Genomic DNA, 53,164 nt, shown 5'->3' with positions numbered 1-53,164 from the left:
CGTTCGCGACTGCGGGGCTCGCAAGCTCACTCCTCGCGCTCACCGAGCCAACCTTCCGTTCGCGACTGCGGGGCTCGCAAGCTCACTCCTCGCGCTCACCGAGCCAACCTTCCGTTCGCGACTGCGGGGCTCGCAAGCTCACTCCTCGCGCTCACCGCTTCACGCCGCCTTCCCAGGTGTAGAAGCCCTGGCCCGACTTCTTGCCCAGCCGGCCGGCGGCGACCATCTCCTCGAGCAGCGGCGGCGGCGCGAACCGGTCCCCGTACGCGGCCTGGAGGGTACGGGCGATGTCCAGCCGGACGTCGAGCCCGACGAGGTCGGTCAGCTCCAGCGGCCCGATCGGGTGCCGGTAGCCGAGCACCATGGCCTTGTCGATGTCGGCGGGGCTGGCCACCTCGTCGGCGACCATCCGGATCGCCTCGAGGCCGAGCGTGACGCCGAGCCGCGAGGTGGCGAAGCCCGGCATGTCGCGTACGACGACGGGATCCTTGCCCAGCCGCCCCGCGAGCGCGACCGCCGCCGCGGTGGTCTCCTCGGCGGTCGCCGGGCCGACCACGACCTCGAGCAGCGCCATGGCCCAGACGGGGTTGAAGAAGTGCAGCCCGAGGAAGCTCTCCGGCCGGGCCAGGTCGGCCGCGAGCTCACCGATGGAGATGCTCGACGTGTTGCTGCCCAGCAGCACCGGCCGCAGCGCCTCGGCGTCGCGCAGCACCGCCCGCTTGAGATCGAGCCGCTCCGGCACCGCCTCCACCACCACGTCCGGCCCCTCGGCGACCTCGGCGAGGGCGGTACGCAGGCTCACCCGCGCCCGGTTGGCCAACGCCTGCTCGGCGGTGAGCTTGCCCCGCGCCACCGCCCGCTCCCACAGCTCGCCGAGCCGGGCGACGGCCCCCTCACCCCGACCGGGGTCGACCTCCACCAGCTCGACGGTGTGCCCGGCACCTGCCGCCACGTACGCGATTCCGAGCCCCATCGTGCCGGCTCCGATCACGACGAACCGATCGCTCACCACGCCTCCCCGCTGCGCCCGACGGCGGCACGGGTTTCACCCGCGGCCGACGGTCCGCTCCACTGCCTCATGGTGCGACCCTAAGAGCCCCGACGGCGACGCCCCGCGTGGGGGCGCGACGGATCGGGTACGAGACAGCCGTCAACGTCACGGAAGGACCAGTCGATGAGTGAGGCAACCGAGAACGTCGCGGGCGGGGAGGCCACCGCAGCTGTGGAGACCCGGGGGGACGAGCGGGTCGACCTGCTGCGCGCGGACACCAACAACGACGGACGGACCGACGTGTGGGTGGCGGACACCGACGGCGACGGGAAGCCCGACCTGTTCCAGTTCGACACCGACCACGACGGCGCGGTGGACGTCACCATGGTGGACCTCGATGAGGACGGCACCCCGGACGAGGTGGTCGACGGCGACGGCGGCCTCCCGCCCGCGCCGCTGCCACCGACCGTCCAGGTCTGAGCCGGGCGGCGGGCCCCCGGCGGCCCCCTCGTCCACATCGGGCGGCCGCCCGGGCGCTCCGTCGCAGGTCAGCGACCATTCGATCGGTACGCGACACGGCTCCGCGCGGTTCGCGCTATCCGGTCGGTCAGTCAGTCGTGGGGCCTTATCCTGGCGGCGTGGAGACCCTGGACCGCCTGTCGGCGGAGAAGTACATCCTGCTCACGACGTTCCGCAGGGACGGTCGGGCGGTGCCGACTCCGGTCTGGTCGGTCCGCGACGGTGACGGGCTGGCGGTCTGGACCGCCGCCGACTCCGGCAAGGTGAAGCGGATCCGTAACAACGGCACGGTGACGGTGGCGCCCTGTGACGTCCGCGGCCGACCACAGGGCGCGTCCGTGCCGGCTCACGCGAGCCTCTACGACCCGGCGGGCAGTCTTCGGATCCGCGGCCTGCTGAAACACAAGTACCGGCTGCTGGGCCGGCTCACGCTGCTGGGCAGCCGGTTGCGCCGAGGCGAGGGCGGAACGGTCGGCATCCGGATCACCTTGAACGAGGGCCGAACATGAACCAGGGCGGTGGCCCGAAGTCCACCGCCCTGGCTCATAGAACGTGCTGCCGACTCAGTCCCCCTGGCGCTGCTGGGGGATCTGCCCCTGCAGCAGGGCTCTGACCTCCGACTCGCGGTACCGGCGATGCCCGCCGAGGGTGCGGATGGCGGAGAGCTTCCCCGCCTTGGCCCACCGGGTCACCGTCTTCGGGTCGACACGGAACATCGACGCCACCTCGGCCGGTGTGAGTAGCGGCTCTGGTTCGTGCGTTCGCGATGCCATCGGTCACTCCTCCACATGTATAGACATCGGCCGGGGTCCCGCCGGCCGACGCGTCTCCCATGGTCCGGCTAGTCCCCGATGTCCGACATGGGCCGAACGGCCGAACGTCCCTAGACGGACGGATGAACCATGCCCGATTTATGGTACTTTTATGCGGCAGAAAGTACCTTATTCGGACTCATGATCACGGTTCGTGAAGCATCAACTACGAGCACTACTCGCCTTGGGAGCGCTCCGTAAGCGGAATGTCCTAGTTGCATCGCTCCAACAACTGCACCGCCCGCCAGCGCGCCACCAGCTTGTCGTACGCGACCGAAGCCTCCTCGGCCTCGCCCCGGGAAAGCCCCGCCAGACCCGCCGCGACCAGCTCGGGTGAGTCGTCGGCGGAGAGCGTCTCGTCCGGCAGCAGATCGACCAGGCCGCCGTAGTCGAGTTCCACCGTCGACCGCGGATGGAACTCCTCCAGCCAGCGGGCGGCCTCCTCGACGGCCTCGGTGATCGGCGCCTCGCCGACGGACTTGCGCAGCACCGCCAGCGCCCGCGACGATCGCCGCCGAGCACTGGAGATCTCCGTCCGGTAGCGCAACACCCGCCGGCCCGGGTCGGTGACCAGCTCCCGCTCCTCGGGGTCGAACAGGACGAACCACCGCAGCGGCACCCCCCAGGTGGCGATCTGCTCGTGCAGCCGGGGTACGCCGTGCTCCAGCACCCGGGCGCCACTACGCCAGTCGTCCACCACCGCCTTGGCCTGCCCGGCCAGGACCGGGGGCACGAAGGCGTCGGCGAGTACCGGAGGAACGCCGTCCCGGGCGCTGAGAGCCGCCTCGGCCACCCGGATGCGCAGGTTCCACGGGCAGACCAGCAGGGTGTCGTCCGTCTCCAGGACGTACGCCTCCTCGGGCAGGTCCGGCAGGCGCGTCCAGCCGGCGCCGAGCGCTTCGATCACCGCCGTCCGCTGCCGGCCCGGCCCCTCGACCGGGGCCACCGCCCGCCCCTCGGACACGTATCGCCGCCAGTACGACTGGCGGTCCCGGTCGAAGGCGGTGAGCGGCTCGTACACGCGCAGATAGGAAGCAAAGAGCGACGGCACGGCGCGATCCTCCCACGAACACGGCCTCCAGCGCCGCCAGCGCCCGTGAGCACGCCGTGGACGACGGGCCGCCGACGGCCGATATTAGGCTCAGACGCACCGGCAATATCCCCGCCGGCGTCCAACAGGTCCGTGTCCCACAAGGACGCACCGACACCAGGAGCCAGTCATGGGCGTATTCACCAGCACCGACGACCCGGGATCGACCGGCCACGAACAGGTCGTCTTCTGCCAGGACAAGCAGACCGGCCTCAAGGCGATCATCGGGATCTACTCCACCGCGCTGGGGCCCGCGCTCGGCGGCACCCGCTTCTACCCGTACGACAGCGAGGAGGCCGCCCTCGCCGACGTGCTGGATCTGTCCAGGGGAATGGCCTACAAGAACGCGCTGGCCGGACTGGACCTCGGCGGCGGCAAGGCGGTCATCTGGGGTGACCCGGAGCAGATCAAGTCCGAGGCGCTGCTGCGGGCGTACGGCCGGTTCGTCGAGTCGCTGGCCGGCCGCTACTACACCGCCTGCGACGTCGGCACCTACGTACCGGACATGGACGTCATCGCCCGGGAGACCCGCTACGTGACGGGTCGCAGCGTCGAGCACGGCGGTGCCGGCGACTCGTCCGTCCTCACGGCCTGGGGCGTCTTCCAGGGCATGCGGGCGGCCGCCGAGCACGTCTGGGGTGAGCCGACGCTGCGCGGCCGGCGGGTTGGTGTGACCGGCCTGGGCAAGGTCGGCAAGTACCTGGTCGGGCACCTGCTCGACGACGGCGCGGAGGTGGTGGCCAGCGACGTCAACCCGCGCGCGCTCGAATGGGCTCGGACGAACCACCCGCAGGTCACCCTGGTGGACGACGCGGCTCTGCTGGTCGCCTCGGACATCGACGTGTACGCCCCGTGCGCTCTCGGCGGTGCGCTGAATGACGAGACCGTGCCGGTGCTGCGGGCGAAGGTGGTCGCCGGTGCGGCGAACAACCAGCTCGCCCACTCCGGCATCGAGAAGCTGCTGGCCGACCGCGGCGTCCTCTACGCGCCCGACTACGTGGTCAACGCCGGCGGTGTGATCCAGGTCGCCGACGAGATCGAGGGCTTCAACTTCGAGCGGGCCAAGCTGCGCGCCACCCGGATCTACGACACGACCCGGGAGATCCTCACGCTCGCCGACGCCGAGGGCGTGCCGCCGGCGGTGGCCGCGGACCGGCTGGCCGAGCGGCGGATGGCCGAGGTCGGCCGCCTGCGCACGATCCACCTGCCCTGATCCCCGTCCCGGGGGCGGAACGCGAGCGATCCGTCCCCGGGTTCACCCGCGGCGCACAGCGGGCGGTTAAGCTGAACCTGGAGTCAGTTCGTACCGTTTTGCCCGGTGTCACGGGTGCTCACGTTTCCGCTCCTTACCGGGTACACTGGGTGACGGCCGGACCACCGCGACGCGCAGGGCCGGTAGACGGTAACCCGAGGTGCCGAACGGTGGCATCCCCATGTACCGTAAGAGCCACGAGAGATGCCTGACGTCATCGGGGCCCGCCTTCGGGCTGCCCCGCATTCTGTGCGAGGGGGTCGAGCCATGGGGCGCGGCCGTGCTAAGGCCAAGCAGACAAAGGTGGCCCGGGAGTTGAAGTACCACTCCCCGAACACCGACCTCGCCGCCTTGCAGCGAGAACTCGGCGGCAGCGGAAAGTCGAACCACGACTTCGACGACGACTACAAAGAGTATGTCGACGACGATGACGAGGACCACGCGGACGACGACCCCGACACCTGGGTCCGTCCGACCCGCTGACCCCCGGTCGCATCTGAGCACGCGGTGAGCTCCGCGTGCTCACGTATGTGCCCGCTGGAGGCGGCGGTGTGGCGCCCGACGGTCAGGGGCCTGCCGAGCAGTGCGCGCCGGACAGGCCCCTGACCCCGGTACCGCACCGTCAGCGTGGCCGGTTGTTCCAGTTGTAGAAGGTCGGGATGTTCTCGAAGTGGTTCCAGGCGCAGACCGCGCCTCCATCACTCGCGCCCGCCACCTCCGACCGGAGAAGCCGCGCGGCCTCGGCCTCGCGGAGCAGAGCGATGAGCCCCGGGGCGGCATCATGCACCCGCTCGGCCACTCCCGCTGGGACGACAACCGCCGCGCGCTCAGGCTGCCGGTGACTGGTGGTCTCGGGCATGCTCCAACACTCCCTCCAGTAGGCGGATCTTGCTGTTGCGGCAGTGCTCGGTCTCCGTACCGTCGAACCGCCCCAGCTCGAAGTAGCGGTTAGCGGCGTGGCCACCACCACAGAAGCCGAAATATGGGCAGCTCGAACGGCACGCCTCGACCCCGTCGAGGAACTCACCCACCCAGGGCGTCCGCTCCACGCCGGCCAGGATCTCGGCCAGCGGGGTCTCCAGCACATTGCCGCTGCTGAAGTCGCCGTACCTCGGATCGGTGAAGCCCGCCAGCTCCGGCGAGAGCACGGTGACCGAGCCGTCGTACCCGATCGTGGGGATCGGATCCAACTGACGGGGCAACACGTCGTCCGCCACGCCGTCCAGGACCGCCGCCGCGTACCGCAGGGACCACTCGATCTCCCGCAGGTGGATGCGCGGCTCACGCCGCCACGCGGCCACCAACTCCGCCCAGAAGGCGGTCACATCGGCCACGTCGTGGGCGTTGTCGCGGGTGTTGACCCCCTCGGTCTCCTCGATGTTGACACCGAGCACGTCACAGCCGAGGTCGAGGAAGTAGTCGTACAGCTCCGCGGCGAGCCCGGGCACCGGCCGGGAGACGACCGCGAGCGCCGAAAACGGCAGCCCGCGCCGGCGCAGCGCCGCGATCCCACGCACAATCCGGTCGTACGCCGGGCGGCCGCCCCGGGTGACCCGGTCCCCGTTGCGATCCCGAGGGCCGTCGACGCTGACGCTCACCCGCATCTCGTGCTCCACGAAGAAGTCGCACCAGGCGTCGTCGATGAGCGTCGCGTTGGTCTGTACGTGGTGCTCGATCTCGGGCCCGAACGGGGCCATCAGCGCCGCCAGGTGCTCCCGCCCGGCCGCGAGGGGCTCACCACCGTGCCACACCACCGAGAACCGGCCGGTCGTCGACCACGAGTTGACCGAGGCGGCCACCGCCTCCGCCACCGGCACCGCCATCCGCCGGTCGGCGGCCCGCAACGGCAGGTAGCAATACGCGCAGTCAAGATTGCAGAGAGTGGTCGGCTGCATCACGACATACGACGGGACGGCGGCCACGCCGCGCATCCCGATGAAGGACTGTCCCCGAGCAGCCATCGCCCTCCCTTGCCTGGCGTGAGGGTGCCCTCAAGGCTAGGCGGCGATGGCTACTCGGGTGAACCCCTGATCAGGTACTCGTATGATCAGCGGAGCGTGATCAGCCGCGAGTGTGCTGGCCGATCATCTGAACGTTCCCGGAGCCCTCGATGATCTCGCCGGCCTGCCACGCCTCGACGCCACGGCCGGTGAGCGTGGCCAGGGCGCGGTCGGCGTCCTCGGCGGAGACGATCGCGAACATGCCGACGCCCATGTTGAACGTCGCCTCCATCTCCGAGTCCTCGATCCGGCCCTTCGACTGGACCAGGTCGAAGACCGGCTGCGGGCGCCACGTGGAGCGGTTCACCACCGCGTCGACGTTCTCCGGCAGGATCCGGACCAGGTTGCCCGGGATACCGCCACCGGTGACGTGGGCGAACGCCCGCACCTCGGCCTCGGCGATCAGCTTGAGGCAGTCCTGTGCGTAGATCTTGGTGGGGGTCAGCAGCTCCTCACCGAGGGTGCGCTGGCGGCCGAAGTCGTCGATCACGACGTCGAGTCGCATCCGCCCCGCGCCGAGCAGCACGTGCCGGACCAGCGAGTAGCCGTTGGAGTGCAGGCCCGAGGAACGCATGGCGATCACGACGTCGCCCACCTCGACCCGCTCCGGGCTGAGGATCTCGCTCTCCTCGACCACACCCACACCGGTGGCGGAGATGTCGTACTCGTCGGGACGCAGTACGCCCGGGTGCTCGGCCGTCTCGCCGCCGAGCAGCGCGCAGCCCGCGTACCGGCAGCCGTCCGCGATGCCGGCGCCGATCTCGGCGACCTTGTCCGGCACCACCTCGCCGGTGGCGATGTAGTCGAGCAGGAACAGCGGCTCCGCGCCGCAGGCGACCAGGTCGTCGACGACCATCGCGACCAGGTCGATGCCGACCGTGTCGTGGATGTCCATCTGCTGGGCGATCACCAGCTTGGTGCCGACGCCGTCCGTCGACGAGGCGAGGATCGGGTTCTTGTACTTCGTCGTGTCCAGCCGGAACAGGCCGGCGAAGCCGCCCAGGTCACCCAGTACCTCGGGTCGACGGGTCTGCCGCACCTTGGACTTGAGCAGTTCGACGGCGCGGTCGCCCGCCTCGATCGACACGCCCGCGTCGGCGTACGAGGCCGAGCGTTTGCGCGCCTGCCGGCCGGCACCCGCCGTCCAGGGCTGGCGGTCGCCGCCGGCTCCGGTCGGGCTGGTACCTGCGCCGCTGCGCTCGGACACGTGCGTCACGGTTCTCCCCTTTGTGTTTCTGGCGCCGCCGTTGCGGTAGCGGGCGCCCCGTGGTGCTACGGGCGGTGGACGGAAGCGCCGCCCGGAGTGGCGACGAGCGGAGAGGTGGTGTGCTCCGGGGCGTCCGGGGTGCTCGTGGCTACCCGCCGACCCACTCCCTCGAGCACGTGCTTGCCGATCAGGTTGCCGGCCGGCAGATCGATCGGGTACTCCCCATCGAAGCACGCCCGGCAGAGCCGGGTCTTCGGCTGCTCGGTCGCCGCGATCAGACCGGACAGTGAGACGTACCCGAGCGTGTCGGCGCCGATCGAGCGCCGGATGCCATCGTTGTCCAGCCCGTTGGCCAGCAGCTCGGCCCGGGTGGCGAAGTCGATGCCGTAGAAGCACGGCCACCGGACCGGCGGCGACGAGATGCGGACGTGCACCTCGAGCGCGCCCGCCTCGCGCAGCATCCGCACGATGGCCCGCTGCGTGTTGCCACGGACGATCGAGTCGTCGACGACCACGATCCGCTTGCCCCGCACGTTCTCGCGCAACGGATTCAGCTTGAGCCGGATGCCGAGCTGGCGGAGGGTCTGCGACGGCTGGATGAACGTCCGACCCACGTACGGGTTCTTCATCAGACCCTGGCCGTAGGTGATCCCGGACTCCTCCGCGTAACCGATCGCGGCCGGGGTGCCGGACTCCGGGACGGGGATGACCAGATCGGCGTCGACCGGGTGCTCCCTGGCCAGCTGGCGGCCGATCTGCACGCGGGCGGAGTGCACGTTACGGCCGGCGATGGTCGCGTCCGGACGGGCGATGTAGACGTACTCGAAGAGGCAGCCCTTCGGTTCGGGCGCGGCGAACCGGGTGGAGCGCAGCCCGTCCTCGTCGATGGCGATCAGCTCGCCCGGCTCGACCTCGCGGACCACGCTCGCGCCGACGATGTCGAGCGCCGCGGTCTCGCTGGCCACCACCCAGCCACGCTCGAGCCGGCCGAGGACCAGCGGGCGTACGCCGTGCGGGTCGCGGGCCGCGTAGAGCGTCGACTCGTCCATGAAGACGAAGCTGAACGCGCCGCGCAGCTGCGGCAGCACCTCCAGCGCGGCCGCCTCGACGGAGAGATCCGGTCGGCTGGCCAGCAGCATGGTCACCAGGGAGGTGTCGTTGGTCGAACCGTCGTTGGTGAGCCCCCGGTCGGTGACCTCCCGCTGAAGCTCCGCGGTGTTGACCAGGTTGCCGTTGTGGGCCAGCGCGATCGTGGTGCCCGCGCTGGTCGAGCGGAGGGTCGGCTGGGCGTTCTCCCAGGTCGAGCCGCCGGTGGTCGAGTAGCGGGCGTGCCCGATGGCCACGTGCCCGCGCAGGCTGGCCAGGGTCGGCTCGTCGAACACCTGCGCTACCAGGCCGAGGTCCTTGTAGACGACCACGCCCGAACCGTCGCTGACCGCGATGCCGGCGGCCTCCTGGCCCCGGTGCTGGAGCGCGTAGAGACCGAAATAGGTCAGATTGGCAACTTCTTCCCCCGGGGCCCAGACGCCGAAGACGCCGCAGGCGTCCTGGGGACCGGGTCGCTGGGGATCAAGGTCGTGGCTCAGCCGGCCGTCGCCTCGGGGCACCTGCCGCTCCCTCTTGCTGGGGTCTGTCGGGCCTGGCGGGATCACGGGGTGGGATCCGCACTCCTCGGCCGGGACCACTGGTTTCGCCTGACAGTGTACGCGAATCGCCGTCAATACAGAAAGTCACGATCACCATGCCGAGCGTCACCGCGTTCGACCATCCGGGCAGCTAGAGCGGCAGATGAGGTGCCAGATCGGCTCGAATACCACTCACCCGTACGCGACCCTCCGTGACCGCCTCCGCCCAGTCGAGTCGACCGGTGGCGACCGCGAGCCAGGTCTCCGGGTCCATCTCCACCACGTTCGGCGGGGTGCCGCGGGTGTGTCGGGGACCGGGCACGCACTGAATCGCACCGTATGGTGGGACGCGCACCTCCACCGATCGGCCGGGGGCGCGCTCCGCAAGGGCGGCCAGCAGGGTCCGGACCGCCTCCCGGAGGACCAGCCGTTCGGCGGCACGCCCCTCGTCGAGCGCCGACAACGCCGCCGCTACCGCGGCGGACTTAATGTGCGGAGAGGACACGACGGGACGATACGACCTCGGCCGGCGGACGCTGACGCTGGCCCTGGGTCGCGCCGGGACAGTTGGACAAGGCATAGTTGCCGACGGCGTATTCGAACCGTGATGATCCCCCGGCCCCGGCACCCGCCGGTGCGGGAAGTCAGTCCGGAAGGCGGTGGACGTGTCAACACACCGACGTGCCTGGAAGCAGCGGGCCGGTGTGGTCGTAGCGCTGGTTGCCGGCGCCCTACTCGCCCTCCCCGCCACACCAGCACTAGCCGCCCCTGGCGTCACCAACGTCTCGGCCTCCCCCGGCACGGTCCAGGCGGGCGGCGAGGTCACCGTGAGCTACAACCTCGACGCCGACGACCAGAAGGTCGACGTCACGGTCAGCTCCAGCAACTCCAAGGTGCAGTGCATCGAGGGGTGCGACCAGGGGAACGTCACGGAGAGCCGGACCTACACGGCCAAGTTCAAGGTGGCCGACGACGCGCAGAACGGCTCCGCTCGCATCACGGTGAGGGCCAAGTCCGGCGGCCTCGGCGGCGACGCCGAGGGCTCGACGACGGTCACGGTGACCGCCAAGGCGGCGCCGCCGGAGGTGCAGACCGTACGGTCGGTCTCCGGCAAGGTCGTGATCCAGGCGAACGGCAAGCCGGTGAAGGGCGCATACGTCGCACTTCAGGACACCGGGGGCCACCGGTACGAGACCACCTCGGACAGCAGCGGCAACTGGCATTTCACCGGCACCAGCGCCAAGCCGATCACTCCGGGCCGGATCGACGTCGGCGCGAGTTTCGACGGGGCCCAGAAGGTCAACAGCTTCAACGCCAGCGCCAACCAGCAGATCACCGGTCAGCGGATCAACCTGCCGGTCAAGGTCGAGGTGACGCCGAGCGCCACCCCGTCGGCCAGCGAGTCCGCTGAGCCCACCGAGGAGCCGACCGACGAGGCCACCGACGAGGCCACCGACGAGTCGCCAGAGGCGACCGAGGGCGCCCCGGCCGCCGCCTCGAACGAGGACTCGGGCGGCGGCATGGGTCAGTACGTGATCATCCTGCTCGGCGGCCTGCTCGTCGCCGCCGGTGTCGGCACGATCGTGCTGCTCTGGATGAAGCGCAAGGACAACCCGGACGACGTCGACGACGACGATCCGGTCGGCGCCGGCAGCGGTGGTGCGGTGCCGGCGGCCCGGGGCGCGTTCCGTGGCGCCGACGACCAGACCCGGGTGGTCAACCGGGTCGGCGGCGGCCCGGACCCGACGATGGTCGCGGGTGGCGCCGCGTTGAGCGACGCACCGACGATGATGCACCGTCCCGTCGTCGACGACGTGCCACCGGACCCGTACGGCGCGCCACCCGCGCAGCCGTACGGCGGCAGTGCCGCAGGTTCCGGCTACGGCTACGGCGACGAGCCGGCCGGCTACGGGACGCCCGGCTACGCCAACTCTCCCGCCTCGGGCGGCGGCTACGGCGCCGACGCCGGTTACGGCAATGCTCCGGGCTCGGGCGGCGGCTACGGCGCCGGCAACGCGAGTTATGGTGCCGGCGACGGTGGCTACGGCAACGCCCCCTCGTCCGGCGAGGGTTACGGCAGTCGTGACTACGGCGCTCCGGCCGGCGGTGCCGGCTACACCCCCGCCTCCGGCGGCGCCGGTTACGGCGAGCAGCGCTTCGACGAGCCGACCGGCCGCTACACCGGTGACAGCACGCAGTACCCGGCTCCCGCCGACCCGTACGCCACCGGCCTGTACGAGCAGGGCCAGGCGCAGGGCTACGGCCAGCCGGACCCTGCGCCGTCGTACGGTCAGCCGGACCCCGCCCCGTCGTACGGCCAGCCGGACCCTGCCCCGTCGTACGGCCAGCCGGACCCCGCGCCGTACGGCCGGGGTGCGGAGCCGACCGGTGGGTACGACCAGCGCGGCGGCTACGAGCAGCCGGGCGGGTACGACCAGGGTGGCGGATACACCCAGCCGAGCGGCTACGGCCAGGAGCCCCCGACCCAGCGCGCCGGCTACGGCGACCGCGGCTACGACCAGGGCGGTTACGGCCAGGGTGGGTACGGCCAGCAGGGCGGGTACGGCCAGGAGCCGCCCACCCAGCAGGGCGGATATGGCCAGGAGCCCCCGACCCAGCGCGCCGGCTACGACGACCGCGGCTACGACCAGGGCGGCCACTACGGCGACCAGCAGGGTGGCCGGGGCCGTGACGGGGACCGGGGCGGTCGCCGACTGGACTGGCTGGACGACTGAGCCGAAGGGCTGATGCGGCACCGGCAGGAGCCGGAACGCCGCGGAGGCACGCAGGACAGGCAGGAGAACGGGCCGCCCGGGAGAACCGGGCGGCCCGTTTCGCATGTCGGATGGCGGCGGACGGAAGGCCGCAGTGGGATCGGACGCCACAGCGGCCGAACGCCGCGCGGGGTGGGGCGCTGCGCGGGATGGGGCGCCGGTTGGCAGCTGCCCGACGAGCCGGTGACGGGCAGTGCCCGAGCCGGCGACCAACGGGCGGGGATCGGTCAGGCTGCGGAGAACACGCCCTGGTGCAGCACCGGCACCACGTCGGAGACGTCGACCTGCACCGCGATCTCCACGTCCCCGGCGAAGCCGCCCTCGGTGAGTTCCCGTCCGGAGACGCAGCCGCGCACCGCGGCCGGTACGTCCGGAGTGCTGGCCAGCGCCGCGAGCGCCATGGCCGCCTCGACGGAGAGCCCGCCCGGTACGCCGGAGAGAGCGTCCAGCACGCTCGCCGCGCCGAGCTGGTCCTCCACACCCGGGCGTAGCGAGCCGTCCGGCCAGCGCTCACCGGCGGCGATCACGCCTACCGGTGCGGCTGACGAGCCGTACCCCTGGCGGCGCAGCCAACGCCCGACGGCGCGGGCGTTACGCAGGCAGGCCGCCACCACCGGCACGCCGGTGGCGCTCGCCGCGGCGCTGATCGCCGAACCGTTCGGCGACGGCAGCACCAGGTCGGCGACGACCGGTGCCGTGCTCAACGCCGCCGGCGAGAGCGACCACGGCTGCTCCGGGTTGGTCTGCCGGCGGCCCACGGCGACGGTGGCGCCGATCCGGCTCGCGTACTCGGCGGCCTGCTCGCCCCAGGGGAACGGGTGCACCCGCATGCCCCGGCTGACCGCCACCTCGACGGCGGTGGTGAACGAGAGGACGTCCACCACCACCAGAGCAGCGCAGACGCGGCCCAGCTCCGCCGCCCCGGTCAGGCCCCAGTCGAACCGGGCACCTGATCCGGGTTGGGCGAAGACGGCCGCGGCCAACGCCTCAGCGCTCGTCGGACGCCGTCGGCTGCTCGGTGTCACCGGAGTCGGGCTCGGCTGCCTCGACGTCATCGGCCGAGGCCACCGTGCTCGACTCGGCCGAGCCGACGGGCACCTCGGCCACCGGCGCGACCGGACCGGCCGACGCGATCGGCTCGGACTCGACGCTCTCCGGGTCCACCGGCGCCGCCTCGGCGGCCGGGCCGGTGACCGGCAGCGGCACCGCCTCGACGGCACCGGCCACACCGGTCGCCGGAGCCGGCACCTCGACCAGCGCCGCACCGCCGAAGAGCCGCGGCAGGGTGCCGGTGTGGGCGGCCCGCAACTCGTCCAGGCCGATCCGGAACTGGCCGTGCACCTCCAGCGCGCCGCCGGTCGGGTCGGTGACGCCGATCCGCTCGGCCGGCACCCCGTGCTCCGCGCAGAGCGCGGTGAACGCCTTCTCGTGCCCGCGCGGCACCGAGACCAGCACCCGTCCGGCGGACTCGCTGAACAGGTAGACGAACGGCATCGAGCCGCCGGCGAACTGGTCCGGGACCGCGATCCGGGCACCGACCCCGCGACGCAGGCAGGACTCGACCAGGCTCTGCGCGAGCCCACCGTCGGAGAGGTCGTGCGCCGAGCTCAGGTGACCGACCCGGGCGGCCGCCGCGACGAGGTCGGCCAGCGCCTTCTCCCGCGCGAGGTCGACCTGCGGCGGGATGCCACCGAGGTGCTCGTGGGTCACCCAGGCCCACTCCGAGCCGGAGAGCTCGACATGCGTCTCACCGAGCAGGAAGAGCTGGTCGTGATCACCGTCGGGCCGCGGCACGAAGCCCATCGGCACCCGGTCGGTGACGTTCTCCAGCACGCCGAGCACACCGACCACCGGAGTCGGGTGGATCGCCGCGGCGCCGGTCTGGTTGTAGAAGCTGACGTTGCCGCCGGTGACCGGGATGCCCAGCTCGGCGCAGCCGTCCGCGAGGCCGCGCACGGCTTCGGCGAACTGCCACATCACCTGCGGGTCCTCGGGGGATCCGAAGTTCAGGCAGTTGGTGACCGCGATCGGCGTCGCGCCGGTCACGGCCACGTTCCGGTACGCCTCGGCCAGCGCGAGCTTGGTGCCGTGGTACGGGTCGAGACGGGCGTAGCGGCCGTTGCCGTCCACGGAGAGCGCCACACCGAGCCCGGTCCGCTCGTCGATGCGGATCACGCCGGAGTCCTCCGGCTGGGCGAGCACCGTGTTGCCCAGCACGTACCGGTCGTACTGCTCGGTGACCCAGGTCTTGTCGGCCAGGTTCGGCGAGGCGATCATGCGCAGCACGGTCTCCCGCAGCGCCTCGGGGTCGGCCGGACGCGGCAGGGTCTCCGCCCGGTCTGCCTGGAGCAGGATCAGGTCGGCCGGCTCCCGCATCGGACGGGCGTAGACCGGACCGTCGTCGACGAGCGAGCCCGGCGGTACGTCCACCACCAGCTGGTCACGCCAGGTGATGACGAGTCGGCCCGGCTGACCGTCCGGGGACGGCGCGGTTACCTCGCCGATGGCGGTGGCCCAGACGCCCCATTTGTCGGCGATCTTGAGCACCGCGTCGAGCTTCTCCGGCTCGACGACCAGCAGCATCCGCTCCTGCGACTCGCTGGCCAGGATCTCGTGCGGCTCCATCGAGGGCTCGCGCAGCGGCACCCGCTCCAGCCAGACCCGCATGCCGGTGCCGGCCGCCGCGGCGGTCTCGGTGAGCGCGCAGGTCAGACCGGCGCCACCCAGGTCCTGGATGCCGACGACCAGTTCGGCGTCGTACAGCTCCAGGCAGGCCTCGATGAGCAGCTTCTCCATGAACGGGTCGCCGACCTGAACGGACGGGCGGCGCTCCTCGCTGCCCTCGTCGAAGGTGGCGCTGGCCAGCACCGACACACCGCCGATGCCGTCCCGGCCGGTCTTGGCGCCCATCAGGACCACCACGTTGCCGGCGCCGGCGGCCTCCTTCTTCTGCAGCCGGTCGACCGGCAGCACGCCGAGGCAGAGCGCGTTGACCAGCGGGTTGCCCTGGTAGGTGGGGTCGAAGACGACCTCCCCGCCGATGTTGGGCAGGCCGAGGCAGTTGCCGTAGCCGCCGACACCGGCGACCACGCCGGGCAGCACCCGGGCGGTGTCGGGGTGGTCGGCCGCGCCGAAGCGCAGCGGGTCCATCACTGCGACCGGACGGGCACCCATCGCCAGGATGTCCCGGACGATGCCGCCGACGCCCGTGGCCGCGCCCTGGTAGGGCTCGACGAAGCTCGGGTGGTTGTGCGACTCGACCTTGAAGGTGACGGCCAACTCGTCGGAGACCTGCACCACGCCCGCGTTCTCACCGATGCCGGCGAGCAGCCGGTCGCTCGGCGGGGCCTTCTCGCCGAACTGGCGCAGGTGCACCTTGCTGGACTTGTAGGAGCAGTGCTCGCTCCACATGATCGAGTACATGGCCAGCTCGGCCTGGGTGGGCCGGCGGCTGAGGATCTGCCGGATCCGCTCGTACTCGTCGTCCTTGAGGCCGAGTTCCGTGTACGGCTGGAGTTCGCCCGGGGTGCCCGCGGCGCGCGGCACGGTGTCCACGCGGTCGGTCCACGTGCCGGGGGCCGGCTGGGCCGGAGCGGCCGGCGCGACGACGGCGGCCGCTCCCGGCTCCGCCGACTGCGGCGAAGCGGCCGGGAAGGCCTCCGGTGTCTCCCGTACCGGATCCGGATGGGTGGTCATGACCTCTCCTCGCTGCGCTCGTGGCCGCCCGCCGGGCGGTTGAGCGGACAGATGATCCTGTGGCTGGTCGCTGCTGCGCGCTTCGTTCGCGACTGCGGGACTCGCGGACCCGGTTCGCTCCACGCGCTCACGCAGGCGCCCCTACCAGGTGCTTGAGGACCGAGGTGAAGAAGCCGAGGCCGTCCAGCGAGGGGCCGGTGAGTTCCTCCACGGCGTGCTCCGGGTGGGGCATGATGCCGACCACGTTCCCGGCCTCGTTGGTGATCGCGGCGATGTCACGCTGCGACCCGTTCGGGTTGCCGCCGATGTAGCGGGCCACCACCCGACCCTCGGCCTCGAGCTGGTCCAGCGTCGCGGGGTCGGCGACGTAGCAGCCCTCGCCGTTCTTGACCGGGATCAGCACCTCCTGGCCCGGCTGGAACGTGTTCGTCCAGGCGGTGCGCGCCGTCTCGATCCGCAGGACCTGGTCCCGGTTGCGGAAGTGCAGGTGCTGGTTGCGGGTGAGCGCGCCGGGCAGCAGGTGCGCCTCGCAGAGGATCTGGAAGCCGTTGCAGATGCCGAGCACCGGCATACCACCCCGAGCGGCGTCGACGATCGACTCCATCACCGGGGCGAACCGGGCGATGGCCCCGCAACGCAGGTAGTCGCCGTAGGAGAAGCCGCCGGGAAGGACGACGGCGTCGACCCCGTGCAGGGCCGGGTCGCCGTGCCAGAGGCGGACCGGCTCGGCGCCGGCGATCCGTACGGCGCGGGCGGCGTCCCCGTCGTCGAGCGAGCCGGGGAAGGTGACAACTCCGACCCGCGCGGTCACGACCGGGCGCCCGCGGTCTCGTCGGCCTCGACCACGCGGACGGTGAAGTCCTCGATGACCGGGTTGGCGAGCAGCTTGTCGGCGATCTCCCGGGCCCGGTCCAGGTCCGGTTCACCGGTGAACTCGATCTCGATCCGTCGACCGATCCGAACCGAGGCGACGTCGCTGACGCCGAGCCGCGGCAGCGCGTTTGCGACGGCCTGGCCCTGCGGATCGAGGATCTCGGGCTTGAGCATGACGTCGACGACGACGCGAGGCACTGGGCACTCCTGACTGTGTACGCAGTTGGGTGCCGACCCACATGGGGCGAGCGCAGCCAGCCTACCTGGCAGATGACGGTGTGCCCGCACCGGCCGGGCCGGGCCCGGGCCGCAGTCGAGACAACTCCCCGACACACGTGGCGTGGACCACTCCACGGTGCCCGGCACCACTGCCACCAGGGCATATACGACTCACGCTATGGCCGAATCGTTATGCCGCAGAGTCCAAAAGGAAATCTTGAAAAGGTGCGCCGCTCCCCCTACTCTACATCGACATAGTTCGATGATACGGCGGCGGAGATCACACGTCGCCGGTTGCCCCCGCCCGGCGACCCCGGGTATCACCCCACCCTCAAGGAGTCCAGCCAATGCGCATCCGCTCCCTGCTCGTGGCGATCAGCACCGCCCTGATCGGCGTCGTCGGCGCCACCTCCGGCGCCACCGCGGCCCCCGCCGGCCCGCAGCCGATCATCGGCGGTGGCACCGTCTCGTCCGCCCCGTGGGCCGCCGCCGTGTTCAGCAACGGCTCATTCACCTGCTCCGGCAGCGTGATCGCCGCACAGTGGGTGCTCACCGCCCGGCACTGCATCAGCGGCACGATGTCGGTCCGGATCGGCAGCGTCAACCGCTCCTCCGGCGGTGTGACCCGCACCGTCTCGGCCACCTACACCCGCAACGACCTCGCGTTGATGCGCCTCTCCAGCGCGGTGAGCTCCTCCACCGTCACCCTGGCCAGCAGCAACCCGCCGATCGGCTCGACCAACTCGATCTACGGCTGGGGCATGACCTGCTACAGCGGCTGCTCGGCATCCACCGTGCTGAAGACCGCCAACGTGCAGGTGACCAGCAACAGCGCCACCGACGCGTACGGCGGCCAGGCGATCCGCAGCTCGCGGATCAACGGCAACGCCTGGCGGGGCGACTCGGGCGGCCCGCAGTTCTACAACGGCCGGCAGGTCGGCGTCGCCTCGACCGCGGACGGCGTGAACATCCAGAACTACGGCAGTGTCGCGTACAACCGGTCCTGGATCACCTCGGTGGCCGGTGTCTGACGGTTAGCGCCCGGCGCGGCGCGGATGGTCGGCAGAGCGCCAGCCGTCCGCGCCGCGTCGTTTTGCAGCATCCGATCAGGTGAACAACGCTCGCGATCGGGTGTCGCCCGCCCTGACAGCATCGGAACCGTGCTGGTCGTGACGACGGATCAACTGCCCGGCTACGAGATCCGCCAGATCCTCGGTGAGGTGGTCTCCTCGATGGCCAGGACCAGAAACCCGTACCGCGAGGGCGTCAAGAACCTCCGAGGTGGCGCGTACGACCCGTTGGCCCCGGACAACCTCACCCGGTGGCGTACCGACTCGGTGGCCCGGCTCGGCGAGGAGGCCCGCCGGCTCGGCGCCAACGCCGTGATCGGCATGCGCTTCGACAGCCGGGACTGCGGCGAGATGTGGATGGAGATCTGCGCCTACGGGACGGCGGTGATCGTCGTACCCAAGGCGCCCGACGTCATGCCGCCCGACCAGCCGCTGGTCGCCGCGGAGACCGCCCACGACCCGGCCATCGCGGAGGCACCGGGCGGCATCGCCGAGCCGGCGAGCGCCCCGAACCTGCGCACCGCCGCCGAAACCCCCACCCGCGACGCCTAACCCGAGCCAATCCACCCACCCCACCCACCCACACCCCACCCCGTCCAGCCGTGTTGATCAAGAGGTTCACGTCAGATTGGAGATCGAACGTGACGCCAACCTCTTGATCAACGCGGCAAGGCCGGGGGGCCGGGGGGTGGGGGGCCGGGGGGTGGGGTGGGGTGGGTCAGAGGATGGGGGGTGGGGAGTAGGTGGCGGCTTGGGGGTGGGCTTCGACGATCTTGGTGATGCGGCGGGTGACCGCCTGGACCTGGGCGGGGGCGGCGCCGACGAAGGCGGCGCGGTCGGCGACCAGCTCGTCGATCTCGGGCCGGGTGAGGCCGAGGCGGCCGTCGGCGGCGAGCCGGTCGAAGAGGTCGTTCTCGAGCGCGCCCTTCTCCCGCATACCCAGCGCCACGGCCACCGCGTGCTCCTTGATCACCTCGTGGGCGACCTCCCGGCCGACGCCTCGCCGGACCGCCGCCACCAGGATCTTCGTGGTGGCCAGGAACGGCAGGAAGCGCTCCAGCTCGCGGTTGATCACGGCCGGGTACGCGCCGAACTCGTCGAGCACGGTGAGGAACGTCTGGAACAGCCCGTCGGCGGCGAAGAACGCGTCCGGCAGGGCCACCCGGCGGACCACCGAGCAGGAGACGTCCCCCTCGTTCCACTGGTCGCCGGCCAGCTCGCCGACCATCGACAGGTAACCGCGGATGATCACGGCGAAGCCGTTGACGCGCTCCGACGAGCGGGTGTTCATCTTGTGCGGCATCGCGCTGGAGCCGACCTGACCGGGCTTGAAGCCCTCGGTGACCAGCTCCTGACCCACCATCAGCCGGATCGTGGTGGCCAGCGAGGAGGGACCGGCGGCGACCTGGGCCAGCGCGGAGAGCACGTCGAAGTCGAGCGAGCGCGGGTAGACCTGGCCGACGCTGTCCAGCACCCGGGAGAAGCCGAGGTGCTCGGCCACCCGTCGCTCCAGCTCGGCGACCTTCTCGGCATCGCCGTCCAGGAGGTCGAGCTGGTCGGCGGCGGTGCCCACCGGCCCCTTGATCCCGCGCAGCGGGTAGCGGGCGATCAGGTCCTCCAGCCGCTCGTACGCGATGAGCAGCTCCTCCGCGGCCGACGCGAAGCGCTTGCCGAGCGTGGTGGCCTGTGCCGCCACGTTGTGCGAACGGCCGGCCATCACCACACCGGAGTACTCCTGCGCGTGCCACGCCAGCCGGGCCAGGGTGGCGACGACCCGGTCCCGGACCAGCTCCAGCGAACGGCGTACCTGGAGCTGCTCGACGTTCTCGGTGAGGTCCCGGGACGTCATGCCCTTGTGCACGTGCTCATGGCCGGCGAGCGCGCTGAACTCCTCGATCCGGGCCTTCACGTCGTGCCGGGTGACCCGCTCCCGCTCCGCGATCGAGGCGAGGTCGACCTGGTCGAGCACCCGCTCGTACGCCTCGACCACCCCGTCCGGCACCGGCACCCCGAGGTCGCGCTGGGCCCGGAGCACGGCGAGCCAGAGCCGCCGCTCCAGGCGGATCTTCTCCTCTGGCGACCAGAGGGCGACCAGTTCGGGCGAGGCGTACCGGTGGGCGAGCACGTTCGGGATCGTCGTCACGCAGCCATTCTCCCGTATCCGCCGGTCGCGCCCGGACGGGGCCGCCGGCGGATACGGCGGCAGGTGTCGTCGGGCGCGGGCCGCCGGTACCGAACGGGCGTATGCCCGGCCGGACGGGATGAGTTGCCGCTCAGCCGGCAGGCTTCAGCCGACGTACGGGAGACGGGTCAGCGTTCGAGGATCGCCGTCACGCCCTGGCCACCCGCGGCGCAGATCGAGATCAACCCGCGTCCGCCGCCCTTCTCGGAGAGCAGCTTGGCCAGGGTGGCCACGATCCGGCCGCCGGTCGCCGCGAACGGATGCCCGGCGGCGAGGGAGGATCCGTTGACGTTCAGCCGGTCCCGGTCGATCGCGCCGAGCGGGGCGTCCAGGCCGAGCCGGTCCTTGCAGAACTCGGGTGACTCCCAGGCGGCGAGGGTGGCCAGCACCTGCGAGGCGAACGCTTCGTGGATCTCGTAGTAGTCGAAGTCCTGGAGGGTCAGCCCGGCCCGGGCGAGCATCCGGGGCACCGCGTACGCGGGGGCCATCAGCAGCCCCTCGTCGCCGTGCACGAAGTCCACGGCGGCCGTCTCCGACCAGGTGAACCAGGCCAGCACCGGCAGCCTCCGGTCCCGCGCCCACTCCTCGGAGGCCAGCAGCACCGTCGACGCGCCGTCGGTCAGCGGTGAGGAGTTCCCGGCGGTCGTGGTGGCCTTCTCGGCGTCCGGCCCGCGAGTGCCGAAGACGGGCCGCAAGGCGCCCAGCTTCGCCAGGCTGCTGTCGGGGCGAAGGTTCTGGTCCCGGGTTAGGCCGAGGTACGGCGTCATCAGGTCGTCGAAGAAGCCCCGGTCGTAGGCGGCGGCCAGCCGCTGGTGCGACCGGAGCGCCAGTTCGTCCTGGGAGCGCCGGTCGATGTTCCAGCGCAGTGCGGTGCGGGCCGCGTGCTCTCCCATCGACAGGCCCGTGCGCGGTTCGGCGTTGCGCGGGATCTCCGGCTTGAACGCCTGGTGCGGGCGTAGCTTCGCGGCCACCTTGAGCCGTTCGCCGAGGGTGCGGGCGCTGTTGAGCTTGAGCAGCGTACGGCGCAGATCCTCGTTGAGCGCCAGGGGCGCGTCCGAGGTGGTGTCGACCCCGCCGGCGATGCCGACGTCGATCTGCCCGAGGGCGATCTTGTTGGCGACCAGGATCGCCGCTTCCAGGCCCGTGCCGCAGGCCTGCTGGATGTCGTAAGCGGGGGTGTGCGGGTCGAGCCGGGATCCGAGCACCACTTCGCGGGTCAGGTTGTAGTCCCGGGAGTGCTTGAGCACCGCCCCGGCGACCACCTCGCCGACCCGCTGGCCGGCCAGGCCGTACCGGGCCACCAGGCCGTCCAGCGCCGCGCCGAGCAGGTCCGAGTTGGACGCGGTCGCGTAGCGCGAGTTGGAGCGGGCGAAGGGGACGCGGTTGCCGCCGATGACCGCCACCCGCCGGATGCTCTGCACGATCCGCCTCCTCGACAGTGTTGCCCGTACCCTACTCGCCAGTAGGCTACGCCTATGACCGACAGGTACGCGAGCTTCGTCCAATCGGGGGCCGGTCGCGCGCTGGTCAAGCGCCTAGGGCTGCCCGACCCGCCGCGACTGCGCCGGCACCAGCCCGGCGACCCGCTCCTTCCCGGGCCCGCCCTGCTGGGCGCGGCCGCCGGCGGTCGGCTCGCCGAGCCGGTCGGCAGGCTGCTGGCCGCCGCCGGGATCGAGCTGCGCGACCCGGCCGCCGGCACCGAGGCCACCGAGCGGTTCGGCGCCCTGGTGTACGACGGCACCGGCATCACCGACTCGACCGGCCTGCGGCAGCTCTACGACTTCTTCCACCCGGCGGCCCGCTCCGTCACTCCGAGCGGCCGGGTGGTCGTGCTCGGCACCCCGCCCGCCGAGTGCGACACGCCCCGCGAGGCGACCGCCCAGCGGGCCCTGGAGGGCCTGACCCGCAGCATCGGCAAGGAGTTCGGCCGCGGCGTCACCGCCCAACTGGTCCACGTCACCCGGGAGGCCGACGAGAACACCAGGATCAGCCTCGAAGCCACCCTCCGGTTCCTCCTCTCCGGGCGGTCCGCGTACGTCTCGGGCCAGGTGATCCGGGTCGGGGCCGGCACCGCCACCGCGCCGGCCGACTGGGACCGCCCGTTGGACGGTCAGGTCCTGCTCGTCACCGGGGCGGCCCGGGGCATCGGCGCGGCGCTCGCCCGGGTCCTCGCCCGCGACGGCGCGCAGGTGGTGGCGCTGGACGTCCCGGCCGCCGGTGACGCGCTGGCCGGTGTGGCTAACGAGATCGGCGGGAGCACGGTGCAGCTCGACCTGACCGCACCGGACGCCCCGACCCGGCTCGCCGACCACCTCGCCGGCCGGCACGGCCGCGTCGACGCGGTGGTGCACAACGCCGGCATCACCCGGGACAGGACGCTCGGCCGGATGGACGCCGACCGCTGGGATCAGGTGATCGACGTGAACCTCTCCAGCCAGGAACGGATCAACGACGAGTTGCTGGCACGTGACCTGGTTCCGGCCGGCGGCCGGATCGTCTCGGTCTCCTCGATCGCCGGCATCGCCGGCAACCGCGGCCAGACCAACTACGCCACCAGTAAGGCCGGGGTGATCGGGCTGGTCGACTCTCTCGCCCCGGCACTGCGCGGACGTGGGATCAGCGTCAACGCGGTGGCTCCCGGCTTCATCGAGACCCGGCTGACCGCCCGGATCCCGGTGGTGATCCGCGAGGCGGGGCGCCGGATGAACAGTATGGCCCAGGGCGGGCTTCCGGTGGACGTCGCCGAGACGATCGGCTGGTTGACCTGGCCGGCCAGCGGCGCCGTCAGCGGCAACGTCGTACGGGTCTGCGGCCAGAGCCTGCTGGGGGCGTGATGAGCGACTCCACCAGCGGGCGGACCACGGTCGAGCTACCCGGGATGCCGGCCGCCGGGGCGCTCTACCGGCGAGCGCTCGTCGGCGCTCTGCCGGGCACCGGTGGCCGACGGGAGGCTCAGCCGCCGGCGGTCCGGCTCACCGTGTCTGGGGTGACGGTCGACTTCGACCACCTGGCCGAGTACGACCGGTTGTGCGGGTTCCGGCTCACCGATCGGCTGCCGGTGACCTATCCGCACGTGCTGGGCTTCCCCCTGGCGCTGCGGCTGATGACCGCGCCGGAGTTCCCGGTGCCGCTCACCGGCGTGGTGCACGTGGCCAACCGGATCACCATTCATCGACCGATCCACACCGGCGAGGCGCTGGACTTCTCCGCGTACGCGGAGAACCTGCGCCCGCACGACCGGGGGCGGCAGCTGGATGTGGTGCTCGTGGCGACGGTCGCCGGGGAGGAGGTGTGGCGGGGCGTCTCGACGTACCTCAGCCGGGGGCGGCGGGGCGGCGGCGAGCGGCGTGAGCGGGGTGCCTCCCCACCAGCGCCGGCCGCCTCGGCGACCTGGCGGCTCACCCCGCGGGTCGGCACCGGGTACGCCCGTGTCTCCGGCGACCACAACCCCATCCACACCTCGCGACTCGGGGCGCGGCTGTTCGGTTTCCCCCGCCCGATCGCGCACGGCATGTGGAGCAAGGCACGCTGCCTGGCCGCGCTGGAGAACCGGCTGCCGGACGCCTGCACCGTCGAGGTCGCCTTCAAGCTGCCCGTACCGCTGCCGAGCAGGGTGAACTTCTCCCTCCTGCCGGACGGCGGGTTCGCCCTGCACGACTCGGCCGGTCGACCGCACCTGGCGGGCCTGATGCGCTGAGCGCCCCTGCCGGGCCGGACCGGAGGCTTGGCAGGGGCGGGCTTCTGCGCTAAGTTGTTCTCACATCGAGATGTTCTCAGAATGAGAGAGACATGGTTGACGAGCACGACTTCCTGGCCACGTACGACCCCCGGGCCTACCCGTCGGTCGCCGTCACCGTCGACGTGGTGGCGCTGACCATTCGCGACAGCGCGCTGCACCTGCTGCTGATCCGGCGCGGCCAGCCACCCTTCGAAGGGCACTGGGCGCTTCCCGGCGGTTTCGTCCGCCCCGACGAGGACCTGACCGCCGGCGCCCGGCGGGAGTTGGCCGAGGAGACCGGGCTCGGCGGCGAAGGGCTGCGCCGCGTACACCTGGAGCAGTTGGGCAGCTACGGCGCCCCCGACCGCGACCCGCGGATGCGGGTCGTCTCGGTCGCCCACCTCGCGTTCGCCCCCGACCTGCCGGACCCGGCCGCGGGCACCGACGCCGACGAGGCGATCTGGCTGCCGGTGACCGCGCTGACCAGCCGGCAGCTCGCCTTCGACCACCGCCGGATCATCGACGACGCGCTGGAACGGGCCCGGTCCAAGCTGGAATACACCCCGCTCGCCACCCGCTTCCTCACCCCCGAGTTCACGATCAGCGAGCTGCGCGGCGTCTACGAGACGGTCTGGGGTCACCCGCTGCACGCCGGCAACTTCCACCGCAAGGTCCTCTCCGTGCCGGGCTTCGTGGAGAGCACCGGCGCCAGCACCGAGCGCGGCGGCACCCGGGGCGGCCCCCGCGCACGGCTCTACCGGGCCGGCGACGCCCTGCTGCTGCACCCGGCGCTGCTGCGCCCCGCCCGCGAGGAGACGGTGCGATGAGGACCGCGGAGGCCATCGGCCTGGTCGCGGCGGCCCGCACCGACGCCGACCTGTTCGGCACCGACCAGCCGGCCCGGCGCTACCGCGAGTTGGTCGCGGCCCTGCACCCCGACCGCCTGCCGGCCGACCCGGCGGTACGCGCCGAGGCCACCGACGCGTTCATCCAGGTCACCACCCGGTGGCGGGCCCGGCAGGTCACCGTCCTCGGCGACTACCGCCTCGGCACCCCGGCCCACTCGGGTGACCTGGCCGACCTCTACGACGTCGGCGACGACCGGCTGCTCAAGATCCCCCGCCGGCCCACCGACAACGACCTGATGGCCCGCGAGGCGCACGCGCTGCGCACCATCGCCGAGCGCGGCGACCCCCGCTACCTGCCGTACGTGCCCCGCCTCGTCGACGACTTCCCGCACCGGGACGCCGCGACCGGCGCCGAACGGCGGGTGAACGTGCTCGCCGCCGCGCCCGGCCTGCACGACCTCGACGAGGTGCGGCGCGCGTACCCCGACGGGCTGGACGCCCGGGACGTGGCCTGGATGTGGCGGCGGCTGCTGGTGGCGCTCGGCCTGGCCCACCGGGCCGGGATCGTGCACGGCGCGGTCCTGCCGCGGCACGTGCTGATCGAACCGGACGCCCACGGCGTGGTGCTCGTCGACTGGTGCTTCTCCGCCCCCGTCGGCAGCACCATCCCGGCCGTGGTGCCCGGCCACCAGGACTGGTACCCGCCCGAGGTCCTCGACAAGCGGCCCTGCGGGCCGGGCACCGACATCGCGATGGCCGCCCGCTGCATGACCTCGCTGCTGAACCGCCACGCGCCGCGCGAGTTGCTCACCTTCGCCCAGGGCTGCCGCCAGCGCTTCCTCAAGGACCGACCCGACGACGCCTGGCGTCTGCTCCGCGAATTCGACCAGGTGCTGGACCGGCGCTACGGGCCGCGCACCTTCCGACCCTTCACCCTCACCCCCTAAGGAGCCCGTCATGGGCAGTGGAATCTGGTCCACCGACGTGTACGACGCCGCCGACCGCTATCGCCGGTCCACCGGCAGGAGCGCCTTCTCCTACAGCGACAGCGGGGCACGCACCGTGCACCCCGCGCTCGACCCCCGCGACGCGATGCGCGAGAGCTGCGACTCCGACGAGCACCCGCGGTCGACGCCCGTCGCGGTGCTCTTCGACGTGACCGGCTCGATGCTCAAGGTGCCGCGCGTCCTGCAGACCAAGCTGCCGCAGCTGCTCGGCCTGCTGCAACGGCAGGGCTACGCCAGCGACCCGCAGATCATGTTCGGCGCGATCGGCGACGCCACCTGCGACCGGGTGCCGTTGCAGGTGGGCCAGTTCGAGTCGGACAACCGGATGGACGACGATCTCGGCCGGATCGTGCTGGAGGGCGGTGGCGGCGGGCAGATGACCGAGTCGTACGAGCTGGCCATGTACTTCATGGCCCGGCACACCGTCACCGACAGCTGGAGGAAGCGCGGCCGGCGCGGCTACCTGTTCATCATCGGCGACGAGCTGGCGTACCCGAAGGTCAAGGCGCGGGAGGTGAGCGGCCTGATCGGTGCCGAGCTGGCCGAGGACGTGCCGCTGCGACAGATGGTCGACGAGGTGACCCGCCGCTGGGACACCTACTACCTGCTCCCCGCCGGCAGCCACCACTCCGGCAACGCCAAGGTGCTGGACTTCTGGCGGGACCTGCTCGGGCAGAACACGGTGGTGCTCGACGACCTCGACGCGGTCTGCGAGACCATCGCGCTCACCATCGGCCTCGGCGAGCAGGCCGTCGACCTGGACGAGGGTCTGCGTCACCTGGACCGAACCGGCTCCACCGCCGCCGGCAGCGTGTCCAAGGCGCTGGCCCCGCTCGGCGGAAGGCGGCGGGCCGAGGTGTCGACGCTGCCGGCGTTCCGCGACACCACCGGTGGGGTGACCCGGCTGTGAGGCACGTGGCGGTGGTCGACCTCGGCTACGGCGACGCCGGCAAGGGCACGGTGGTGGACTGGCTCTGCGCCACCCGACCCGTGCACACCGTGGTCCGCTTCAACGGGGGCGCGCAGGCGGCGCACAACGTCGTGCTGCGCGACGGGCGGCACCACACGTTCGCGCAGTTCGGCGCGGGCACGTTCCACCCGGGCGTGCGCACGCACCTGTCACGGCACGTGGTGGTGGATCCGCTGGCGCTGGCCGCCGAGGCCGACCATCTCGCCACGGTCGGGGTACCCGACGCGCTCGATCGGCTCACCGTGGACGGGGACGCGCTGCTCGCCACCCCGTACCACCGGGCCGCCAACCAGGCCCGGGAGATCGCCCGGGGAGCCGACCGGCACGGCTCCTGCGGGCTGGGGGTGGGCGAGGCTGTCGCGTACGGCCTCGCCCACCCCGACGACGCGCCCCGGGTCGCCGACTGCCGCACTCCGGCGCTGCTGCGCCGCCGGTTGACCGCCCTGCGGGACCGGCTGACCGCCGAGCTCGGCCCGCTGGAGGCCCCACCGGTCGACGACTGCCTGCCCGCGTTCACCGGGTTCGCCGGGCGGGTCGCGATCGTCGACCGGACCTGGCTGGCCGGGGCGCTGCGCACCGGGACGTGCGTCTTCGAGGGCGCGCAGGGCGTGCTGCTGGACGAGTGGCACGGCTTCCACCCGTACACGACGTGGAGCACCACCACGTTCGCCAACGTCGACAGCCTGCTCGCCGAGGCGGGCCTGCCCGGCGACGTGACCCGCATCGGGGTGCTCCGGCTGGTCACCACCCGGCACGGGCCCGGCCCGCTGGTGACCGAGGACCCGGCCCTACGACTGGTGGACCCCCGTAACCCGACGAACCCGTGGCAGGGCCGGTTCCGGTTCGGCCACTTCGACGCGGTCGCCCACCGGTACGCCCTCGCCGTGGCCGGCGGCGTCGACGGTCTGGCGCTGACCCACCTCGACCTCGCCGGCCCCGGGCTACGGATCTGCCGTCGCTACGACACCACCGACCGGCTCACCCCGGGCCCGCCCGGTGACCTGGACCGGCAGGCCGCGCTCACCGCCCGCCTGCTGCGCGCCCGCCCGCTCTACGACGACGCGCCGGCCGACTGGGCGCAGGCGGTGGAAGCGGAGCTGGGGGCGCCGGTGGTGCTGACCTCGCACGGCCCCACGGCCGGCGACAAGACGTCACACGGTCCGCTGCTCGCCCCGCCGGCCCTGGCCTGCTCCAGCTGACCTCCGGGCCGAAGGCGGACGCCGGACAACCGACCGACGGCGGGTGATCCGGCGACTCGGCCACCGGGCGGTTCTCGTCCGGCGAGCATGGGGGCATGGATTCCGCGCTCGACCTGCTCCGGCAGCTGGTCACCTCACCATGGGTGTACCTGCTGATCCTCGGAATCACCGCGGTCGACGCGTTCTTTCCGGCCGTACCCAGCGAGGCCGCCGTGATCACCGCGGCCGTCATCTCCGCCTCCGACGGACGACCCAACATCATCGCCGTGATCGCGGTGGCCGCGATCGGCGCGCTCGTCGGCGACCACATCTCGTACGCGATCGGGCGCGCCGGTGGGGCACGCCGCCTGGCGCGGCTACCGGACCGGAGCCGGCGGCGAATCGGATCGGAGTGGGCCCGCCGCGCGGTCGACCGGCGGGGCGGGGTCATCCTGACCACCGCCCGCTACATCCCGGGCGGCCGGACCGCGGTCACCCTCACCATGGGCGCGCTCCGGTACCCGCGCCGTTCCTTCCTCCTCTTCGACGCGATCGCCACCACCACCTGGGGCATCTACTGCGGGCTGCTCGGCTACTTCGGCGGCCTGGCCTTCGAGCACGACCCGATCAAGGGAGTGGTGGCCGGTCTCGGAATCTCGATCGCGGTCACGGCACTCCTGGAGGTCATCCGCGCGCTGCGCCGCCGCCGGGCCCGCCACCGCGCCGCCGACCGGAGCTGAGCGGCGCCGACGGTCGCTGCGGCGGGAACGCGCCGCCGCGCGGGCCGGCGACGGCTGCCCGTCAGAGCAGATCGGCGTCGTGCACCAGGATCGCGACCTGGACCCGGTTGGTCAGCTGGAGCTTCGCCAACGCGCGGCTGACGTGCGCCTTCACGGTGGCCTCGCTCATCGCCAACCGGCGGGCGATCTCCGCGTTGGCGAGGCCCTGCGCGACCTCCCGCGCGATCTCCAACTCGCGATCGGTCAGCAGGTCGAGCTGCTGCCGGGCGGCGGTCCGGCGTGAGGGACCACGCTCGGCGAACGAGCTGATCAGGCGGCGGGTGACCGTTGGGGCGAGCATCGCCTGTCCCGCCGCCACCGTGCGGACGGCCGCGGCCAGTTCGCGGGGCGGCGTGTCCTTCAGCAGGAAGCCGACCGCCCCGGCGCGCAGCGCCCGGTGCACGTACTCGTCGAGATCGAAGGTGGTAAGCATGATCACCTTGGGGCCGGCGGCCACCACCTGCGGCGCGGCGGTCAGCCCGTCCGTGCCCGGCATCCGTACGTCGAGCAGCACCACGTCGGGTCGGAGCCGGTACGCCTCGACCAGCGCCGCCGCACCGTCCGCTGCCTCGCCGACCACGGTGATGTCCGGGGCCGCGTCGAGGATCAGACGCAGGCCCGAGCGGACGAGCTGCTCGTCGTCGACGAGCAGGACCCGGATCACGAGGGCCTCGGCGTGGGAATCAACGCCCGGATCAGGAATCCCTCATCGGTCGGCCCCGCTTCCAACCGGCCACCGAGCAGTTCGACCCGCTCCCGCAGACCCAACAGCCCGAGGCCCGCGCCGGGCAGCCCGAGGCCGGCGTCCGGCCGGGCCGGTCGGGGGTTCGGCAGCACCCGGCCCTCGGCGGGCGAGCCGTTCCGGACCGTGATCTCCACCCAGCCCGGCAGATAGCGCAGGCGTACGGTCGCGTCGGCCTCCGGGGCGTGCTTGCGTACGTTGGTCAGCGCCTCCTGGACCACGCGGTGGACGGTGCGTCCCACGGTCGCCGGCACGCAGCGTGGTTCGCCCTCGTCCTGCCGCCGGACCCGCAGCCCGGCCACCCGGGATTCGCGTATCAGTTCGGCCAGGCCGCCGAGCAGGTCGGCACCCGGATCGGCCAGGGCGAAGGCGGGCTGACGCAGAACCCCCAGCACCTCGCGCAGATCGGTGAGCGCCTGCCGGCCGGTGGACCGGATCAGTGCCGCGGCCTCGACGGTCGCCGGCTCGGTGGCGGTGACCTCCAGCGCACCGGCGTGCACCACCATCAGCGACACCCGGTGGGCCACCACGTCGTGCATCTCCCGGGCGATGCGTGCCCGCTCCTCCACCCGGACCCGCTCGGCCCGCGCCTCCCGCTCCCGCTCCCCCCGTTCGGCTCTGTCCCGCAGTGCGGCGACCACGTCCCGCCGCGACCTGACCAGAAGCCCCGCCACCAGCGGGAAGGCCACCACACACACAGCGGTGACCAGCCCGTTGGCCGGAGTGGCGGTGGTGATCCGTCGCGGGCCGCCGACGGCCAGCCCGATCAGCACCCCGGCCGCCATCACGGCAGCGGCGCCGGTGAGGTACCAGGTGACCCGCCGCCGGTCGGGGAGTCGGAGACCCGCCTGGTACGACGCGACCACCCCGGCCGGCCATGCGGCCAACGCCAGCCAGCCGACCGCGGCGGCCAGGAACAGCGGCCAGCGGCGGGTCCGGACGACCGCCATCGCCCAACCGGACGCGACGGCGATCGGAAGCACGAGTACACCGGGCAGCGGCGTACGGACCCCGAGCGCGCCGGTGCGGGACTCCCAGACGGCAACGGCCACGACCACGGCGACCAGCAGTGGCACGTAGCGGTCGACAACCCGCCGAGGCTCGACGGGGCTGGAGGGCATGGGCCGAGCCTATGGTCGGCGCCGCGCTGCGGGCAGCGCCGAACCCGAAGTCCCGGGTCGGGTGGGGGAGTTCCCTGATCCGCGCTCCGGGACACCGGCTACTTAGGTCGTGGTCCAGTGCTCACCGATGGCCGATGACGCGGACGGCCGGCGCGACCAGCATCGAGATCATGAATCTGCTCGACCTGCTGCACCAGACCATGTCTTCACCCTGGGTCTACCTGGCACTCTTCGCGATCGCCGTTCTCGACGGGTTCTTCCCGGTGGTACCGAGCGAGACCGCCGTGATCACCGCGGGCGTGTTCGCCGCGTCCGGCGGACCGTCACTGCCGGCGGTGATCCTGGTCGCCGCGTCGGGTGCGCTGCTGGGCGACCACATCTCGTACGCCGTCGGCCGCACCGGCGGGGCCCGGCTGCTCGATCGGCTCCCTGTGGGCGGACGCCGACGTGCCGGGGTCGAGTGGGCCCGGCGCGGCATCGCCGCCCGGGGCGGCCTCATTCTCACGGTCGCCCGTTACGTTCCCGGTGGACGGACCGCCGTCACGCTCACCATGGGCGCGGTCGGCTATCCGCGCCGGCGCTTCCTCGCCTTCGACGCGCTCGCAGCCGGCTCCTGGGGCCTCTACTCGGCCCTGGTCGGTTACCTGGGCGGGCTCGCCTTCGAGCAGGACCCGGTGCGCGGCCTGTTGTTCGGGCTCGGCCTGGCGTTGAGCGTGACCGTCCTGGTGGAGGGGGTACGCCTGCTCCGCCGCCGCGGTCGGCGCCGCCGCGCGCGGACGGGCCGGGGGGTGGACCGGGAGATCCTGCTCGACCGGAGGCGTTGACCGCGGCCTCACCGCTGGGGCGGACGCCAGGTGACGCCGTTCAGCAGCTGGTCGGCGCCGAGCCAGGCCACGTTCATCATCCGCGTCGCGGTCTTCTCCGGATCAGCCTCCGGGTGGTCGGCGAGCCAGTCGGCCAGCGACTCGCTCGCACCCACCAGGGCGTACGCGGCCAGCTCCAGGTCGGCCCCCGCGATCTCGCGCCCCTCGGCGCGCAGCGCGTGGTCGAGCATGCCGGCGACCACCTCGACCAGCCGGGCCCGCATGGCGGCGAGTTCCCTGGCGAACGGCTGCTCGCCGCGGGCCTGCCGGTAGAGCACCGCCCATCCGTCGCGGTGTGCGCCGACGAAGCCGAAGAACGCCCGGAGCCCTCGCCAGAGCCGCTCGTCGGCCGGCAGTTCGGGTGCCGCAGCACCAGCGATCGCCTCGGTCATCCGGGTGCCCTCGCGATGCAGGCAGGCGACGAAGAGCTCCTCCTTGGTGCCCAGGTACGCGTAGACCATCGGCTTGGAGATGCCGGCGTCCTCGGCGATCTCGTCCATGCTGGCCGCGTGGAAGCCGCGGCGCGAGAAGACCTTGACGGCCGCGTCCAGCATCTGCTGCTCGCGTACGGCTCGGGGCAGGCGCTTGAAGGTGGGTGAGCTGGACACCTTGCGAGCATACCTACTGGTGCGTAAGGTTACGCCAGAGTAACCAGAATCGCCCGCCCGGAAGGTGTTACGCATGACTGACTTCGACCCGGCCAACTTCGCCAACGTCGGCCCGAAGGAGTTCGCCCAGCTGGTCAAGTCCACCCCGGACGACAAGCTCGCCCAGGTGATGGCCGGCGACCTGCGCGGCAAGGTCCTGGGTGAGGTCTTCAACCGAATGCCGTCGCTGTTCCGGGCCGACCGGGCCGGCTCCACCAACGCCGTCATCCACTGGACCATCACCGGCCGCCCCGACGGCGGCAGCGACACCTACGAGGTGGTCATCGAGAACGGCACCTGCACCGTCCCCGAGACGCCGCAGCACGACCCCAAGCTGACCCTCACCATGGGCCCGGTCGAGTTCCTCAAGATCGTGTCCGGTGGGGCGAACCCGGTGATGATGTTCATGACCGGCAAGCTCAAGGCCAAGGGTGACCTCGGCCTGGCGGCCAACATCGCCAACCTGTTCGACATCCCGAAGGCCTGACATGCCCGAGTTCTCGCTCGACCTGTCCGAGGAACAGCGGGACCTGCGTGACTGGGTGCACGGCTTCTCCGCCGAGGTCGTGCGCCCGGCCGCGGCCGAATGGGACGCCCGGGAAGAGACCCCCTGGCCGATCATTCAGGAGGCGGCAAAGGTCGGCCTCTACGGTTTCGAGTTCCTCGCCACCTGCTGGGCCGACCCGACCGGACTCTCCCTCCCCATCGCCAACGAGGAACTGTTCTGGGGCGACGCCGGCATCGGCCTGAGCATCTTCGGCACCTCGCTCGCGGTCGCCGCGATCTACGGCGCCGGCACCCCCGACCAGATGGTCGAGTGGGTGCCGCAGTGCTTCGGCTCGGTCGACGAACCGGCCGTGGCCGCGTTCTGCACCAGCGAGCCGGAAGCCGGCTCCGACGTCGGCGCGATGCGTACCCGCGCCGTCTACGACGAGGCCACCGACGAATGGGTACTGACCGGCCAGAAGGCGTACGCCACCAACGGTGGCATCGCCGGGGTGCACGTGGTCACCGCCTCGGTCGAAGCCCCACTCGGGTCCCGCGGGCAGGCGGCGTTCGTCGTACCGCCCGGCACGCCGGGGCTCAACGCGACCCGCAAGCTGCGCAAGCTCGGCCTGCGCGCGTCACACACCGCCGACGTCTTCCTCGACGACGTACGGGTGCCGGGGCGCTGCCTGCTCGGCGGCAAGGAGGCCCTGGACGAGCGGCTGGCCCGGGCCCGCTCCGGGCAGCGCGCCTCGGGTCAGGCGGCGATGCGTACGTTCGAACTGTCCCGCCCCACCGTCGGTGCGCAGGCGCTCGGCGTGGCCCGGGCCGCATACGAGTACGCCCTGGACTACGCGAAGGAACGAGTCCAGTTCGGACGCCCGATCATCGAGAACCAGGCCGTCGCGTTCGCGCTGGCCGACATGAAGATGGAGATCGACGCCGCCCGGCTGCTCGTCTGGCGCGCGTCCTGGATGGGACGCAACAACCGGCCGTTCACCGCCGGTGAGGGCTCGATGTCCAAGCTCAAGGCCGGTGAGGTGGCCGTCTCGGTGACCGAGAAGGCGGTGCAGCTGCTCGGCGGTGCCGGCTTCCTGCGCGACCACCCGGTCGAGCGCTGGTACCGCGACGCGAAGATCTACACCATCTTCGAAGGCACGTCCGAGATCCAGCGGCTGGTCATCTCGCGCGCCATCTCGGGCACGCAGATCCGCTGACCGGCCGGGCAGGCCGACGGCGCCGGCCCGGAAGCGGCGCTCCGGCCGGCGCCGTCCCCGGGACTCGTGCCCGCATCCGGTGCCGGCCCGCGGATCCCACCCCGCGGCACCGCACGGCGAAGCCGGGCGCTCGCACGTACCGTGCCGTCTTCGTCACGTGGCGCCGCCGCCAGCTGTGCCGAATCGCGGCACCCCAGGCATGATCAGGGCAGACACCCGGACGGTAGGACATCCCTCGGCCCCGCCCGGCCACACCCCTAGGAGGTCTGCGACATGGACCTGCCCTTCATGGTCACCACGATGACCCGGCGAGGGCTGCTCACCCCCGGTCAGCCGATCCGGATCGCCTCGCAGCTCAACGCGCTGCGCCGCTGGGGTTGGAGCTTGGCCGGCGAGCTCCGGCAGGCCGCCGCCCGCGACCCCGGCCGGACGGCGGTCATCGACGAGCACGGCACCGAGCTGACCTACCAGGAGCTGCTCGACCGGGCCGAACGGATGGCCCGCTCCCTGCGGACGGGGCACGGCGTGCAGGCCGGGGAGCGGATCGGTGTGCTCTGCCGCAACCACCACGGTCTGATCGAGACGATCGTCGCGGCCACCCTGCTCGGGGTCGACGCGGTGCTGGTCAACACCGGGCTCTCCGCCGCGCAACTGGCCACCGTCGCCGAGGAACAGCGGCTACGCGTGCTGGTGCACGACGACGAGTTCACCGACCGGGTGCTCGGCCTGCCGGCCGAACTTCCCCGCCTCGACGAACGCGCCCGTGAGGAGCTGGTGGCCGGCGCGCTCCCGGGCGACCTGCAACCACCCTCGCGGGACGGGCGGATCATCGTCCTCACCTCCGGCACCACCGGTGCGCCGAAGGGTGCCCGCCGCCCCACGCCGAGCGGCTTCGGCCCCTTGGTGTCCATCATCGACCGCATCCCGCTGCACACCCGGGACCGGGTGATGATCGCCGCGCCGATCTTCCACACCTGGGGGTTCGCCGCCCTCCAGGTCTGCTTCGCGCTGCGGGCCACCATCGTGCTGCACCGCCGCTTCGATCCGGCCGCCACGTTGGCCGCGCTCGTGGCGCACCGGTGTGACGCGCTCTTCGCCGTACCGGTGATGGTGCAGCGGCTGATGGAGGTGGCACCGCCCGAGCCGCGCCTCCAGCTGAAGGTCGTGGCGGTGAGCGGCTCGGCGTTGCCCGGCGGGCTCGCGACCCGGTTCATGGACGTCTACGGCGAAGTCCTCTACAACCTGTACGGCTCGACCGAGGTTTCCTGGGCGTCCATCGCCGGTCCGGCCGAACTGCGGGCGGCACCCACCAGCGCGGGCCGAGCACCGCACGGCACCGTGCTCCGCATCCTCGACGCCGCCGGCCGGCAGGTGCCGGACGGGCAGGTCGGCCGGATCTTCGTCGGCAACGAGATGCTGTTCGAGGGGTACACCTCCGGGGCGAGCCGGGAGAGCCGCGACGGCCTCCTCGACACCGGCGACCTCGGTCGGCTCACCCCCGAGGGACTGCTCTTCGTCGACGGCCGGGCCGACGACATGATCGTCTCGGGTGGCGAGAACGTCTTCCCGTCCGAAGTGGAGAACCTGCTTGCGCAACTGCCCCAGGTACGCGAGGTCGCCGTCATCGGCGTGTCCGATCCGGAGTACGGCCAGCGCCTCGCCGCGTTCCTCGCCCTGCACGCCGGGGAGACGCTCGACCCGGAGGCGGTACGCGAATACGTCCGGCACTACCTCGCCCGCTTCGCCGTACCGCGTGACGTGGTCTTCGTGAAGTATCTGCCCCGCAACGCCACCGGCAAGGTGCTCGCCCGGGAGCTGCGCCGCTACTACGACTGACCGGGGCGACGTCCCAGGTCAGGGACGGCGCCTCGGATCGGGCGTGGTGGTGGTCAGCTTGCCCGTGATCACCGGGGAGTCTCGGTCCGCCCCTCGGCAGCGGCGGCGGCGATGTCGGTGCGATGCTGCGAGCCGGCCAGACCGATGCCGCGTACCAACTCGTAGGCGGCGTCCCGGGCGGCGGTCAGGTCGCGGCCGGTGGCCGTGGCGCAGAGGACCCGCCCACCGGCGGAGAGCAACGCGCCGTCGTCGCCCCGGCGGGCGGTGCCGGCGTGGATGATGCCGCGGCGGTCCGCGCCGGTGATCACATCACCGGTACGCGGCGTACCCGGGTAACCCTCGGACGCGACCACGACGGTCACCGCGGCCCCGTCCCGCCAGCTCAGCGGCGGATGCCCGGCCAGCGCGCCGGTGGCCGACGCGTGCAGCAGCCCGGCCAGCGGCGTCTCCAGCAACGCGAGCACCACCTGGGTCTCCGGGTCGCCGAAGCGGGCGTTGAACTCGATCACCCGAGGGCCGTTCGCGGTGATCGCGAGCCCGACGTAGAGCAGGCCGGAGAAGGGAGCGCCCCGGCGCCGCAGCTCGGCCAGGGTCGGGTGGACCACGTCCCGCATGACCTCGTCGACCAGGCCGGGTGAGGTCCACGGCAGCGGCGCGTACGCGCCCATGCCGCCGGTGTTCGGGCCGGTGTCGCCGTCACCGGCGCGCTTGAAGTCCTGTGCGGGCAGCAGCGGCACCGCGGCCTCGCCGTCGGTGACCACGAAGAGCGAGACCTCGGGACCGGCGAGGTACTCCTCGATCACCACCCGGCCGCACTCCCGCGCGTGCTCCTGGGCGCGGGCCCGATCGTCGGTGACCACCACACCCTTACCGGCGGCGAGCCCGTCGTTCTTCACCACGTACGGCGCGCCGAACTCGTCCAGGGCGCGGCCGACGCTCTCCGGATCGGTGCAGGTGTAGGCGCGGGCGGTCGGCACACCGGCGGTGCTCATGACGTCCTTGGCGAACGCCTTCGACCCCTCCAGCTGGGCCGCCGCCGCGGACGGGCCGAACACCGGAATGCCCTTGGCGCGGACGGCGTCGGCGACCCCGGCGACCAGCGGCGCCTCCGGCCCGATCACCACGAGGTCGACCCCGGTCTCCACCGCGAGCGCGGCCACCGCCGCCGGGTCGTTCGCGTCCACCGCGCGCAGCTCGGCCACCTCGGCGATGCCCGGATTGCCCGGCGCCGCGATCAGCTGCGTGACCGCCGGATCGGAAGCCAACCCGAGCGCGAGCGCATGCTCACGCCCTCCACCACCAACCAGAAGAACCCGCACGACCCCAGATCCTACGCACCCCCACCCCCACCCCCACCCCTAGGCCGCACCGCCTTCCCCCACTCCTTCATTGCGTGATCAAGAGGTTTGCGTCAGCAGGTGGGCCATCGCTGACGCAAACCTCTTGATCACCAGTGGGGGTGGGGATGGGGGGTGGGGGTGGGGGTGGGGATGGGGGTGGGGGTTGATTGCTTGGCGGACGGTCCAGGGGATGTAGTCGGGTCGAAGTGTGTCGGCCCAGGTGAAGCGGAGCACGGTCCAACCCGCGTTGGCCAGGCGGTTCTGCCGGCGTCGGTCGGCGAAGACCGCTTCAGGAGTGTCGTGCGCCTCTCGGCCGTCGGCTTCGGCAATCACCTTCGGCCCACGCCAGCCGAGGTCGCCGATCCCGAGCAGGTACCCGTCGTCATCGCGTACCTCTAGTTGGAGTGTGTCCGGCGGCACCTTGCCGTCGACGCACCGCAGCCGGGTACGAGTCTCCAGCGGCGACTGCGCGCGTCCGTCTGCCTCGGCGAGATGACCGCGCGCCGCCACCGCTCCCCGCCGCCCTCTGATCAGGGCCGAGATCACTTGCAATTCATCCGCGGCGAGCTCACCAAGACAGAGCGCTGAGTCGACGACCGATACCGCGGCGTAGCGGTCGGTTCTGAGGATGATGTCGGAGACCGTACGCACGGCGGTGGTGACCGGAATGCCGGCGACCATGGTCAGATCACGGGGCCCGACGGTCAGCTGATGTACGACCAGCCACGGCACCGGGCCGCGCTGCGGCCGGGGCCGGTCCACCGGCACCGACACGTGGACCTGGGAGGTGCGGCGTAGACCTGCGACGCGGTGCAGTTCCAGTGCCGTGTCGAGCACGGCGAAGGCAGCCGGGCCGAGGCTCGCGATGGCGGCCCGGATCCGCGCGCGCCGCAGATCGCGCGGCTCTCCCCCGAGAAAGAAGTACCCACGCAGCAGCCGTTCCCATCGGCCGGATCTGCACATCTGCCGGACCTGGTCCCTGCTCAGGCCCACCCGCAGCGCCTGCCCGAGGGTGACCATCCCGTCCTGCCTCGCAGCCACCTGTCGAAGAACGTCGTGTGGTGTCACCACCCCACGGTGCCCAGTTACCCACAGCCCCCGACACCCCTGTGGATAACCGCGTCACCCCCTGTGGATAACGCCCCAATCAGCGCGGTTGATCAAGAGGTTTACGTCAAATGGCAAGGCAATCCTGACGCAAACCTCTTGATCAACGGGGCGAACCGGGGAGCCCGACCCGGGGGGGTAGGGGGTTAGGGGATTAGGGGGTGTTGGACTACGTTTTCTTCGCGGCCGGGGCCCACGCCGATGACGCTGACCTTGGTACGGCAGAGCTCCTCGATGCGGGCGATGTAGCGGCGGGCGTTCTCCGGCAGGTCGTCGACGCTCCGGGCCTTGGTGATGTCCTCCCACCAGCCGTCCATCTCCTCGTAGACGGGCGTGGCGTGGTGGAAGTCGGTCTGGGTCATCGGCATGTCGTCGACCCGCTCGCCGTTGATCTCGTACCCGATGCAGATCGGCACCTTGGCCAGGCCGGTGAGCACGTCCAGCTTGGTGATCACCAGGTCGGTGACGCCGTTCAGGCGGCAGGCGTACCGGGCGACCGCCGCGTCGAACCAGCCGCAGCGGCGCTCCCGGCCGGTGGTGGTGCCGTACTCGTGGCCGACCTTGCGCAGGTGCGCGCCGTTGTCGTCGAAGAGCTCGGTGGGGAACGGTCCCGAGCCGACCCGCGTGGTGTACGCCTTGCTGACCGCGATCACCTTCGTGATGGCGGTCGGCGGGATGCCCGCACCGACGCAGGCGCCGCCGGCGGTCGGGTTGGACGAGGTCACGAACGGGTACGTGCCGTGGTCCATGTCGAGCATGGTGGCCTGGGCGCCCTCCAGCAGGACCGTGTCGCCCTGGTCCAGCGCGTCCCAGAGCAGGCCCCGGGTCTCCGTGATGTACGGCTTCAGCCGCTCGGCGTACCCCAGGTACTCCTCGACCGTCGCCTCGACGTCGATCGCCTTGCGGTTGTAGACCTTGAACAGGATCTGGTTCTTTTCGCGCAACGCGAGTTCCAGCTTCTTGCGCAGGATGCCCGGGTCGAGCAGGTCCTGCACCCGGATGCCCATCCGGGCGACCTTGTCGCCGTACGCCGGGCCGATGCCCCGGCCGGTCGTGCCGATCCGGGACGAGCCGAGGTAGCGCTCGACCACCCGGTCCAGCGCCCGGTGGTGCGGCATGATCAGGTGCGCGTCGCCGGAGATGCGCAGGCGGGAGACGTCCACCCCCCGCTCCGCGAGGCCGTCGATCTCGGTGAGCAGGACCTTGGGGTCGACCACCACACCGTTGCCGATGACGATCTTCGCGCTCGGTGACAACGCACCCGAGGGCATCAGGTGCAGCGCGTACTTCTGGCCGTCCGGCGTGATCACCGTGTGGCCGGCGTTGTTGCCGCCGGAGTAACGCACCACGTAGTCGACCCGCTCACCCAGCAGGTCGGTAACCTTGCCCTTGCCCTCGTCGCCCCACTGAGCGCCGATGAGCACGATCGCTGGCATCTTCTCCGCCTCCAGAAGGCTCGGGTGCCGGGTGGCGACCGGTTGGCGAGCCCGGGGTGTCAGGCTAACAAGAGGTTACGGCGCGACCGGCAGGGGTCGCGTCGAGAGGCAGGAGGCTCCTTCCGTGTACGACGTGGTGCTGCTCACCCTCGGCTCGGAGCGGGACGCCGCCGCGGGCTGCGGCAGCGGCGGAGCCTGCTGCGGCGGCGCGAACGAGGCCGCCGAGGAGAAGCCGGAGCGCTGCGAGACGCCCCGGGTGCCGGTGCTGGCCTGCGCGGACGCGCTGACCGCCCGGGGAGCCCGAGTGGAGATGGTCACCGCCCGCTCGGACGCGGAGATCGACGAAGTGCTGGCCCGGCTCGACGGCCCGCCCCGCCCGGACGGGCTCACCTGGCCGGACCCGGATTCGAAGGTCCGGCTCGTGGTCGCCACGGCCACTGACGCCCAGTTGCGCGCCGTGCTGCGCCGGCTGGTCCGGCGGTACGCCCCGCCGCCGAGCCGCCGTCCGGCGGACCTGCCCGGCAACCGAACCGTGCCCGACCTGCCGCCCGTCGGCGTACTGCCGCTGGATCCGGCCGGAAGCACCGGGCATCGCGACCTCGTCGCGCAGCTCGGGCTGTCCCGCGACCCGGCGGAGGTGGCCGCCGCCGTGCTGGACGGCACGCCCCGGCGGCTGGATCTGCTGCGCAACGACGGTGGCTCGGTGACTCTGGACGGCGCGCTGATCGGGGCCGCCGACGAGGCCGGTCGGCCGTTGCACTGGCGCGGGCGGGTCGAGGTGGACGACACGGTGCTCTCCGACGGCGACGAACCGCTGATGGCCTGCGCCATCGGCAACGCCGGCGGGTACGCGACGCTCAACGACGTGGCCCTGCTGAACCGGCCGGACCCGACCGACGAGTTGGTCGAGGTCGCCGTGGCGGTGCCGGTGGTGGCCCGCTCCGCGTTCGGCCGCAAACGGGTACGCCTCGAGGTGCGCCGCGCCCGAGGACGTGCCGTGTCCGTGCTGCCCCGGGACGAGAAGGTGCCGTTCCTCGACGACGGCGCCGAAGGCCAGCTGAACCGGAAGCGGTCCTGGTGGACCGAGCCGGGCGCCTGGGCGGTCTGGGCCGCCTGACTCCCCGGCACCCGGTTCGCTGACCGGCCATCGGCGACCGTTGGGCCTATCCTCGGCAGGAGGACTGGGGAGGGACCGTGGTGGACGACAACGCCGACCGGGTGCACGTACCCGGCCAGCAGCCGGTGCCGGAGCGGGACATCGAACCACTGTGGCCCTCGGATCCGGCCGACGCTGCCACTCCTCCCTGGGCCCCCGTGACCGCTCCGATCGCCGCGGACACGACCGCGCCCCAGCGCGACGCACCGACCGCCGGACTGGTCTCCGGACAGCCGGCCCCGGGCACTCCGAGCGGCGCCGGCCAGCCGATCGCCGGCGCTGACGCCTACCCATCGTTGATCAGCGCGCCGCCGCCACCGAACGCCTGGGCGCCGCCCGGCACCGCCGCACCACCGCCACCCGGCACCACCGGCACACCGCCGCCGGGCGCGACCGCAGCCGACCGGGTAGCTGACCGCGACTCCGGCGCGGCAGCGGTCAGCGGGCCGGCCGGTGGGCAGCCGGCGGCCGGCGGCGTCGACCTCAACCTGCCGTTCTCCCTCGATCCGGCACCCGGGCTGGGCAATGGCCGCGCAGTGGTCGATCAGGCACCTCGGGCGGCTGCGGCCGGGGGCGGACGCGGCGGGCTCGACCAGCCGCCGACCACCGTCACCGACGAGGACCGTGCGGACCCGAGCAGCCGCACCCCGGGCAACGACGGGCCGCTCGACGAAGGCCGACGGCCACCGAACACCATGACCGGGCCGGCCGGCACCGGGCGGACGGGTGACTCGCCGTGGGCGTACCCGCCGCAGCGGGTCAACGCCGAGGCCGACCCGCCGTCCCCGCAGCCGGTGCCAGCGGAGGTCGGCTCCGGCACGGCGAACGGCACAACGCCGATCCCGGCCGGCCCCGCCGCTCCAGCAGGCCCTGGTGACACCGCCGGAAGCCTGGCCACGACCGGCCTGCCGGCGGCCGACGCCGTCGGGCCCGGCGTGCCGGCAGTCAGTGGCTTCGGACCCGGCCTGCCGGCGGCCGATGCCGTCGGGCCCGAGGTGAGCCCGGCTCCGGCACCGGGTGCCGTGCCCTGGCTCGGAATGGCGGAGGCACAACCGGCACCGCCACCCGCCCCCCGGCCGGACGGTACGACGGCGACGGACGGCACCTTCGACTCTGACTGGCAACCAGCGCAGTGGCAGCAGAACGGGGGCGAGGCCCCGCCGACGGCACAACAGCCGTACCAGCCGCAGCCGGGTGGAGTGGACCCGGCGCTTACCGGCCATCCGCCCGGCGTCGGCCCCGCGCCGACGGCAGAGGACTTTGCGCGGCGGCGGCAGGTACGGCCCGCCGACCCGGTCGCCACGATGGGCGTACGGGCGGTGGTCAACAGGATGGGTCTGCGCCTGCCGCCGGGACGGCACGAGCAGGAGCTCAGGCGCGAGATCGAGATGGTCCGCCGCAACTTCGGCGGGCTACGCCAGGTGACGGTCGTCAACCCGAAGGGCGGCGCCGGTAAGACGGTGGCGATCCTGCTGCTCGCCATGACGTTCGGGCAGAAGCGCGGCGGCTACGTGCTGGCCTGGGACAACAACGAGACCCAGGGCACCCTCGGGATGCGGGCGCAGCAGGACTTCCACTCCCGCACAGTGCGGGATCTGCTTCGCGACCTCGGCCAGTTCCAGGGCGCGCACGGGAGGGTCGGCGACCTGTCGCAGTACGTCCGTTCGCAGGGCGAGGGGATGTTCGACGTACTCGCCTCGGACGAGTCGGCCACCGGCGGCGAGATGCTCACCGCGTCGGCGTTCGCCGAGCTCCGCGAGGTGGTCAGCCGCTTCTACAAGTTGATCTTCGTGGACACCGGGAACAACGTCCGGGCGCAGAACTGGCAGGCCGCCATGGACGCGACCGACCAGCTCGTGGTCACGATGTCCGCCCGTAACGACTCGGCGGAGACGGCCGCCCGGATGCTCGACCACCTGGAGCAGAGCGGCCGGCAGCGGCTGGTCCGCCAGGCGGTCACCGTGGTGTCGATGCCCCCGTCCCGCAAGGACATCGACCTGCCCGCGATCCAGGAGCACTTCGCCGCCCGTACCCGGGCGGTGCTGCTCGCGCCGTACGAGCGGCTCATCGACAGCGGCGAGCCGATCCGGTACGGCGGACTCTCCACGGCCACCCGCGACGCCTGGCTGAAGATCGCCGCCGCGGTGGCCGAGGGGCTGTAGGCACCGGACGGGCGTGCGGCGCTCGGTGACCGGCGCGGCGAGCACCGGCCGGCCACCGACCGCTGCGGTTCAGTTGCTGGACAGTGCGTCCGCGGCAGCCGGGTCGCAGTCGCGGAGGAACTGGGCGCAACGGGCCGCCTCGTCCGCCTCGCCGATCTCGTCGGCCGCGCGGGACAGCACGTAGAGGCAGCGGAGGAAGCCCTGGTTCGGCTCGTGCGACCAGGGCACAGGGCCGTACCCCTTCCAGCCGTTGCGCCGTAGTTGGTCGAGACCCCGGTGGTAGCCGGTGCGTGCATAGGCGTACGCCTGGACGGCCTGGCCCGCCGCGAGCGCCCGGGCGGCGAGTGCCCCCCACGCCGCGCTGTACGTCGGATACCGCGCCGCCACCTCGGCGAACGCCTCGTCACCGCCGTCGGTCTCGGCGGCGGCCAACGCGGCGTCGGCCTCGTCGTGCGCGGGGAGGAGGGTGGCCGGTGGCTCCGGCATGAGGTTCTGCATCGCCCCATTCAACCCGCTTCGCGCTGCGACGCGCGAGCGGGTCGGCCCAGCTCGCTGGCTGAACGGGTGAGGAGTTGGTCACGCCTGCGGCCTATGCCGGAGGAAGGTGTTTTCCGTTACAACTATTGGTCCGGAGCCTCCCCAGGACCCGGTTACGCAGGAGCCCGGCGGCTACCGCCGCCGGGCTTCTGTCGCGTCCGTCGGGGAACGTGTGAGCTGCGGAAACCTTTCGCCGCGACGGCGTGCCGGAGGTGCCCCCACCCGGCCCGGGTCGCCCGGCCGCCGTTCGTCGGATTGGACCGGCCGGGGCAGGATGGCCGGGTGCCCACCCCACCACCCGCGGATGTCGTCGAACCGCATGCCACGAACGAGATCGAAACCCGCGTCGAGTTCGACCGGCGGTTGGCCGGCGGCGACCTGACCGGCCTGACCATGCAGGGCCTCCGGCTCGACCTGGAGCCGGTGCCCGACCTGAGCCGGGTCACGGTGGCCGGGACACTCTTCGTCGGCTGCCGCTTCGCCTCCCGGGAGGTCGGGGCCGACCTGGTCCGGCGCGGCGCCAACGTGGTTCCGCCCTTCTCCGGGCTGCCGTACCCGACCCAGCCGAGCCACCTCTACACACCGGAGGACCTGGCGGCCGGGTTCGCCGAGGCGGGGTTCGCCGGGATGTACGACACCCGGGTGTACGCGCACTTCCGGGCGCACGGCGGCGCGCTGCCGGACGTCAAGGAGGCGCTCGGCCAGCGGCTGCACGACCACGGGGTCGACAACGCGCTCGCCGACGCGACCCGCGCCTGGCTGGCCGCGCACGGGCCGCAGTCGGTGGTCGGCATCATGGGCGGGCACGCGGTGCCGCGCGGCAGCGTGCCGTACCGGATGGCTGCCGTGCTCGGCTGGGAGTTGGCCCGGGCCGACCGGCTCGTGGTCACCGGCGGCGGGCCGGGCGTGATGGAGGCCGCGAACCTCGGCGCCTACCTCGCCGCTCACCCGGCGGAGGAGTTGACCGAGGCGATCGACCTGCTGGCGACGGCGCCCGACTTCACCGACCACGACCGGTACACGGCGGTGGCGCTGCGGGTACGCGAACGGCACGCCCCGCCGGCGGTGCCGCGGCAGCGCGGCGCGGACGACCTGGCGTGGGCGCGGGCCGGCGGGCTCGCCGTCCCGACCTGGCTGTACGGGCACGAACCGGCGAACCTCTTCGCCGGCCGGATCGCCAAGTACTTCTCGAACGCGATCCGTGAGGACACGATCCTCCGGCTCGCCCGGGGCGGGATCGTGTTCGCGCCGGGCCGCGCCGGCACCGTGCAGGAGGTGTTCCAGGCGGCGACGAAGACGTTCTATGGCACCGACGGGTCCAGTGGCGCGTACGTGTTCCTCGACCGCACCTTCTGGACCACCGAACTGCCCGTCGAGTCGCTGCTACGCCCGCTGCTGGCCGGCTCCCCGCTCGGCGACCTGTCGCCGAGCATCCACCTCACCGACGACGTCCACGAGGCCGTCCGGGTACTGACGGCGGGGTAGGCGGCGGCGTCACCGGGCGACGAGGCACCCGACGACCCGCGTGCGTCGCCCGAGAACGCCGACGGCCGCCCCCGAGGGGGGACCGGCCGTCGGATCGTCCGTCCTACTTGCTCATCTTGGTGCCGGTCGAGCGCAGCGCCTCGCAGGCTTCGACGACCCGGGCGGCCATGCCGGCCTCGGCGGCCTTGCCCCAGACCCGCGGGTCGTACATCTTCTTGTTGCCGACCTCGCCGTCGACCTTGAGCACGCCGTCGTAGTTGCGGAACATGTGGTCCGCGGCCGGGCGGGTGAAGGCGTACTGGGTGTCGGTGTCGATGTTCATCTTCACCACGCCGTAGTCGAGCGCCTCGCGGATCTCGGACAGCAGCGAGCCGGAGCCGCCGTGGAAGACCAGGCTGAGCGGCTTCTCCTTGTTGTACTTGGCACCGACCGCCATCTGGATGTGGTTGAGCACCTCGGGGCGGAGCTTCACGTTGCCCGGCTTGTAGACGCCGTGCACGTTGCCGAAGGTCAGCGCCGCCATGTAGCGGCCCTTCTCGCCCAGGCCGAGCGCCTCGACCATGGCGAGGCCGTCCTCGACGGTGGTGTAGAGCTTCTCGTTGATCGCGTTCTCGACGCCGTCCTCCTCGCCACCGACGACGCCGACCTCGATCTCGAGGACGATCTTGCCCTTGGCGGCCTCGGCGAGGAGCTGCTCGGCGATCTGCAGGTTCTCCGCCACCGGCACCGCGGAGCCGTCCCACATGTGCGACTGGAACAGCGGCTCCTCGCCGCGCTTCACCCGCTCCTGCGAGATGCCCATCAGCGGCCGGACGAACTTGTCCAGCTTGTCCTTCGGGCAGTGGTCGGTGTGCAGGGCGACGTTGACCGAGTAGTTCTTCGCCACCTCGTGCGCGTAGTTGGCGAGCGCCACCGCACCGCTGACCATGTTCTTCACCGACGGGCCGGAGAGGTACTCGGCGCCACCGGTGGAGACCTGGATGATGCCGTCGCTCTCCGCATCGGCGAAGCCCTTGAGCGCCGCGTTCAGCGTCTGCGAGGAGGTCACGTTGATCGCGGGGTACGCGAACCGGCCGGCCTTGGCGCGGTCCAGCATCTCCGCGTATGCCTCGGGGGAAGCGATGGGCATGTCGAACGCTCCTTCTTACCGCTCTCGGCCGTGCTGGCCGCTGTTGTCCATGGGTGCGCCGGACCACACTGTCCTCCGTCGGGCAGTATCCCGCAGTGCGGCCGACCGGCCGCCACCGACCCTGTGCGGGTCCACCGACCGGTGACCGCCGGCGTCGGTGCTCATCGGCGGTCCAGCCGGTCCGGCAGCGCCACACTGATCAGCCAGGTGACCACGGCCATCACGATGGCGCCCCAGAACGCGGCCCAGAAACCGTCGATCTGGAACGGAAGGTCGAGCGCGTGCGCGATCCGGTCGGTCAGCAGGAACAGCAGCGCGTTGACGACCAGCGCGAACAGGCCCAGGGTCAGCAGGTAGAAGATGCAGCCGACCACCTTGATCACCGGCTTGAGGACCGCGTTCACGAGGCCGAAGATCAGCGCCACGACGACCAGGGTGAGCACCGTGTTGGCGCCCGACCGGCCGCCGACGTCGACGCCGGGCACGATCAGCGTGGTGATCCACAGCGCCACCGCGGTGATCGCCCACCGGATCAGGAAGCCCACAGTCCCCATCCTGGCATCGGCGGTACGCCCCGGTGGGCCGATTCCGCCGACTCGGCTTCGCGCACTGACCTGGCAGGACACGGTCATGCCAGCCATCCGCCCGTCTGCGCCTGGACAGTTGGGCCACCACCATGAGCCGAGGCCCGTCGGCCGCATCACCGGCAGGCTGAGCCCGACGGGGTCGACCGACTCCTCCCACACCCGATGACGTGTACAAGTGCGACGTTACGGTGACCTTGATTGGCCGTTCGGTTGATATCGACGGATGGCGGCTCAGCTGGGGCGGCGGAGCGACTTAACGATTCCTTAAGATCCGTTGGCTAGACCTTCAGTCCCCGAAACGAGGGAACCCCCACATGCTCAACCACTCCACGCGGCGCTGGCTCGCCGGGCTGGGCGTAGTAGGCGCGTTCGTCGCTGCTTCCGCCACCCCCGCCGCCGCCAAGAAGCCGGCCGTCGAGCTGGGTCTGTACATGACCGACACGACGATCGCCTCCGGCAGCGAGGGCAAGACGGAGTCGCCGACCCTGTCCGCCTCCGAGCCGGTCGTGGTGCACGGCCTCACGGTTCGCTACGACTTTCGAGACCTCACCGACAAGGTGACCGTCGCTCCGGAAATCAGGAGCGAATGCGACTCTTCGGACGCAGGAATACTGGTTTGTCAGGATCCGTTCGAGGTCGGGCTCGACGAATGGGGCCTCGCGGGTCTGTTCGCCGTAACCATCAAGCCCACCTCGGAGGCGACGGACGGCGACTCCGGTGACCTGAAGGTCACCGTGAGCGCCGAGGGCATGACCCCCGCCAGCCACACCGCCACGGTGAAGATCGGCGAGGGCGTGGATCTGGCGGGTGGCACGGAGGTCAACCTCACCACCAGCCCGGGCAGCAGCTTCACCGCCCCGCTCGTTCTCGGCAACGTCGGTGAGAGCACGGTCAAGGGTGCCGTCGCCGTGTTCGACCACGACCACGCGATCCGGACCGGAAAGCGTTACAGCAACTGCACCTACGAGGGTGACCAGCTGCGCGTCTGCCGGTTCACCAACGAGGTCGCAAGCGGCGAGACCCTCACCGCGACCGTGCAGTACGTGCTGGGCAAGGACACGTACGCCCCCGGCCGCGAGCACGGCTACTACCAGTGGATGACCCCCTCCGAGTTCGACGACTTCGTCGGGCACCTCGACAGCGGGGGCCACTCCATCGGCAAGCCGGGTAGCGACGAGCCGCTCGTGCTCACGAAGAAGGCCCCGGTGAAAGCCGGCTCCTTCCAGGCAGACGTCGACCCCGAGAACAACTGGTCCGGCATGGAGATCACGGTCACCGGCAAGAACGGTGCGGACCTCGAAGCGATCGGCGACAAGCTCACCGGCAAGGCCGGTGAGGTGGTCACCGCCACCGTCGGTGTCCGGAACAACGGCCCGGCTTCCCTCGACTTCGGCCGCAGCGGGTCGCCGGTCACGAAGATCGACGTCGCCGTCCCGAAGGGCGCCACCGCCGTCGAGGTGCCGGAGAGCTGCGTGCCGCTGAAGGATGACCAGGGGGACTGGGAGCAGCCCGGAAAGCCGGGTGCCGACGCGTACCGCTGCTACCCGGACTTCTTCCTGGCGGCGGGCGAGAAGCAGACCGTCGACATCGGGCTCAAGGTCGACGCTGTCGTCCCGGACGCGACCGGCACGGTGGTTATCAACGCCAAGTGTGAGTGCGAGGGCTTCACCGAGGACACCAACCCCGCCAACGACACCGCCAAGATCCTGCTGAACCCGACCAACGGCCAGGGTGGCGGCCAGGGTGACGGTGACGATGACGGCGGTTCGCTGCCGATCACCGGCGAGTCCACCACGCTGATCGCCGGCATCGGCGCCCTGCTGCTCGCGGCGGGTGTCGGTGGCTTCGTGCTGGCGCGCCGCCGCAAGACCCGCTTCGTGGCCTGATCCGTAGCGCCACCGGTGCCCCGCCGACCGTCCGGTCGGCGGGGCACCGCCGTCTCCACCCTCGGACGACGCCGGCCGGGGAACAGCCGAAAACCGGGCGGCGCAAGATCGATCCGGCTGCCACCATGGTCGGCGTGCTGCTCACCCTGACCACCACGCACCGGCCGGCGACCGACCTCGGGCACCTGCTGGTCAAACACCCCGACCGGGCGCAGTCCTTCGACGTACCGGTGGGCACGGCGCACGTGTTCTACCCGGAGGCGAACGAGCAGCGCTGCACCGCCGCCCTGCTGCTGGACGTGGATCCGCTGCGGCTGGCGGGCGCGCGTCGGCGCGGACGCGGCGGCCAGTCGGCCACCCCGGAGACGTTCAACCTCGGGCAGTACGTCAACGACCGGCCGTACGCGGCCTCCAGCCTGCTCGCCTCCGCCATGGCCAAGGTGTTCCGCTCGGCCCTGCGCGGCGAGTCCCGGGAACGCGCGGAGCTGGCGGCGACCCCGATCCCCCTGGAGCTGCGGGTGCCGGTGCTGCGGTGCCGGGGCGGCGCCGAGGTGGCCGTACGGGTCTTCGCCCCGCTCGGGTGGACGGTCGAGGCCACCCCGATCCCGCTCGACGAGGCGTACCCCGAATGGGGCGACAGCCGGTACGTCGACCTGCGGTTGACCGGTGTCCAGCGGGTCGCCGACGCGCTCAACCACCTGTACGTGCTGCTCCCCGTCCTCGACGACGCCAAGCACTACTGGGTGGCGCCGGACGAGGTGGAGAAGCTGCTCCGCGCGGGCGCCGGCTGGCTGGCCGGCCACCCGGAACGGGGGCTGATCACCCGGCGCTATCTGGCGCACCAGCGCGCCCTGGCCGGGCAGGCGCTGGCCCAACTGGCCGAGGAACGGCTCACCGACGAGCCGGTGCTCGCCGACTCCGTCGACGACGAGTCCGGCACCGCCGCGCAGGGGCGACCGTCGCTGGCGGCCCACCGGCGTGCGGCCGTGCTCGCCGCCCTCGCCGACAGTGGTGCGAGCCGGGTGCTCGACCTGGGCTGCGGCTCCGGCGCGCTGCTCACCGCCCTTGTCGGTGACCGCCGTTATACCGAGATCGTCGGCACCGACGTCTCCAGCCACGCGCTGACGCTGGCTGCCCGACGGCTGCGGTTGGACCGGCTGCCGGAGCGGCAGCGCAACCGGATCAACCTCTGGCAGTCCGCCCTCACCTACCGGGACGACCGGCTGCGCGGCTACGACGCGGCGGTGCTCATGGAGGTGATCGAGCATCTGGACCCGCCACGGCTGCCGGCCCTGGAGGACGTGGTGTTCGGGCACGCCCGGCCGGGCACGGTCGTGGTGACCACCCCGAACGCCGAGTACAACGTCCGCTACGACGGGCTGCCGGCGGGCCGGTTCCGGCACGCCGACCACCGCTTCGAGTGGACCCGCGCCGAGTTCACCGCATGGGCGGAGCGGGTGGCCGGCACCTACGGTTACCGCCTACGGCTCGCCGGCGTCGGCGACGAGGACCCGGAGCTGGGCAGCCCCACCCAGCTGGCCGTACTGACCATCGACGTGCCGGACCCGCCTGGGGAGAACGCGCCGGACCCGAACCGGAAGGAGGAGCGGCCGTGACCGTCCTGGACATCCCCGAACTCGCCCTGGTGGCTCTCGTCGGCGTCTCCGGTTCCGGCAAGTCGACCTTCGCTCGCCGGCACTTCCTCCCGAGCCAGGTGCTCTCCTCGGACGCGTTCCGGGCGATGGTGGCGGACGACGAGAACGACCAGTCCGCCTCCGCCGACGCGTTCGACGCCCTGCACTACGTCGCCGGCAAGCGGCTGCGCGCCGGCCGGCTCACCGTGGTCGACGCGACCAACCTCCAGCCGCACGCCCGGGCCGGGCTGGTCCGGGTGGCCCGGGAGCACGACGTGCTACCTGTCGCGGTCGTGCTCGACGTGCCCGAGGCGCTGGCCTGGGCGCGTACGGAGGCGCGCGCCGATCGCACCCTCGGCCGGCAGGTGCTCACCCGGATGCAGCGGGATCTGCGCCGGACGTACGGGCAGCTGGCCCGGGAGGGTTTCCGGAAGGTGCACGTGCTGCGCGGCCCCGAGGAGATCGAGGCCGCCGAGGTCCGGTACGAGAAGCTGTTCAACGACCGACGCGAGCTGACCGGGCCGTTCGACATCGTCGGCGACGTGCACGGCTGCCGCGCCGAGTTGGAGTCGCTGCTGGTCCGGCTCGGCTGGCGGCTGCACCGTGACGAGCAGGGCCGGCCGGTCGACGGCACGCACCCGGCGGGGCGTACCGCCGTCTTCGTCGGCGACCTGGTGGACCGCGGCCCGGACTCTCCCGGCGTGCTCCGCCTGGTGATGGGCATGGTCGCCGCCGGGCACGCGATCTGCGTGCCCGGCAACCACGAGCAGAAGCTGCTGCGCCGGCTGCGTGGCCGCGACGTCCGGCTCACTCACGGCCTGGCCGAGACGATGGCTCAGCTGGAGGCGGAGTCACCCGAGTTCGTGTCGGCGGTGGCGAGTTTCGTCGACGGGTTGGTCAGCCACTTCGTGCTCGACGGCGGCCGGCTCGTGGTCGCCCACGCCGGGCTCAAGGAGGAGTACCAGGGCCGGACGTCCGGCCGGGTGCGCGCGTTCGCCCTGTTCGGGGAGACCACCGGCGAGACCGACGAGTACGGCCTCCCGGTCCGCTACCCGTGGGCGCGCGACTACCGGGGTTCGGCGATGGTCGTCTACGGGCACACGCCCACGCCCGAGCCGGAGTGGGTCAACAACACCATCTGCATCGACACCGGCTGCGTCTTCGGCGGTCGGCTCACCGCCCTGCGCTACCCGGAGCGGGAGCTGGTCTCCGTCGCCGCCGAGCGGGAGTGGTACGCCCCGGCCCGGCCGCTGACCGCCGCGCCGGCCCGCCCGGACGAGGTGCTGGAGCTGGGTGACGTGGCGGGCCGCCGGCACATCGAGCACGGCTACGGTTCGCTGACCGTACCCGCCGAGAACGCCGCCGCCGCGCTGGAGGTGATGAGCCGGTTCGCGGTCGACCCGCGCTGGCTGACCTGGCTGCCGCCGACGATGGCACCCTGCTCGACGTCCCGCCAGGAGGGGTTCCTCGAGCACCCGGCGGACGCGTTCGCCGATTACCGCGCGGCCGGCGTGGACCGGGTGGTCTGCGAGGAGAAGCACATGGGCTCGCGGGCCGTGGTGCTGGTCTGCCGGGATCGGGACGGCGGTCCGTTCGGGCCGGGCGGCGGCGTGGTGCACACCCGTACCGGCCGGCCGTTCTTCGGAGAGCCGCTCGACACCGAGCTGCTCGACCGGGTGCGGCGGGCGATCGGCGCGGCCGGGCTGTGGGATGAGCTGGAGACCGACTGGCTGCTGCTCGACACCGAGCTGCTGCCCTGGTCGGCCAAGGCGGGCGGTCTGATCCGTGAGCAGTACGCCGGGGTCGGCGCCGCCGGCCGCGCCGCCCTGCCGGCGGTGCGGGAGGCGCTCGACTTCGCCGCCGCCCGGGGGCTGCCCGTCGGCGAGCTGCGCGACCGGATGGCTCGCCGGCACGACGAGGTACGCGCCTACAGCGCCGCCTACCGGGCGTACGTCCGGCCGACCGAGGGGTTGCGCGGGGTGACCCTGGCACCGTTCGCGGTGCTCGCCGGCTCCGGGACCAGTTACGCCGACCGGGATCACGGTTGGCACCTCGACCTGGCCGACCGGCTCTGCGCCGCCGATCCGGAGTTCTTCACGCCGACGCGCCGCAAGGTGGTCCACCTCGCCGACGAGGCGTCGGTCGCCGCCGCAACGGACTGGTGGCTGGCGCTCACCGCGGCGGGCGGTGAAGGGATGGTCGTCAAGCCGTACGCGGGTCCGGCCGCCCGCAGTGAGCGGGGATCGCTGCTCCAGCCGGGGATCAAGTGCCGGGGACGGGAGTACCTGCGGATCATCTACGGTCCGGGCTACGACGAGCCGGAGCAGTTGAAGCTCCTGCGGCAGCGCTCCCTCGGCCGCAAGCGCGGGCTGGCGCTGCGCGAGCACGGCCTGGGCCTGGCGGCGCTGGACGGGCTTGCCGACGGCGTGCCGCTGTGGCGTCGGCACGCGCTGGTGTTCGCGATCCTCGCCTGCGAGTCCGAGCCGGTCGACCCACGGTTGTAGGTGTCGGCCCGGCCGGTGCCTCTGCCGGCCGGGCGGGTGTTGGAAGTGGCCGCCGGTGGCCGGGCGGGTGCTGGTGGTGGCCGAGGGGGGCCGGTGCCGACGGTGGCCGGACGGACGGGTGCCGACCGGCACGCGACGGGTCCGGGCGGCGGGCTGCGACAGCCGACACAGGTGTGACGTCGAGCACCGGGCGTCTCGGACGGCCACCTAGACTACGGACGTGCCGTCGCCGCCGGCGACTGAACGCCCCCACCGTTAGATCGGAGGTCGCTCGTGCCGACGCCCACCACCACCCTGGCCCTGGGCCCTGACTGGCTCGACCCGGAGTGGTTGATCTCGACGTTCGGGCTGCTCGGCATCCTGGCCATCGTCTTCGCCGAGTCGGGTCTGCTGATCGGCTTCTTCCTGCCGGGCGACTCGTTGCTCTTCACGGCGGGCCTGCTGACCGCGGACGGGCAATACATCACCTACCCGCTCTG

At 72.2% G+C, this 53,164-nt stretch carries 48 protein-coding genes (1 of these 48 only partly in view); 25 read left to right on the top strand and 23 right to left on the bottom strand.

What is annotated here, in order from left to right; genetic code table 11:
* Nucleotides 1-151: 151 nt before the first annotated feature.
* Nucleotides 152-1,009 carry a 3-hydroxyacyl-CoA dehydrogenase family protein gene (locus tag ABZS42_RS01995; RefSeq protein WP_355141563.1) on the bottom strand — a complete coding sequence of 286 codons (858 nt, stop codon included), beginning with the start codon at nt 1,007-1,009 and terminating at the stop codon, nt 152-154.
* Nucleotides 1,010-1,174: 165 nt separating this feature from the next.
* Between ABZS42_RS01995 and ABZS42_RS01990 the strand changes: the two genes are divergently transcribed.
* Both ABZS42_RS01990 and ABZS42_RS01985 read left to right on the top strand, forming a co-directional pair.
* Entirely contained in the window at nt 1,175-1,471 is a 297-nt protein-coding gene (locus tag ABZS42_RS01990; protein WP_355141561.1) for a hypothetical protein, read from the top strand.
* Nucleotides 1,472-1,629: 158 nt separating this feature from the next.
* Nucleotides 1,630-2,019 carry a PPOX class F420-dependent oxidoreductase gene (locus ABZS42_RS01985; RefSeq protein WP_355141559.1) on the top strand — a complete coding sequence of 130 codons (390 nt, stop codon included), beginning with the start codon at nt 1,630-1,632 and terminating at the stop codon, nt 2,017-2,019.
* A gap of 54 nt (nt 2,020-2,073) precedes the next feature.
* On the opposite strand, the gene ABZS42_RS01980 is transcribed toward ABZS42_RS01985, so the two are convergent.
* Nucleotides 2,074-2,283 (bottom strand): BldC family transcriptional regulator, encoded by a 210-nt coding sequence (locus ABZS42_RS01980; protein WP_007073996.1) that lies wholly within the window; start codon nt 2,281-2,283, stop codon nt 2,074-2,076.
* 250 nt (nt 2,284-2,533) lie between these two features.
* Complete coding sequence (locus ABZS42_RS01975; RefSeq protein ID WP_355141557.1) at nt 2,534-3,373, bottom strand: hypothetical protein; 840 nt, start codon at nt 3,371-3,373, stop codon at nt 2,534-2,536.
* Between the two features lie 169 nt (nt 3,374-3,542).
* On the opposite strand from ABZS42_RS01975, the gene ABZS42_RS01970 reads away from it, so the two are divergent.
* Both ABZS42_RS01970 and ABZS42_RS01965 read left to right on the top strand, forming a co-directional pair.
* Nucleotides 3,543-4,625 (top strand): Glu/Leu/Phe/Val dehydrogenase, encoded by a 1,083-nt coding sequence (locus ABZS42_RS01970; RefSeq protein WP_355141555.1) that lies wholly within the window; start codon nt 3,543-3,545, stop codon nt 4,623-4,625.
* Between the two features lie 306 nt (nt 4,626-4,931).
* Nucleotides 4,932-5,147, top strand: a complete 216-nt coding sequence (locus ABZS42_RS01965; protein ID WP_355141553.1) for a DUF3073 domain-containing protein — start codon at nt 4,932-4,934, stop codon at nt 5,145-5,147.
* A gap of 139 nt (nt 5,148-5,286) precedes the next feature.
* Here ABZS42_RS01965 and amcA read toward each other — a convergent pair whose 3' ends face one another.
* The 5 genes from amcA to ABZS42_RS01940 form a co-directional block, all read right to left on the bottom strand.
* Complete coding sequence (gene amcA, locus ABZS42_RS01960; protein ID WP_355141551.1) at nt 5,287-5,523, bottom strand: multiple cyclophane-containing RiPP AmcA; 237 nt, start codon at nt 5,521-5,523, stop codon at nt 5,287-5,289.
* Nucleotides 5,492-6,595, bottom strand: coding sequence for a cyclophane-forming radical SAM peptide maturase AmcB (gene amcB / locus ABZS42_RS01955; protein ID WP_355141902.1), 1,104 nt, complete (start codon nt 6,593-6,595; stop codon nt 5,492-5,494). The genes amcA and amcB overlap by 32 nt, the downstream gene beginning before the upstream one ends.
* Before the next feature lie 130 nt (nt 6,596-6,725).
* Entirely contained in the window at nt 6,726-7,880 is a 1,155-nt protein-coding gene (purM, locus tag ABZS42_RS01950) for a phosphoribosylformylglycinamidine cyclo-ligase (RefSeq protein ID WP_355141549.1), read from the bottom strand.
* A 56-nt stretch (nt 7,881-7,936) separates the two neighbouring features.
* Nucleotides 7,937-9,478, bottom strand: coding sequence for an amidophosphoribosyltransferase (gene purF / locus ABZS42_RS01945; RefSeq protein WP_355141547.1), 1,542 nt, complete (start codon nt 9,476-9,478; stop codon nt 7,937-7,939).
* A gap of 169 nt (nt 9,479-9,647) precedes the next feature.
* Nucleotides 9,648-10,001: a sterol carrier family protein gene (locus ABZS42_RS01940; RefSeq protein ID WP_355141545.1), complete on the bottom strand. Its 354-nt coding sequence runs from the start codon at nt 9,999-10,001 to the stop codon at nt 9,648-9,650.
* A 160-nt stretch (nt 10,002-10,161) separates the two neighbouring features.
* On the opposite strand from ABZS42_RS01940, the gene ABZS42_RS01935 reads away from it, so the two are divergent.
* Entirely contained in the window at nt 10,162-12,231 is a 2,070-nt protein-coding gene (locus tag ABZS42_RS01935) for a carboxypeptidase regulatory-like domain-containing protein (protein WP_355141543.1), read from the top strand.
* Between the two features lie 266 nt (nt 12,232-12,497).
* On the opposite strand, the gene ABZS42_RS01930 is transcribed toward ABZS42_RS01935, so the two are convergent.
* The 4 genes from ABZS42_RS01930 to purS form a co-directional block, all read right to left on the bottom strand.
* On the bottom strand, nt 12,498-13,253 hold the full coding sequence (locus tag ABZS42_RS01930; protein WP_355141900.1) for a 2-phosphosulfolactate phosphatase: 756 nt from the start codon (nt 13,251-13,253) through the stop codon (nt 12,498-12,500).
* Between the two features lie 4 nt (nt 13,254-13,257).
* A complete protein-coding gene (gene purL / locus ABZS42_RS01925; RefSeq protein WP_355141541.1) occupies nt 13,258-15,966 on the bottom strand; it encodes a phosphoribosylformylglycinamidine synthase subunit PurL in 2,709 nt (902 codons plus the stop codon).
* Nucleotides 15,967-16,093: 127 nt separating this feature from the next.
* On the bottom strand, nt 16,094-16,777 hold the full coding sequence (gene purQ / locus ABZS42_RS01920) for a phosphoribosylformylglycinamidine synthase subunit PurQ (RefSeq protein WP_355141539.1): 684 nt from the start codon (nt 16,775-16,777) through the stop codon (nt 16,094-16,096).
* The gene (purS, locus tag ABZS42_RS01915; RefSeq protein WP_076468782.1) at nt 16,774-17,037 is read right to left on the bottom strand and encodes a phosphoribosylformylglycinamidine synthase subunit PurS; all 264 of its coding nucleotides are present in this window, start codon (nt 17,035-17,037) and stop codon (nt 16,774-16,776) included. Before purS ends, purQ begins: the two co-directional genes overlap by 4 nt.
* A gap of 368 nt (nt 17,038-17,405) precedes the next feature.
* On the opposite strand from purS, the gene ABZS42_RS01910 reads away from it, so the two are divergent.
* Both ABZS42_RS01910 and ABZS42_RS01905 read left to right on the top strand, forming a co-directional pair.
* Nucleotides 17,406-18,089 carry a DUF1986 domain-containing protein gene (locus ABZS42_RS01910; protein WP_355141536.1) on the top strand — a complete coding sequence of 228 codons (684 nt, stop codon included), beginning with the start codon at nt 17,406-17,408 and terminating at the stop codon, nt 18,087-18,089.
* 24 nt (nt 18,090-18,113) lie between these two features.
* The gene (locus ABZS42_RS01905; RefSeq protein ID WP_355141534.1) at nt 18,114-18,680 is read left to right on the top strand and encodes a YbjQ family protein; all 567 of its coding nucleotides are present in this window, start codon (nt 18,114-18,116) and stop codon (nt 18,678-18,680) included.
* Between the two features lie 166 nt (nt 18,681-18,846).
* Here ABZS42_RS01905 and purB read toward each other — a convergent pair whose 3' ends face one another.
* Nucleotides 18,847-20,271: an adenylosuccinate lyase gene (gene purB, locus ABZS42_RS01900; RefSeq protein WP_355141532.1), complete on the bottom strand. Its 1,425-nt coding sequence runs from the start codon at nt 20,269-20,271 to the stop codon at nt 18,847-18,849.
* A gap of 167 nt (nt 20,272-20,438) precedes the next feature.
* Nucleotides 20,439-21,731 carry an acetyl-CoA C-acetyltransferase gene (locus tag ABZS42_RS01895; RefSeq protein ID WP_355141530.1) on the bottom strand — a complete coding sequence of 431 codons (1,293 nt, stop codon included), beginning with the start codon at nt 21,729-21,731 and terminating at the stop codon, nt 20,439-20,441.
* 54 nt (nt 21,732-21,785) lie between these two features.
* Here ABZS42_RS01895 and ABZS42_RS01890 point away from each other — a divergent pair, with 54 nt between their 5' ends.
* From ABZS42_RS01890 to ABZS42_RS01860, 7 genes are all read left to right on the top strand, one after another.
* Entirely contained in the window at nt 21,786-23,144 is a 1,359-nt protein-coding gene (locus ABZS42_RS01890; RefSeq protein WP_355141528.1) for a 3-oxoacyl-ACP reductase, read from the top strand.
* Nucleotides 23,144-24,007: a MaoC/PaaZ C-terminal domain-containing protein gene (locus tag ABZS42_RS01885; protein WP_355141526.1), complete on the top strand. Its 864-nt coding sequence runs from the start codon at nt 23,144-23,146 to the stop codon at nt 24,005-24,007. Before ABZS42_RS01890 ends, ABZS42_RS01885 begins: the two co-directional genes overlap by 1 nt.
* A gap of 92 nt (nt 24,008-24,099) precedes the next feature.
* Nucleotides 24,100-24,855 carry an NUDIX domain-containing protein gene (locus ABZS42_RS01880; protein WP_355141524.1) on the top strand — a complete coding sequence of 252 codons (756 nt, stop codon included), beginning with the start codon at nt 24,100-24,102 and terminating at the stop codon, nt 24,853-24,855.
* Entirely contained in the window at nt 24,852-25,823 is a 972-nt protein-coding gene (locus ABZS42_RS01875; protein ID WP_355141522.1) for a serine/threonine protein kinase, read from the top strand. Before ABZS42_RS01880 ends, ABZS42_RS01875 begins: the two co-directional genes overlap by 4 nt.
* A gap of 10 nt (nt 25,824-25,833) precedes the next feature.
* Complete coding sequence (locus tag ABZS42_RS01870; protein ID WP_355141520.1) at nt 25,834-26,793, top strand: hypothetical protein; 960 nt, start codon at nt 25,834-25,836, stop codon at nt 26,791-26,793.
* Nucleotides 26,790-28,052: an adenylosuccinate synthetase gene (locus ABZS42_RS01865; RefSeq protein ID WP_355141518.1), complete on the top strand. Its 1,263-nt coding sequence runs from the start codon at nt 26,790-26,792 to the stop codon at nt 28,050-28,052. Before ABZS42_RS01870 ends, ABZS42_RS01865 begins: the two co-directional genes overlap by 4 nt.
* Before the next feature lie 95 nt (nt 28,053-28,147).
* Nucleotides 28,148-28,771 (top strand): DedA family protein, encoded by a 624-nt coding sequence (locus ABZS42_RS01860; protein ID WP_355141516.1) that lies wholly within the window; start codon nt 28,148-28,150, stop codon nt 28,769-28,771.
* A 61-nt stretch (nt 28,772-28,832) separates the two neighbouring features.
* Here the strand turns inward: ABZS42_RS01860 and ABZS42_RS01855 are convergent, their stop codons facing one another.
* Together ABZS42_RS01855 and ABZS42_RS01850 are read right to left on the bottom strand one after the other, a co-directional pair.
* A complete protein-coding gene (locus ABZS42_RS01855) occupies nt 28,833-29,474 on the bottom strand; it encodes a response regulator transcription factor (protein WP_355141514.1) in 642 nt (213 codons plus the stop codon).
* Nucleotides 29,471-30,673: a histidine kinase gene (locus tag ABZS42_RS01850; protein WP_355141512.1), complete on the bottom strand. Its 1,203-nt coding sequence runs from the start codon at nt 30,671-30,673 to the stop codon at nt 29,471-29,473. Before ABZS42_RS01850 ends, ABZS42_RS01855 begins: the two co-directional genes overlap by 4 nt.
* A 167-nt stretch (nt 30,674-30,840) precedes the next feature.
* On the opposite strand from ABZS42_RS01850, the gene ABZS42_RS01845 reads away from it, so the two are divergent.
* Complete coding sequence (locus ABZS42_RS01845) at nt 30,841-31,497, top strand: DedA family protein (RefSeq protein ID WP_355141898.1); 657 nt, start codon at nt 30,841-30,843, stop codon at nt 31,495-31,497.
* 8 nt (nt 31,498-31,505) lie between these two features.
* Here the strand turns inward: ABZS42_RS01845 and ABZS42_RS01840 are convergent, their stop codons facing one another.
* Entirely contained in the window at nt 31,506-32,144 is a 639-nt protein-coding gene (locus ABZS42_RS01840) for a TetR/AcrR family transcriptional regulator (RefSeq protein WP_355141510.1), read from the bottom strand.
* 73 nt (nt 32,145-32,217) lie between these two features.
* Between ABZS42_RS01840 and ABZS42_RS01835 the strand changes: the two genes are divergently transcribed.
* The 3 genes from ABZS42_RS01835 (at nt 32,218) to ABZS42_RS01825 (ending at nt 35,722) form a co-directional block, all read left to right on the top strand.
* Nucleotides 32,218-32,670: an SCP2 sterol-binding domain-containing protein gene (locus ABZS42_RS01835; RefSeq protein WP_355141508.1), complete on the top strand. Its 453-nt coding sequence runs from the start codon at nt 32,218-32,220 to the stop codon at nt 32,668-32,670.
* Between the two features lies 1 nt (nt 32,671).
* Nucleotides 32,672-33,886: an acyl-CoA dehydrogenase family protein gene (locus ABZS42_RS01830; RefSeq protein ID WP_355141506.1), complete on the top strand. Its 1,215-nt coding sequence runs from the start codon at nt 32,672-32,674 to the stop codon at nt 33,884-33,886.
* A 273-nt stretch (nt 33,887-34,159) separates the two neighbouring features.
* The gene (locus ABZS42_RS01825) at nt 34,160-35,722 is read left to right on the top strand and encodes an AMP-binding protein (RefSeq protein WP_355141504.1); all 1,563 of its coding nucleotides are present in this window, start codon (nt 34,160-34,162) and stop codon (nt 35,720-35,722) included.
* Nucleotides 35,723-35,790: 68 nt separating this feature from the next.
* Here ABZS42_RS01825 and purD read toward each other — a convergent pair whose 3' ends face one another.
* From purD to ABZS42_RS01810, 3 genes are all read right to left on the bottom strand, one after another.
* Nucleotides 35,791-37,041, bottom strand: a complete 1,251-nt coding sequence (gene purD, locus ABZS42_RS01820) for a phosphoribosylamine--glycine ligase (protein WP_355141502.1) — start codon at nt 37,039-37,041, stop codon at nt 35,791-35,793.
* A 78-nt stretch (nt 37,042-37,119) separates the two neighbouring features.
* A complete protein-coding gene (locus tag ABZS42_RS01815; RefSeq protein ID WP_355141500.1) occupies nt 37,120-38,103 on the bottom strand; it encodes a type IV toxin-antitoxin system AbiEi family antitoxin domain-containing protein in 984 nt (327 codons plus the stop codon).
* Nucleotides 38,104-38,315: 212 nt separating this feature from the next.
* The gene (locus tag ABZS42_RS01810) at nt 38,316-39,605 is read right to left on the bottom strand and encodes an adenylosuccinate synthase (RefSeq protein WP_355141498.1); all 1,290 of its coding nucleotides are present in this window, start codon (nt 39,603-39,605) and stop codon (nt 38,316-38,318) included.
* A gap of 124 nt (nt 39,606-39,729) precedes the next feature.
* On the opposite strand from ABZS42_RS01810, the gene ABZS42_RS01805 reads away from it, so the two are divergent.
* Both ABZS42_RS01805 and ABZS42_RS01800 read left to right on the top strand, forming a co-directional pair.
* Nucleotides 39,730-40,722: a hypothetical protein gene (locus ABZS42_RS01805; protein ID WP_355141496.1), complete on the top strand. Its 993-nt coding sequence runs from the start codon at nt 39,730-39,732 to the stop codon at nt 40,720-40,722.
* Between the two features lie 77 nt (nt 40,723-40,799).
* Nucleotides 40,800-42,923: a chromosome partitioning protein gene (locus ABZS42_RS01800; protein WP_355141494.1), complete on the top strand. Its 2,124-nt coding sequence runs from the start codon at nt 40,800-40,802 to the stop codon at nt 42,921-42,923.
* 69 nt (nt 42,924-42,992) lie between these two features.
* On the opposite strand, the gene ABZS42_RS01795 is transcribed toward ABZS42_RS01800, so the two are convergent.
* Nucleotides 42,993-43,421: a DUF3151 domain-containing protein gene (locus tag ABZS42_RS01795; protein WP_355141492.1), complete on the bottom strand. Its 429-nt coding sequence runs from the start codon at nt 43,419-43,421 to the stop codon at nt 42,993-42,995.
* 321 nt (nt 43,422-43,742) lie between these two features.
* Here ABZS42_RS01795 and ABZS42_RS01790 point away from each other — a divergent pair, with 321 nt between their 5' ends.
* Complete coding sequence (locus tag ABZS42_RS01790; protein ID WP_355141490.1) at nt 43,743-44,945, top strand: hypothetical protein; 1,203 nt, start codon at nt 43,743-43,745, stop codon at nt 44,943-44,945.
* 103 nt (nt 44,946-45,048) lie between these two features.
* Here ABZS42_RS01790 and fbaA read toward each other — a convergent pair whose 3' ends face one another.
* On the bottom strand, nt 45,049-46,074 hold the full coding sequence (fbaA, locus tag ABZS42_RS01785; protein ID WP_355141488.1) for a class II fructose-bisphosphate aldolase: 1,026 nt from the start codon (nt 46,072-46,074) through the stop codon (nt 45,049-45,051).
* Nucleotides 46,075-46,235: 161 nt separating this feature from the next.
* On the bottom strand, nt 46,236-46,628 hold the full coding sequence (locus tag ABZS42_RS01780; RefSeq protein ID WP_355141486.1) for a phage holin family protein: 393 nt from the start codon (nt 46,626-46,628) through the stop codon (nt 46,236-46,238).
* A 347-nt stretch (nt 46,629-46,975) separates the two neighbouring features.
* On the opposite strand from ABZS42_RS01780, the gene ABZS42_RS01775 reads away from it, so the two are divergent.
* The 4 genes from ABZS42_RS01775 to ABZS42_RS01760 all read left to right on the top strand — a co-directional run.
* Nucleotides 46,976-48,547 carry an LPXTG cell wall anchor domain-containing protein gene (locus ABZS42_RS01775; RefSeq protein ID WP_355141484.1) on the top strand — a complete coding sequence of 524 codons (1,572 nt, stop codon included), beginning with the start codon at nt 46,976-46,978 and terminating at the stop codon, nt 48,545-48,547.
* A 134-nt stretch (nt 48,548-48,681) separates the two neighbouring features.
* Nucleotides 48,682-50,163 (top strand): 3' terminal RNA ribose 2'-O-methyltransferase Hen1, encoded by a 1,482-nt coding sequence (locus ABZS42_RS01770; protein WP_355141482.1) that lies wholly within the window; start codon nt 48,682-48,684, stop codon nt 50,161-50,163.
* The gene (locus ABZS42_RS01765; protein ID WP_355141480.1) at nt 50,160-52,685 is read left to right on the top strand and encodes a polynucleotide kinase-phosphatase; all 2,526 of its coding nucleotides are present in this window, start codon (nt 50,160-50,162) and stop codon (nt 52,683-52,685) included. The genes ABZS42_RS01770 and ABZS42_RS01765 overlap by 4 nt, the downstream gene beginning before the upstream one ends.
* A gap of 273 nt (nt 52,686-52,958) precedes the next feature.
* On the top strand, nt 52,959-53,164 hold the 5' end (the start) of the coding sequence (locus ABZS42_RS01760; protein ID WP_355141478.1) for a VTT domain-containing protein. 508 nt of this gene lie beyond the right edge of the window; 206 of the gene's 714 nt are visible here — the first part of the coding sequence; its start codon is at nt 52,959-52,961; the stop codon falls past the right edge of the window.

Origin of the sequence: Micromonospora sp. NPDC005367, assembly GCF_040606825.1 — a bacterium.
Taxonomy (GTDB): domain Bacteria; phylum Actinomycetota; class Actinomycetes; order Mycobacteriales; family Micromonosporaceae; genus Micromonospora.
This window is presented reverse-complemented; position numbering and strand designations above follow the sequence as displayed.

What these genes read in the sequence shown, in the direction of transcription:
- ABZS42_RS01990 (WP_355141561.1), top strand. Translation starts at nt 1,175, where the DNA reads ATGAGTGAGGCAACCGAGAACGTCGCGGGCGGGGAGGCCACCGCAGCT.
- ABZS42_RS01980 (WP_007073996.1), bottom strand. Translation starts at nt 2,283, where the DNA reads ATGGCATCGCGAACGCACGAACCAGAGCCGCTACTCACACCGGCCGAG.
- ABZS42_RS01970 (WP_355141555.1), top strand. Translation starts at nt 3,543, where the DNA reads ATGGGCGTATTCACCAGCACCGACGACCCGGGATCGACCGGCCACGAA.
- ABZS42_RS01965 (WP_355141553.1), top strand. Translation starts at nt 4,932, where the DNA reads ATGGGGCGCGGCCGTGCTAAGGCCAAGCAGACAAAGGTGGCCCGGGAG.
- amcA (WP_355141551.1), bottom strand. Translation starts at nt 5,523, where the DNA reads ATGCCCGAGACCACCAGTCACCGGCAGCCTGAGCGCGCGGCGGTTGTC.
- amcB (WP_355141902.1), bottom strand. Translation starts at nt 6,595, where the DNA reads ATGCGCGGCGTGGCCGCCGTCCCGTCGTATGTCGTGATGCAGCCGACC.
- purL (WP_355141541.1), bottom strand. Translation starts at nt 15,966, where the DNA reads ATGACCACCCATCCGGATCCGGTACGGGAGACACCGGAGGCCTTCCCG.
- ABZS42_RS01910 (WP_355141536.1), top strand. Translation starts at nt 17,406, where the DNA reads ATGCGCATCCGCTCCCTGCTCGTGGCGATCAGCACCGCCCTGATCGGC.
- ABZS42_RS01905 (WP_355141534.1), top strand. Translation starts at nt 18,114, where the DNA reads ATGGTCGGCAGAGCGCCAGCCGTCCGCGCCGCGTCGTTTTGCAGCATC.
- ABZS42_RS01890 (WP_355141528.1), top strand. Translation starts at nt 21,786, where the DNA reads ATGACCGACAGGTACGCGAGCTTCGTCCAATCGGGGGCCGGTCGCGCG.
- ABZS42_RS01885 (WP_355141526.1), top strand. Translation starts at nt 23,144, where the DNA reads ATGAGCGACTCCACCAGCGGGCGGACCACGGTCGAGCTACCCGGGATG.
- ABZS42_RS01880 (WP_355141524.1), top strand. Translation starts at nt 24,100, where the DNA reads ATGGTTGACGAGCACGACTTCCTGGCCACGTACGACCCCCGGGCCTAC.
- ABZS42_RS01875 (WP_355141522.1), top strand. Translation starts at nt 24,852, where the DNA reads ATGAGGACCGCGGAGGCCATCGGCCTGGTCGCGGCGGCCCGCACCGAC.
- ABZS42_RS01870 (WP_355141520.1), top strand. Translation starts at nt 25,834, where the DNA reads ATGGGCAGTGGAATCTGGTCCACCGACGTGTACGACGCCGCCGACCGC.
- ABZS42_RS01860 (WP_355141516.1), top strand. Translation starts at nt 28,148, where the DNA reads ATGGATTCCGCGCTCGACCTGCTCCGGCAGCTGGTCACCTCACCATGG.
- ABZS42_RS01850 (WP_355141512.1), bottom strand. Translation starts at nt 30,673, where the DNA reads ATGCCCTCCAGCCCCGTCGAGCCTCGGCGGGTTGTCGACCGCTACGTG.
- ABZS42_RS01835 (WP_355141508.1), top strand. Translation starts at nt 32,218, where the DNA reads ATGACTGACTTCGACCCGGCCAACTTCGCCAACGTCGGCCCGAAGGAG.
- ABZS42_RS01830 (WP_355141506.1), top strand. Translation starts at nt 32,672, where the DNA reads ATGCCCGAGTTCTCGCTCGACCTGTCCGAGGAACAGCGGGACCTGCGT.
- ABZS42_RS01825 (WP_355141504.1), top strand. Translation starts at nt 34,160, where the DNA reads ATGGACCTGCCCTTCATGGTCACCACGATGACCCGGCGAGGGCTGCTC.
- ABZS42_RS01810 (WP_355141498.1), bottom strand. Translation starts at nt 39,605, where the DNA reads ATGCCAGCGATCGTGCTCATCGGCGCTCAGTGGGGCGACGAGGGCAAG.
- ABZS42_RS01795 (WP_355141492.1), bottom strand. Translation starts at nt 43,421, where the DNA reads ATGCAGAACCTCATGCCGGAGCCACCGGCCACCCTCCTCCCCGCGCAC.
- fbaA (WP_355141488.1), bottom strand. Translation starts at nt 46,074, where the DNA reads ATGCCCATCGCTTCCCCCGAGGCATACGCGGAGATGCTGGACCGCGCC.
- ABZS42_RS01780 (WP_355141486.1), bottom strand. Translation starts at nt 46,628, where the DNA reads ATGGGGACTGTGGGCTTCCTGATCCGGTGGGCGATCACCGCGGTGGCG.
- ABZS42_RS01775 (WP_355141484.1), top strand. Translation starts at nt 46,976, where the DNA reads ATGCTCAACCACTCCACGCGGCGCTGGCTCGCCGGGCTGGGCGTAGTA.